A 54943-nucleotide genomic window follows, 5' to 3' on the forward strand; every position below is an offset into this window, starting at 1 on the left:
CAGATCGAGCGCCGCCCGCGCGGCGCATCGCGAGCTGCGCTCGCTCCTACGGTTGTTTCGGGCCAATTAAGCCTGCGCCGTTTGCACGCCGCCCCCTGACGCGTGATGCACAGCAAACACAAAAATAGACAACCTACTACCCGTAGGTTACCTTTGGTAGGTAATCCGCCATCCATCCAAGGACCCTACCCATGCACACCCTGATCGTCACCGCCCACCCCGACCCTCACTCACTCACCCATGCCATCGCCCAGACGATCGCCGAAAGCCTCACAGCCTCAACCCCGCAGCACACTGCCGAACTCGCCGACCTGACCGCCGAGGGTTTCGACCCCCGTTTCAACCTGGCGGACCACCACTTGTTTCTCAAGCAATCCCCACCCCCCGCTGATGTCGCAGCTGAACAGCGACGGCTCGACCGCGCCGACGCACTGGTGCTGGTTTACCCCATCTACTGGTGGTCTTTTCCGGCCCTGCTCAAAGGCTGGATCGATCGCGTGTTCGCCCAAGGCTGGGCCTACCAGGACAACAACGATGGCAAGGTGACCAAGAAGCTGCAACGCCTGCAGGTGCACCTGGTGGCCATTGGCGGTGCCGACCAAGGTACTTACCAGCGCCATGGCTACGGCGCGGCCATGAACACCCAGATCGACCACGGCATCTTCGATTACTGCGGCGCACCGGTGCGCAGTTCCACCGTGCTGCTGCCATCTGAAGGTGACTATGCCCGGGCTCATCTGGAAACCGCCCAGGCCATCGGTGCCAGCATCTTCGCTTCCCAGAGCTGAACCACAGTGGGACAATCGCGCCCATGACCGACACAAACCCACCCGCACGCCGGCGCCTGCCCCGCGAAGCCCGTACCCGTCAGTTACTGGAAACCTCCTGGACATTGATTGCCGACGAGGGGACCGATGCGCTGACCCTGGGCCGACTGGCCGACGCGGCGGGCGTGACCAAACCGGTGGTCTACGACCACTTCGGCTCCCGCGAGGGCTTGCTGGCTGCGCTGTATGAAGACTACGACGTCCGCCAAACGGCCTTGTTCGATACCGCCATCGCAGCCGCGCAACCTACGTTGCCAGACAAGGCTGCGGTGTTTGCCAGCGCTTACGTAGATTGCGTAATGACCCAGGGCCGTGAGATTCAGGGGGTGCTGGCAGCCCTCAGCGGGTCGCCTCAACTGGCGACGGTCAAGCGCAAGTACCAGACAGCCCTGCTGCAGAAGTGCGCCGGCATATTTGCCCCCTTCGCTGTCACAGGCGGCGTTTCCGAGGCCGGCCTGTGGGTTGTGCTAGGTGCCGCAGACGCCGTGTCGGAAGCTGCCGTTTCGGGGGAGATCACTGCTGACCAGGCAAAAGAGGCATTGCACCTCACCGTGATCGAGGTGGTGCAGCGTTGTAGCTGAAGGCCTGAGAAAGCGTGCGGGAGTAGACCGTGCAGTAAAAGTGATTTGACTCACCCTTCACTCGGCTGGCGTAACGGCTTCACTCGCAGCCTGCGCCGCCAGTTTCTCCCGGTCGGCCTTGCTGATGTATTTGGGCTTGGTGCTGCGCGGGGCGAGCTTGGCGCTGGCTTTCTTGGCGTGGGCCTTGAGGAGTTGCTTGATTTTCTTCTGGCGGTTCATGGCTGGCTTCTGGCGGGTTACATGGCGGCCATCATACCCTGCCCCGGGCAACCAGACGTCAACCTCGTCGCAAAACTCAGGGGACGGTGCATGTGGCCGCTGTCCTGTTACAGAGCTGAACCTGTACGCTTCAGGGTCTCAAGCCCAGGACGACGACCATGCACAGCGACCCCAACCACCCCCCTGCCTCCGACTGGGTCATCCGCAGCGCCCAGCCTGGCAGCGTGGAACGGATCGAAGCCTGGTTCGGCAGCCATGGGTATGACCCGCATCGGCACGATACCTATTCCATTGGCCGTACCCTGGCCGGGGTGCAGAGTTTTCACTACAAAGGCTCGCTGTGCCATGGCGTGCCGGGCAACACGCTGGTGTTGCACCCTGACGAATTGCATGACGGCATGGCCGGCACTGCTGCGGGTTTTCGCTACCGCATGGCCTACATCGACCCCGCGCTGATACAGCAGGTGCTGGGGGGCGAGCCGCTGCCGTTCATTGCTGGCGGCGTGTCCAGCGACCCGCGCCTGTTCCGCGCCAGTCAGGCCTTTGTCCAGGCACTCGACCACCCCCTGGAAAGGCTGGAGGAACAGGACGCCGTGTACGACCTGGCCATGGCCCTGCGCGCCGTGGGCGGTAAGCCGCGTGGGCGCAAGCGCCTGGATTACCGCTCGGCTGAGCGGGCCAGGGCCTTCATCATGGAGCACCAGCAGGCGGGCATAACCCTGGAGATGCTCGAAAAGGCCAGCGGCCGCGAGCAATGGAGCCTGTCCAGAGACTTCCGCGCGTTGTATGGCACCAGCCCTTACCGCTTCGTGACCCTGCGGCGGCTGGACACGGTCCGCAGGCTGTTACTCGATGGCTTCACACTGGTGGACGCGGCCCTGGCCGCGGGCTTTCACGACCAGAGCCACATGACCCGCCACTTCACCCGCAGTTTCGGGGTACCCCCCGCTCGCTGGGTCGAGCGCTTGCGCGCTGGGCGCTGAGTTGCAGGATCGTACAAGAAGCCGTTGCGCCCGCTGGGTAGGCTTGGCTCTCCAACAACGGAGAACCCGCCATGCCCGCATCAAAGCAGCAAGCCCCTGCACAGCCTGTGAACCTGAACAAAAAAGCATCCATGATCGACCAGCAATGGAGCCCCCGGGTGGTCGCGGAAATGAACGACTACCAGTTCAAGGTGGTACGTATCGAGGGCGAATTCATCTGGCATTCGCACCCAGAAACCGATGAGGCGTTTCTGGTCCTGGAGGGCACATTGCGCATCGACCTGCCAGCGGGTTGCGTGTGGGTACAGCCGGGTGAGTTGTTTGTGGTGCCGCGAGGTGTAGAGCACAGGACGGCTGCACAGGGAGAAGCGAAACTGATGATGATCGAGCCACGCGGGGTGCTGAATACGGGCCATGAAGGGGGTGAGCGCACAGCGCAGAACGATCTTTGGATCTAGGGCCGCTTAGCGGCCCATTGCCGGCAACTCTGCCATTCAACCTGTGGAAGCGGGTTTACCCGCGAAACGGCCTGGGCCAAACTCGAGCCCAAACCGCCACAGCTGGAACGCGCCATGCTCACCACCCTTGCCATTGGTAATTACCGCTCGATCAACCACCTGGTACTGCCCCTGGGCCAGCTCAACCTGGTGACCGGCGCCAATGGCAGCGGCAAGTCCAACCTGTACAAGGCCTTGCGCCTGCTGGCCGAAACGGCCCAGGGCGGGGTGATCGAGGCGCTGGCGCGGGAAGGCGGGCTGGACTCCACCTGGTGGGCGGGCCCGGAAATGAGCGCGCGCATGAAACGCGGTGAAGTGCCCATTGAAGGGCAGCACCCGAAGGAGGTCCGACGCCTGCGCCTGGGGTTCGCCACCGAGGATTTCGGCTTCGCCATCTCCCTCGGCCTGCCCATTCCCCTGCCCTATCCCTCCGCCTTCATGCTCGACCCGGAAATCAAGTGCGAAGCCATCTGGGGCGCCGGGGCCTATCGCCCCGCATCGTTGCTGGTCGAGCGCAAGAACGCCCTGGTACGCGCGCGCGAGGGCAATGGCTGGGCGGTGCTGGACCAGCATGCAGACAGCTGCGAAAGTTTCTTCAACATCGTCGGCCGCCCACGTCAGGCGCCGGAAATCGGCGAGCTGCGCGCGTTCATCAACAGCTGGCGGTTCTATGACCACTTTCGCATCGACCGCGACGCCCCGTGCCGGCAGCCGCAACTGGGCACCCGCTCACCGGTGTTGCACCATGACGGGCGCAACCTGGCCTCGGCCCTGCAAACCATTATCGAAATCGGTGACGTCGAGGACCTGACCGCCGCCCTGGATGATGCCTTCCCCGGCAGCCAGCTGGAGATCGACGCACCACCAGGCGGGTTGTTCAGTGTAAGGCTGCATCAGCACGGGTTGCTGCGCCCATTGGGTGGTGCAGAGCTGTCGGATGGCACCCTGCGCTACTTGCTGTTGATGGCAGCCCTGCTCACCCCGCGGCCACCGTCCCTGATGGTGCTGAACGAACCCGAAACCAGCCTGCACGCCGACCTGCTGCCTGCACTGGCGCGGCTGATCATCCGCGCGTCGCAGCGCAGCCAGGTGTGGGTGGTGTCGCACAGCGCCGCACTGATCCAGGCCTTGAAGGCCTGCGAGGGGTGCAATGTGCTGGAACTGGAAAAGGTGCAGGGCCAGACCCAGTTGCGCGGCGTCGGGCTGCTGGATGAGCCGTTGTGGCGCTGGGTGGACTGAAGAGCCGTTGCTCGATGCGCAGCTCAGGGCTACGAGCCACTCTGTGCGCTGCGTCACGTTCCGACGCAACTAGCACATCCGTACTATTTCCACCCCTTGCCCCCCTCCCGATACTCCCCCTGTTAACCGTCGCACACAGGAACGCCAGCGCCTTCAGGGCCGGCGGCCACGCCAGTGGCATCTAATGGAGTATCTGGAGTCGCTATGAACCCCCTATTCAGACTATCCCCGCTCACCTTGGCGATCACCCTCGCCGTGTTGCCGGACGCACACGCCGCGGACTATATCCTCAACAGTGGGCAGGACACCTTCAGCAGTGACCGCGCCTATGACGGCACCGTCTCGCTGCGGCCCGGCGACGGTGTGCCTGCCAGCCTGACCATCAACAATGGCGCCGAACTCACCAGCAAAGGCGGCCGCATCGGTGGCACTTTCACTAACGACCAAGCCAGCACCGCCATGGCGACGGTCACAGTCCAAGGGCCGGGCACCCGCTGGACGGTCCCACGCACCACTGCCGTATTGGGCAACACCATCGTGGTTGGCGGCGCAGGCCAAGGCACGCTGAACGTGCTGGATGGCGGGCAGGTGTCTGTGCGTGACCTTCAGCTCAGCGACAACGGCAATGCGGGCAATGGCCTGTCCCGGGCAAACCTGGTGGTGAGCGGTCAAGGCTCGAAGGTGGATACGGTACAAGTCAGTTCTGGAGGGGTGTTCCTGTACGACTCGCGCATCACCCTCAAAGAGGGCGGGCAACTGGCCAGCGAACGCGTAGCCATCAACTCCATCAGCGATGTGTCGGGCGCTGGAACCCGCTGGGACAACACCGGCACCTTCCGCAACCGCAACGACCTGAGCTTGAGCAGCGGCGCCGTGCTGACCAGCGATTCGATGACCCTGGGCTCGGCCAACACCAGCCGCAACACCCTGGTCAGCGTATCGGGTGAAGGCACACGCCTGGCCACCCGCGCCATGACCTTGGGCACCACCACGTCGAGCACCATCCTGGTGTTGGCCGACGGGGCGGAGTTAAGCAGCACTGACGGTATCGACATCAGTGAATTGACCAGTATCAACAGTGCCGCACGCGGCACCCTCGCCATCGGCGGTGCCGTGGTGCGTGACGACAGCCGCACCGACATTGATGGGATCACCGCTGGCCCCGCCAAGGCAGCCGGTCGTGTGGATCCGCAAACCGCCATACGCTTTGGCGCTGGCAGTGGTTCACTGGCGTTCAACCACACCGACAACAACCTGCAGTTCGCCAACAGCATCAGCGGCGCTGGCCGGGTGTATGCGTTCAGCGGCGACACCACCCTGAGCGGCGACCTGACCGGGTTGTCGGGCAGCACCGTGGTACGCGGCGGGCGCCTGGTGCTGGCCGGCGACGTGGACCAGACCAACCCGCGGGGCACCTCGCTGCTGAGTGTGGGCAACGGCACGCTGGTGGTGAACGGCACCGTGGGCCACACCGACACCGCAGGCAATTACAGCAACCGCGCCCAGGTGCTGGACGGTGGTGTACTGGCGGGTACCGGCCAGGTGGGCGCTACCCAGGTGGCCTCGGGCGGTACCCTGTCGCCGGGCGAAGGCGCGCTGGGCACCTTGTCGATCAAGGGTGACCTGGACATGGCCGCCGGCTCGCGCTACGCCGCCGACATCGCCGGCAACGGCGGCTCCGACCGCGTGAACGTCAGCGGCGCCGCCACCCTGCGTGGTACCCGCGTCGATGTCACCACGCTGAACGAGGCGCAAAGCTACCAGACCGGGCAAACCTACACCCTGCTGGCGGCCCAAGGCGGCGTGAAAGACGGCGCAGCGGCTGGCACCGCTTATGCCCAGGCCTTTACCAACTCGGCGTTCCTCAACGTAAGCCTGCAGCGCACCGCCAACGAGCTGAACCTTACCATTGCGCAGAAAACCACCACGCCACCGGTCGAACCGCCCGTGGAGCCGCCGGTTGAGCCACCTGTCGAGCCGCCTGTACAGCCACCCGTGGAGCCGCCTGTGCAACCCCCGGTAGAGCCACCCGTTGAGCCGCCTGTGCAACCCCCGGTAGAGCCACCCGTTGAGCCACCGGTACAGCCGCCTGTTCAACCCCCGGTAGAACCGCCGGTGCAGCCACCCGTGCAGCCTCCTGTCGAGCCACCGGTTCAGCCGCCGGTCGAACCACCGGTCCAGCCACCTGTGCAGCCCCCGGTCCAGCCGCCAGAAGCCGGCACCCCTGGCATCTTCCAGACCGTGGCACTTACCCAGAACCAGTGGAACACCGCAGGCGCGCTGAGCGTGCTGGAACAGAGCGGCGAACCGCTGCGCCTGTACAACAACCTGCTGGTGCTGGACGCCGCCAGCGCCCGCAACGCCATCGACCAGTTGTCTGGCGACTACCACAGCAGCACCGGTACCGCGCTGATCGCCAATAGCCAAGTGGTCTCCGGTGTGTTGGGTACCCGCCTGCGCGGCCTGCTGGACAGCAACACCGTGCGCATGCCGTTGGGGGCGTCGAACCTGATGCCCACTACCCCGGAAGCACAGGGTGGTGCATGGGCGCAAACCTTCGGTAACTGGTCGAAGCTGGACGGTAACAACGGCTCCAGCGGCCTGCACCAGAGAACCGGCGGTGTGCTGGTTGGCGCAGACGGCAGCATCACACAGGACTGGCGCGCCGGCGTGTACGGCGGCTACAGCCGCTCCAAGTTCGATGCCGACGACCGCGACGCCAAGGGCCACAGCGACAACTACCACCTGGGCCTGTACACCGGCGCCCAGTTCGATGCCCTGCGCCTGAGCGCAGACGTGGGCTACACCTGGCACAAGCTGGACAGCACGCGCAACGTGGCCTTTGCCGGCTTCAACGACCACTTGAAGGGCAAGCGCGACGCCAACACTCTGCAAGCCAGTGGCGAGGCGGCCTACCGCATCGGCCTGGGCGCAGTGGCGCTGGAGCCGTTCGTGGGCGTGTCGTACGTGAAGTACGATGCCGACAGCTTCCGCGAAAAAGGCGGTGCCGCGGCCCTGAAGGTGTCCAGCGAGAAACAGGACACCTGGTTCTCGACCGTGGGCATGCGTGCCTCTACCCACACCCGCGTGGCCAACCACGATACCCAGCTGTTCGGCTCGCTGGGCTGGCGCCGGGCCTATGGTGACCTGGACCCTCGCAACGAACAGGCGTTTGCCGGTGGGCCTGACTTCGCTGTGCAAGGCATTGCGCAAACGCGCAACGTGGCGCTGACCGAAGTGGGGGCCAAGGTGCAGCTGAACCGGCAGACCGAGGTTGGGCTGTCGTATCAGGGGCAGTTTGGGTCGGACACGCGGTTCCACTCGGTGAATGCGGGGGTTACGGTTCGGTTCTGATGAACCCTTGTGGCGCCGGGTGGGCTGACCTCACCCCATAGCGGCCTTGCGGGTGCTGGGTGCGATCAACGCACCCAGCACCATGCACACCAGGCCCAGCCACACCAGTGAGACCAGAGGGTATCGGCGGATCACAATCAGTGTGGGGCCCTGAGCGTCATCGGCAGGCACTTGCCCCATCAGCGCCGACGATGCCGGTACCCACACTTGCTGATCGCCCCACCAGCCGCGAATCACAAAAGGGTCCAGCAGATAGCGCGGGCCACCGGCATAGCGGGCATATCGATAGTCGAGAATTTCGCACAGCTGCCGCACGGGGCCCTGGTAACCAGCGGGCTGGTGCCTGCCATCCATGAACAGCGCCTGCCCGATGCTGGTGCTGCCCTGTGCACGCACCTCCACCTGCGCCACCGCCTGGTACCCCGAGTAGTTCTGCCCGGGCTCAGCCAGCGACACCCGTAATGCCGAGCCGTCTGGCAATGGGCGCCAGGTCTGCAGTTGCTCAGGCGATAGCTGAACAGCCTGGTAGGTATTCAAGGCCGTCGCCGCAAAGCCCCCCACCAGCGCGATCACCGCACCAGCGTGAATCAGCGCCAGCGAACCGGTTACCCGCAGCGCGCCCGATTTCCGGCTGCGAGCAACGCTGCATGCGCTCCAGTACAGACACGCCAGCAGCAGAAACGCCGCCGATGCCAGCGCTGCATCCAGCCATGGGAGCACCCTCACAATCTGGCTCGACAATACCCCCCGGCCCTCATACCAGGCGCTGATCAACCCGCCGTGCCACACCAGAGCAGCGCAAACCAGCAGCACCAACCCCGTGGTCACCGCCGCGTACACACCGCGGGCGGCTTTGCGCAGGAAGGTATATCCACCCACCAACCCCATCAGGCCGATCAAAGGGAGCAGGCTTTGGCTGAGGCTGTAGCCTTCCACCGTCCACTGGGCAAACGCACGTCTAAGCTGCTGCATCTCAGCGGCGTTCGCCCACATCACAAGCGTTTCGAAAAACGGCTTTTCATTCACAGGCTTTGCGGCTTCGGTCCATTGCCGAGCATAAGCCAGCGCCAACGCCGAACTGGCGGCCAGTGCCGTTGCGCAAAACAGCCAGACTGATAACCGGGTAGCCCATGAGAGCCTTGCCGGCGCACGCTGCGGATGGGCGAGCGGTTGATGCTGGCAATACAGTACGCACGCCGTAGCCGCCAGCACTGACGACAGCAACAGGTGCCCGAGCCAGGACGTGGTGCCGATGTACCTGTGCGAGCTGGCCAATGTCGCACTCCGCGTCACCGCCATGCTCAAGGCCGTGACTGCGGCCAGTAACAGGCTCAGCGCAGGCAGCAACCGGCTGAAGCCGCCCTGAGGGCGCCAGTGCCTGACGCCGTGCAGTACTGCCCCCAGCATTGCCCATACCACAAATGAACTGGTTTGCACCGGGTCCCAGTGCCAGAGCTGGCCAAAGGTGAAATCACCGAGCGCCCAGACCATGCCAAAACCGATGCCCGCCGTCATCAGGGCCCACGCCCTGCGGTTGTAGCGCAACGTACACGCGACGTAATCGTTCGGCTTACCTCGCAAGGCCTGAATGGCCGAACCCACCGGTGCCATGGCCCACACATAAGCCGCCAGCACCGCAGGGGCGTGCAACGCCATCCACACTTTCTGAAGGTGTGCATTCATACCCTGGCTGGCTTGCGCTGCCAGCCACGCTTCAGGCGTTGGGCTGAATGGCCCCATCACCACAGCTGTAGCCAGGTACCACGCCGTCAGCAGCCCCGGTGCGAGCGCCTCCCAACCCGGGCGCTGGGCCTGGCGCACCGCCAGGGGCGCGAACATAGCGGCCAGCAGCAACAGGGTGCCCTCATCCCCGCCCCAGAAATTGGCCGCCTTGAGGTAAGGCGCCAATGTTGGGCTGCTGTAAAGCCACACGTACCGGAAGCCGAAGCGGTCCAGCAGCAATGCACTCAAAAGTGCAAAGGAGCAGCCATAAATAATCAGCAGCGCCGCCTTCCACAGGTGGGCCCTTGCTGCTGTGCGTACGGCACCCGCGACCATGAGTACGCACGCCAGCCCCAGCAAGACGTTGCCGATACCGGGCACAAGTGCCAGCCCGGCAACCACAGCAAACCAAAGCCCCAGCCAAAGGCGAGCAGGCCCTGTTACAACAAGCCTCATTGCAGGCACCCCGCCCCTGTTTCATTCAGGTCGATCACCCGGTCGGCGTGGAACGCCACGACCGGGCGGTGGGTGATGAGAATCCGGGTACTGCCTGCAAACAGCGCGTCGATGTCGCGCAGTATCTGTGCCTCCATCGCGCTGTCGACACCGCTGGTGCTTTCATCCAGGATGAGAATCCTGGGCTTGAGCAAGATCGCCCTGGCCAGGGCGATGCGCTGGCGCTGCCCACCAGACAGCCGACTGCCGCGCTGCCCCACCAAAGTATCGAGCCCGTGCTCGAGCTGCTTCGCAAAGGCTTCCACCCCCGCCACCCGGGCAGCCAGGCACACCTCGTCGTCCGAAGCACAGGGCCGGCCGTAGCGAATGTTTTCCAGCAGGCTGCTGGAAAACAACTCGGTGGTTTGTGACACCACGGCCACCCTGCGGCGCAGGTGTTCAAGGCTGTGCTCGCGCAGGTCGACGCCGTCCAGCAAAATGCGACCGTCGTCAGGGTCAAAATGCCGTTGCAGCAGGTCTACCAGGGTCGACTTGCCGCTCCCCGAAGCACCGGTGACAAGCACCCGGCTGCCTGCCGGGATATCGGCAGTGACGGCCCGCAGTGCCTGCCTGTTACTGCCCGGGTAGGCGAAAGTGACCTGGTGAATGGCCAGATGGCCCCTGCCCCGCACTGCCCTGGCCGAGGCGGTATTGGTGATCAGCGGGCATTCCTGCGCCAGTTCCCTGACCCTGCCAACACTGACCTTTGCCCGTTGGTAACCGGTGTACAGGCTGGCCAGCGCCTGCACAGGGGCGCTCGCGCGTTGCATGTAGGTTACGAACGCAATGAGCACGCCAAGGGTAAGGCTGCCCTGAGCAATACGCTGGGCCCCCACCAGAAACACCAGGGCAATGCTGACGGACATCACCAGCGCCGGCAGCGAGCCTACCGCATAACCCACCACCTGCAATTTCAATGAAGAAACCCGCTGGCGCTCGTGCAGCCGCATCAAGTCGGCAAAACTGCGTGCCTGGCCGTTGAACGCTTGCACGCACTTCACCAGCCCCAGCGTTTCCATGAGAAAGGCGGCGATGTCTGTACCGCGTTCCCGGGTGTCCTGGCTCAGGCGCTCCACGTGCGCACGCGCCATGCGCAGGAACACTGCATTGACCAACAATACGGCGGCCAGCACCGCCAGCAGCTCGGTGCTCATGTACCCCAGCATGATCACGGCACCCGCGAACATCAGCGTGTTGTTCATCACGCTGAAGACCGCGTCCACTACAAAACGCTGCAGCTCAGCCATGTCGGCGTTCAGACGGGTGTGGATGTCGCCTTGGCGCGTGCTGGAAAAGTAATGTGGCGATAGCGTCAGCAGGTGTTTGAACATGTCCTCGCGCATACCGTGCAGCATGCGCGAGGATGCATGGGTATGCAGATAGCGGGTTACCCCGCCCAGCAGCGCGCATGCCACCGCGAGCGCCACCATGGCACTCACGCACACCAGCACAGTGTCGAAATCCCCCTTCAGCATGCCGTCGTCGATCAGGCGCTGGCTCAGGTACGGCTGGGCAAGCCCGGCAGCCGCAACAACCAGCGACAGCAGCGCCACCGCAGCGAACCTCGGCCATTGGGGCGCAGCAAAGGGCAGTATCCATTGCCACATGTTCAGATCAGCCGAACCGCTCGCCCCACCTTGCGGCAGGGTGAACCTATCGCCCGAGTGCTTGAGCCGGCCCATGCTGGCTCAGCGCTGCACGACACGCAGGGATGTCAGTACCTGGTCCCCACCGCCCGGGATCATGATCTGGCCCTTTTTCTCAAGCGTCTGCGAGTCGTAGATGGCGATGTCGTCAATGGTGCCGCCCACATACAGCTCCTTGCCGTCACTGGAAACGTTGACCGTGTAGTAAGTGTGGTCCAGGTCGATCCGCTTGATCAGCTTGCCGGTTTCGATGTCTGTCTTGGTGAGCTGGGTGTAGACCGTGTAGGCCTCATTGCGGCGTACAGGGTTGATGACCGACGAGAACAGCACCACAGAGGCATCTTCGAACTCATGGAAGCGCACCGAGTCCTTGGCTAGGTCCAGTGACCAGACGCCTGCCTTCTGCACGGTCTTGCCGTCGGCGCCGGTGTGGTTGATGTAGTACGGGGTGGCAAATTCCCCTGCCTGCTCGAACTGGGGCCAGATCGCCAAGGTGTCAGGCTCGCCGAACCCCGCGCGCTTCCAGGAACGCCAGGGATGCTGGCCGATCTGCTTGCCGGTTTTCGGGTCCAGCACCAGCATGTCCCAACTGAAGGCGTAGAGGCGCGAGGCATCGGGGGAGTAGATCAGCGATGACACGCGGCGCGGCACTTTCAACTTGCGCACAGGCTGGGCCTGCAAGCCGCTGGAGGTGTCGAACACCGCGATGTACGGGTCCATCACGTTGTATTCGCCAGGCAGCAGCTGGGTGGGGTTGACGAACACCGCCAGTTCCTTGCCATCCGGGGTAACATCAATCGCGTAGGGTGCCTTGGCGCGGATGCCGGATGACGAGAGGTCCGCACGGAATACCTCTTTGCCCGATTCCAGGTCAATACCCGACACGCTTTCCCAGCGATTGTGGATTACATAGGCCACCTTGCCGTTCTTCGAAACCGCCAAGGCCCCGGGGCTGTTACCCATCGAGGTATTGGGGATGTGGAAAGCCTTGATCACCTTGCGTTCTGCCGGGTCTGCCACCACCACCAGGTCGGGCCTGGCAGCGGTGACCAGGTAGTCCTTGGCGGTTGCGAACGGGCTGGTCAATACCAGGCCCAGGGCCAGAACGCCAGCCACAGCGGCCTGGCGAAGCGTTGCTTGGTTCTTGTTGTTCATGAGTATCCCTCTTGCCCCAGAGCCGGTCCGGTAGCGCAAAAGCGTGAGCAGTGATTACTTGGGAAAGACTGCCTTGAGGTTTGCCCAGTCGTTGGGGGCCGAGTCGTTGCCCTCGCTCCACTCCGGGTAGGTATGCAGCGAGTCAGGTACCTGGGCTGGCCACCAGCAAGGGTCGGAACATCCGTACAAATCGGCTTCCATGGGTTGGCAAAGCCCGGCAACGCCCAGAAACGGGTCAACCTCCCAACCGGGGTCGAACGTGGTGGCGCAGCCGACCACAGCAGACATGGCCACCACTTCGTTGGCCTCACCGTTCTCCAGCGCCACTTCGACTTGGTGCGCTTTCATGTTCATGGACTTCATGTGGTTCATGGCTGGACACTCCGAGTGCTCAAGTGCTTCTGAAAGAAGCGCGGGTTCTTCTGCAGGATTTCCATATAGACCTCGATACCGAAATCCACCCATTCGCGCATCAGGTCGCAGTAGTGATAGGTGGGTGAGTATGGGTCGCCAAAACGGGCGTAAGACTCGTGGTAACAGCCGCCGGCGCACAGGTTGCGAATCTGGCAGGTGGAGCACCCTTTGCCGGCGCGCTGGGTAGCGCCCTCCAGAAACGCTCCCAGTTCCTTTTTGGCGATACCCTCGTCCACATTGCCAAACAGCGGCATGTCCGAACCCGTAAAGCGGTGGCACAGGTTCAGGTCGCCTTTGTGATCCACCGCCAGCAACCCCACGCCGGCACCACAGGGCAGTGCCTTCTTGCGGCCTTCGTAAAGGTCGCTCATCAGCTGGTGCATATTGGAAAACCCGTTGTTCCTGCCCTCCAGTGCCGCGTCCCGGTAAGCGAGCCCCAGCGTCTTCATGCTGTCGAACACCTGCCGCAGCTCGTCCGATTGCAGGTTGAACGCGGTCACCGCGCCAGAGGTGGCAGGCGCAACGCCCACCTCAGCAAAACCAAGGTCATCCTTGAGGTGCTCGTGGATGGCGACCACATCGGTAAAGCCCGCAGTCAGCGTCACCCGAACCCCCACAGGTTTGGAGGTGTAGCGCTGCAACAGCATCCTGGATTTGGCTGCGACCACAGCGTAAGTGCCCTGCCCGCTTACCGTGATCCTGCGCCGGTCATGCACCGCCTGCGGGCCATCCATGCTGATGGATAGGCCGAAGCGGTGGGCGTCGAGGTAATCGACGATATCCTCCGTGAGCATGGTTGCGTTGGTGGTCATCGAGAAATCGACCCGCTTGCCCAACGCGGCACAGCGCGCCTCGGTGTAAGCAACCACCTGCTTGATCAGCGGCAAGTTGGTCAGCGGCTCACCGCCAAAAAAAATCACATTGATGCGCTGATGCACAGCGCCTTCCGCCAGCAACAGGTCAATGCTCTTGCGCGCCGTGTCAAAACTCATGCGGCGCCCTTTGGTGGGTACGTCCAGGTCTTCCTTGTAGCAATAGGTGCAGCTCAGGTTGCAGCCGGTGTTCACATTGAGCACCACCGTGCTGATTGGGAACGCCGTTATGCTCACGTCCATGCCAGCATCGGGGGTGCCAGGTGAATCGCCCAGAATCGACAGGCCTTTGAAATTTTCAAGGGTCTGGGCCAGGTCGGCAGGCGCGGCGACACCGCCGAAGGCCTTCTCCAGCCCTTCGAAAGACACCTGTTCATGGGCTTTGAGGAAATCGATGATTTCCCCGCCCAGCGCATCAAGCTCGAACAAACCGCTGGAAGGGATGTGAAACAGCACATGCCGCGCGCCCATCTTCACATCGTGAAAACTGAATCGGTTGACAAACAAATTGCCCATGGTGCCTTCCTCGCTGTTCAGCGGATGGGTGGGTCGTTCCAACGCTGTACGGTGACGACCAGCGGCTTGCTGGCCTCGACCTTGCGGTCGCCGTCGCTGACAACTGCGGTTACCTTGAGGTCGCCGGCATTGTTGGTGTGGAACTTGCGCGCGGGGTTCGGCCCGGCGTCCCCGGGCATGAACAGGCCATTGGCGTCCATGCTCCCGGCGAACTGGAGGTCGTCCATCGAGGTGGCGTAAGGGGTGCCGTTATCCACCGACCAGGTCGCGGGCATGTAACCCAGACGGATATCGTCGTCGGTACCGGGCTTGCCATCCGGGCCGAAGCTGTAGGCAACGGCTTCAAACTGCACCGGCACCTTGGGCATGGCCCCCTTGTTGGCCCCGACACGCGCCATGGCCTGGCCGGGCTCGATGGTGATGAAGTCCACGGTGTGGTACACCGCCAACCCTGCCTGCAGGCGCGCTGCACCCACCCCCACCTCGCGAATACCCACCTTGGCGCCCTCGGCGGCGCTGGCTTCGACAACCACCTTGTCGGGCGAACGCTCCACAACCTTGGCGGTAACGCCATCGCCCAGCGCTACGTCGCCCGTCAGCCCTGTACCGTACAGCGTGACTTTCTGCGACGCCCCCGCTTTCAGGTAGGTGGGCTGAACCGCAACGATCTGGGGCTGATCACCGACCCGGGCAGCCTGCAGGGTACCGCCGATGGCGTCCACGCCGGGCTCGAACCAGCGCCCTTTCAGGTGCTGCCCATCGGCAGACAGCGCGAAGACTTGCTGGAACTCCTGGTTGCCCTGCTTGACCGTTGCCCGCCATTCGTAACCGGTGAACACGACGGCCTTGCCCTCTGCAATTTCATGTTTGCCATTGGCGTAGGTCATCTGCATGGAGATGCTATAGCGATCAGTACCAATGGCTGAAACCGTTGCCGTGCCTTCATAGAAACCCCAGCCAGGGCGGTGGCCCGTGACCCGCCAGTTACCCGTGGGCGCCACTGCTTTATGCTCACGCCACGTTGACCAGGCCTGGGTATCGAACGCATATCGGTTACCCAGCACCCTGGGCATTTCCTGGGAGGCGATGTCCCACCAGTTACGGTCGCGGCCCGCCTGCTGGATTTCGATGGTGGGGAACTGGCCGACATGGAAGCTGGCGAGTTTGCGCCAATCTTCCTGGGTACGACGTTGCAGGGCGATGCGGCCATAGGAGTGGCAGCGGGCGCAGGTTTCGGCCACGTGCTTGTCATCCGGCGTTTCCACCTGCGTGAAGTCCCGCTCCAGCAAGTAGCGGCGGCCGGCGGTTTCCTCGGGTGCCAAGCCATTGGTGTCTGCGAGGTACTTCACCAGCGTGAGGCGTTCGTCGGCAGTAAGCCGAACCCCGTGTGCTGCCACCATCCTGCCAATGGTCATGTCCCACCCTTCGGGGGTTCTGCGGGACTGGTCGATACGGTTCAGGCCCGCATTCTCGACGGGAAGGTGGCAAACACCACACTTGGCATTGAGCAGGGCCTTGGCTTCAGTCGCAGGGTCGGCGTATGCAAACAACGGGATTGCAGAAACGGCAAGGGACAACGCCAACGGGCGCACGGGGGTAGAAAATGCACGGTGTGGGCGCATTCTTTGGGCTCCCTGTTTTGTTGTGGTTATGACTCAGGCTCAACAATCACGCCTGCTGTGCTGCCAGCGGCCATGACTTGGCTAAAGGCTACGATCTGCGCGCAAAAGGCTGTATCAAGAAACGGCAAGCAACAGCACTTTGGCTATCAAGAAATGGCAACCCCGTCGCTCGGTCGACAGGTAGCGCTTGCGCGGTGATGTTTTCTTACAAAATAATTTTCAGCGGACGGCGAGCTTGCGCCCAAGGCAGTACCCGTCCGGGATAGCGCCACCTAGAAAAAAAACAGCCTTCCGTGAGGTAGCCCATGCGCGCCATCAGAGAACCGTCACCTGTAGAGGCTCATGCGAGCCCGTCATTCGTGTGCTGTGAAACCAGCGATGTGTTGGAACAGGCCTCTGTGCTCCCCAAGTGGAACCAGGAATATGTGCAGATCAGCGAGGGGGCTTTCACTGGCGCCTTGCAGGACCTGTCGCTGGGGCCGATTCAGGTGTTCCGCGAAACCATGGACAAGGCCGTGGACCAACACGGGTTGCCCTGGCGCAACAGCTTCGCGATCGGGGTGCCCAATGCCATTGTCGGCGACGGTTTCTGGTGCGGCGACAGGCTTGAACAGGACTCGGTGTTCTTTCTAAAGCCCAATTCGGAGCTACGGTTCAGAACGCCGTGTAAATCCGACATCTATGTGGCAGTGGTCGACATGACGCTGCTAGGCGAATACGCCGAGAGCGTAGAGGGCGTGGATGCCGCCCGCATCACCGCCATCAGCGGGGCAAGCGCTGCCTCTGCCGAACTGTGCAGCGCCATCCGCAGCAGCCTCGGCCACATCTTCACCGGCCTGAGCACCAACCCGCATGCACTGGAAAATGACGTGCTGCTGCGCGACCTGCTGAGCGAAACGCTGCACACCATCTCTGCCAGCCTGAGCCATTTAAGCCAGGCGCCGCAGCACCACCCTGGCCAGTTCGTGCATCGGCATATCGTGGAGAAAGCGCGAGAATTCATTCTGTCGCGCTACAGCCTGCCGCCCTCGGTGCAGGAAATCTGCCTGGAGCTGCGTATCAGCCGGCGAACGCTGCACTATGCATTTCAAAAGGTGCTGGGTATCAACCCGGTAAGCTACCTGCGTTATGTACGGCTGCATGGCGCGCGGCAGATGCTGCTGGCTGCCGGCACCGGCCAGGTGCTGATCAGCGAAGTGGCGGCGCAGTGGGGGTTTCTGCACGCGGGCATGTTCTGCACCTACTACCGCCAGTTGTTCGGTGAAACGGCGAGCACCACCCTGATGCGAAATGCGCCCACCCACTACCCTTGCGATGGCCATGGTTAACGGGCAGGTTGGAGCAGAGCGCGCGATGGGCCGCCCAACGGCCCCCAATCATCAATGCAAGCTCAGTCCCGATACCCCGGCGCTACCCGGTCCAGCATCCTTACCATTGCCTTCCACGCCAACGCCCCCGCATCGTGGTCGGTCAACTGCCCCTCCATCACCGGCCGCCCAGGGTCATTGAACTGCCGTTCGGTGTGCACGCACACCTCATGGGCCGGCAACACCAGCTTGCCACTGGCCATGGCGGTTACCTGGATTTCGCAGGCCTTCTCCAGGTAATACATGCGCATGAACGCCTCCCCCACCGTGCGCCCAACCGTCAGCAGGCCATGGTTACGCATAATCATCACCGGCTGCTGACCCAGGTCGGCCACCAGGCGCTGCTGTTCATCCAGGTTCAGCGCCACCCCTTCATAATCGTGGTAGGCCACCTTCCCATAGAACTCCATCGACATCTGGTTTACCGGCAGCAAACCGCATTCCAGCGCCGCCACTGCGCACCCGGCGCGGGTGTGGGTGTGCAACACGCACTGGGCGTCTTCCCGTGCCCCATGGATGGCGCTATGGATGACAAACCCGGCCGGGTTGACCGGGTATTGCGAAGGCTCGACGGCATTACCCTGCAGGTCGATCTTCACCAGGCTCGACGCGGTGATTTCCTCGTACAGCAACCCGTACGGGTTGATCAGGAAGTGGTGCTCCGGCCCCGGCACCCGCACCGAGATATGGTTGAAGATCAGGTCGGTCATGCGCAGGTGTGCGATCAACCGGTAGCAGGCGGCCAGTTCTTCGCGCAGCTCACGTTCATGCTTCATGTTCTTGCAGCCTCCCAGGCCATTGAAGTGGGGGCAGCGGTTACTTGCTGGCCCAGGCGTTGAACCGCTCTTCCAACTCATCACCATGGTCTACCCAGAACGCCACGTCCATCGACAGCGCGCCCTGCAGGTTCTGCCTGGAGGTGGGCACCCACTGGGCCAGGCCCGGGTCGAGTGCAGCGGCAGCCTGGGTGTTGGTAGGCCCGTAGGGGATCTGCTGCACGTAACGCACCTGCACCTCGGGCTGGTTGGCGTAGGCAATCAGCCGCTTGGCCTGCGCCACATGTTTGGAGCCCTTGATGATGGCCCAGTAGTCCATGCCATACAGGCTGCCCGGCCAGACCACCGCCAACGGCGCCCCGGCCTGCGCTGCGGCGGCAATGCGCCCGCTGTAGGTCGAGGTCATCACCACGTCCCCTGCGGTGAGCCACTGCGCCGGCTGGGCGCCCGCCTCCCACCACTGGATATAAGGCTTGAGCTCGCTGAGCTTGGCGAAGGCCCGGTCTACCCCCTGCGGGGTCGCCAGCACCTTGTAGACGTCCTCCACCTTGACCCCGTCGGCCATCAGTGCGAACTCCAGGTTGTATACCGCGCGCTTGCGCAGGCCGCGCTTGCCCGGGTACGTCTTCACATCCCAGAAGTCTGCCCACGAGGTGGGCGCCTTGGCCAGCTTGTTGCGGTCGTAGGCAATGGCCACGCTCCACACCAGCGCCGCCGAGCCACAGGCCTGCGCGGCCTCGGGGATCAACTGGTCGGCGTGGCCGAGCTTGGCCCAGTCCAGCTGTTCGTACATGCCTTCATCGCAGCCGCGCATCAGGTCGGGGCCCTCGATCTGCACCACGTCCCAATCCACATGGCCGGTATCGACCATTACCTTGATGCGGGCCATTTCCCCGTTGTATTCACTCTGGATCAGCTTGCTGTTGTCCTGCGCACTGAACGGCTGGAACACCGCCACATCCTGGGCTTTCTGGCCGGCGCCACCGTAACCGACCACCACCATGTCCGGTGCAGCCTGGGCAGTGGCCATGCCAAGGCATAGCAGCAACGCGCCAAGGCCGGGCTTTTGTGCAAACGCTTTCATCGGTGAACCCTCTTTTTGTTTTTGTGGGTGACTGAAAACTAGTCCCGCAATAGTAAAAAAACAAGTTGATTTTTTACTATGGGTACATTTTCATTGAAGAATAAAAACAAAGCCGGAGCTCAACACCATGGCGACCTTCCCGCACCTGTTCCAGCCGCTGCAGATCCGTGGCAAGCGCCTTAAAAACCGCATCATGTCCAGCGGCCACGACACCTCGATGCCTACCGACAACCTGGTGAACGACCGCCTTGTCGCCTACCACAAGGCCCGCGCCGAGGGTGGCGTCGGGCTGATCGTGCTGCAGGTGGCCGGCGTGCACGACAGCGCCCGCTACACCTCCCATGTGCTGATGGCCACCGATGACAGCTGCATCGAGGGCTACCGCCGGCTGGCCGAGGTGTGCCATGCCGAGGGCACCGTGGTGCTGTCGCAGGTGTTCCACCCCGGGCGCGAGATCATGGAGTCCGCCGACGGCCTGCTCGCCGTTGCTTACTCGGCCTCCGCCGTGCCCAACGAGCGCTTCCGGGTGATGCCACGGGCGCTGGACCAGGCCATGATCGACGAGATCGTCGCCGGTTACGCCGCCGCCGCACGCCGCCTGCACCAGGCCGGTATCGATGGCGTCGAGGTGGTGGCCAGCCACGGCTACTTGCCGGCGCAGTTCCTCAACCCGCGGGTGAACCGCCGCAGCGACGGCTACAACGGTACGCTGGAGCAGCGCCTGCGCTTTTTGCGCGAAGTGCTGGCGGCCGTGCGCGCCACCACCGACGAGCAGTTCATCATCGGCCTGCGCATCAGCGCCGATGAACGCGATACCGAAGGCCTTACGGAAGATGAATCGCTCACGGCCGTGGGGGCCCTGCAAGGCAGCCTCGACTACGTGCACATCGTGGCGGGCACCTCGGCATCGCTCGGCGGCGCCGTTCATATTGTGCCGCCGATGGCCATCGAGGCAGCCTACCTGGCCCGCGAAGCCGAAACCTTCAAGTCGCGCCTGAACATTCCGCTGTTCGTGACCGGCCGCATCAACCAGCCCCAGGAAGCCGAGTTGATTCTGGCGCGCGGCCAGGCCGATGTGTGCGGCATGACCCGCGCGCTGATCTGCGACCCGCTGATGCCAAACAAGGCCGACAGCGGCCGGGCTGAAGACGTGCGCGCCTGCATCGCCTGCAACCAGGCGTGCATCGGGCACTTTCACCGCGGCCTGCCGATTTCCTGCATCCAGCACCCGGAAACCGGGCGCGAGCAGCAATACGGCCAGTTGCCCCAAGCCGCCACGCGCAAACGCGTCATGGTGGTGGGCGGCGGCCCGGCCGGCATGAAAGCCGCTGCCGTGGCGGCGGCGCGGGGGCACCAGGTAACGCTGTACGAGGCCAGCGCCCAGCTGGGCGGCCAGGTACTGCTGGCGCAGTTGCTGCCGCGCCGCGCAGAATTTGGCGGTGCCAGCACCAACCTGCAGCGGGAGATGCAACTGGCCGGTGTCGAGGTGGTGCGCAACACCCGGGTAGACCGGGCACTGGTCGAACGTGTACGCCCGGACGCCGTGGTTGTCGCCACCGGTGCCGAGCCCTATTGGCCGCACTTCGAGCGCGCCGGCGAACTGCAAGTGGTGGACGCCTGGCAACTGCTACGTGACCAGGTGAAGCCCGGCCGTTCGGCGCTGGTGATGGACTGGCGTTGCGACTGGATTGGCCCAGGCATCGCCGAACGGCTGGTGCGGGCCGGCCATCAGGTGCAACTGGCGGTAAACGGCACCCACTGCGGCGAGAGCCTGCCGCTGTACGTGCGTGACCAGCTGGCCGGCGAGCTGCACAAGCTGGCAATCCCCATCACCCCCTATGCCCGGCTGTACGGCTGCGACGACAACACGGTCTACCTGCAGCACACCGCCAGCGGCGAAGCGATGCTGTTCGAACACATCGACACCCTGGTGCTGTGCATGGGCCACCAGCCGGTCGATACCCTGGCCGAGCAGATCCGCGACTTGGCGCCTGTCTACCGCATCGGCGACTGCCTGGCCCCGCGCACGGCTGAAGAGGCGATCCACGAAGGTTTGAAAGTCGCCGCCGCCTTGTGAGCCTGTTTATACTCCGAGGCTTTGCAGGGTCGATCGGACATCGCCATGAGTCGCCACATTAGCAAAGCGCCACAGGCCGAGGACGGCGCCAGCGCGCCGCAGTTTCTGGGTACGCGCATCCGCGGCCTGCGCAAGCGCCGCGGCATGACCCTGGCCGAGCTGGCCGCACAAAGCGAGCTCACTGCTGGCTACATCAGCCAGCTGGAGCGCAACCTGTCGTACCCGTCCATCCCGGCGCTGTTCAACATCGCCCGCAGCCTGGGCGTGACCATCCAGTGGTTTTTCGCAAGCGAAGCCGTCACTGCGCCCGAGGATGAAGGCTACGTGGTACGCAAGCACAGCCGGCTGAGCGTGTATTACGAAGACGGCATCGTCGACCAGTTGCTCACCCCCCAGCCCAACCGCGAGCTGGAGATGCTGCATTCACGCTTCCCGCCGGGCACCTACAGCCAGACCAGCTACAGCCATGAAGGCGAAGAAGCGGGCTACGTGCTTAGCGGCCAGTTCGAGTTGTGGGTGGGCGAGCGGCATTTTGTGCTGGAAGAAGGCGACAGTTTCAGCTTCTCCAGCCAGCAGCCGCACCGGTATGGCAACCCTGGTGAAGCGGACGCTATTGTGATCTGGGTGATTACACCGCCGACCTTCTAGCGGCCTTGCCGGCGATGGGGCATGGGCTACCATCGCCCTCTGGGCACTACGACCTCCCAGCGCTCACATTTGTGATACGCCCTGTACTGCTCGTCGCCATCCTCGACGAATCGCACCATCACAGCCGCAACCTCACAGCGGTCGAAACCATTTTCAGGCTTGAATGACTTGGCCGTTCGCCCCACCACGTTGCCTTGCCTATCGAGCAGTTTATAGCAGCCCGCGTCCTCCTTGAGCGTTAGGGGATCCCCTTCACGAATGCCCTTGATCGCATCATGGATTGCGGCATTGGGCAGTTGGCGACCCGCAAAGCCAAGGTCGATCTGTTTCAGCGACAGTTGCTGATAACGCAGCTCCAGTTCCGCGAGGGGTACCCCATGGAATGTCCGTTGCTGAACGTCACCCGCCAGGCTGCAACTGAATGGATTGCCATTGGCAAACTCACTTAACGTCAGGGTTTGTTCAGCGCGCGTCATGCCGACGTAGTACAACCGTCGCTCATCAGCCAACGTATCGACTTGGGCGCTCCAGCCGCCATCGAGCAAAACGACATGTCTAAACTCGAGGCCTTTGGCCGAATGGACAGTACCCAGATAGAGGCCGCCCTTGGGTTGCTGGCGCAGCTCGCGGGCGTAATCGTAAAGCCAATCGACCATGGCAGCACTGCCAAGTTGGCATTCGCCCAGTTCACCTTGCATCTGCTCGAAGGCGACGCGGAAAAAGTCCATCCAATCGCCTGTTGCCAACTGCTCGGTGCGAGCCAGGCGTGACCACGCATCAGCTGCACAACAATCCCCCTCCAAGCCCCGCAAATAATCCATTACAACGATAAAGCCGCGCTGGCGCGTGAGAGGAAGCGTTGTATCTTTGTCGGCTGCCAGGAAATAAGGAACTTTGTGCTGTTCGCACCAGGCCTGAATTGGCCAAAGGTACCGATGCGTGCGTGCTAAAACAGCGCAACCGTTCCAAGCGCCCTGCTCTAGCTCCCTTAATCGCTCCAACTCGGCCATCACCGCCTGCGCCTGCAAGTTACCGTGCTCGCGGTCGCCAGGCTGGATCAGCAGGCGCAACACCCGCCCTTGACGCTGTTCATCCAGCTGTTCCCACACTCCGCCAGCAGGCATATCCTGCCGAGAACGGTTGATCTGAATGGGATTGGCCTCCTTCAGCCGCGCCGGGTTCTGGGCTATGAGCCCGTTGGCGGCCTCGATGATTCGCAGGGAAGAACGGTAGTTATCGACCAAAAAGCTGGTGGTTGCTTCATAGTCCTCACGGAACTTTTCGATGTATCGGTTATTGGTAGCACGCCAGGCGTAGATGTTCTGGTCATCGTCACCCACAGCGATTATGCACAAGCGGCCATCCTCCTCGGCGTGTCGCCCAGCCAGGGCGCTTACCAGCCGGTATTGGAGGTCATCAATGTCCTGGTACTCGTCCACCAGAATGTAGCGATAACCACGCAGCAGTTGCTCGCGCAAGTCATCCTCACCCTCGATGTTGCGTTTGCCTTCCAACAGCTCTACCGCATCGCTCAGCACTTGCTTCAGCGCGTGCTCCGGTACTGTTTCGCCGCGGTCAAAACGTGTCCCGGTCAACCGCATGGCCATGCTGTGATAGGTCAACACGCTGACGCCGTAAGCATCACGGCCGACCAGTGCCAGCAGCCGATTACGAATCTCGTTCGCCGCATGGCGGTTAAAGGTGAGCGCCACAATGCTCGCCGCCGGTACTCGCCGCACCCGAAGCAGATAGGCGATACGGTGCACGATGACACGTGTTTTACCAGAGCCCGGCCCTGCCAGCACCAGCCTGTTCACATCATCATCGTCTGCCACTATCAGCTTTTGGGTAGTGCTCAGCGACTCGATGATTGATTTCCATGATTGCTCACTGGTCGCCAGTTTCAGCACGTCCTCGCGGCCGTTGAAGTGCCGCTTGATAAAGGCCTGCTTACTGTCGGTGAAATAATCGAGCACCAGACGTAACGCATCGGCCATTTCCGTTAAAGCCACTTCCGCATACTCGCGCATCACATGGACTTGGATGCGCTTCTCTCGGTAATGCTCATCGAGACGCAGGTAGTCTTCCTTGAGAAACGTTTTACGCTTGTCATCCTTTTCGACGTCGATGGTCATAGCCCGACGCATGACCGTCATGCCATGGTTGAGGGTCAAGATATCCTGGCGGTGCAGATAAAGTAGAACGTGCTCAATGACCTTACGGCGCCTGGCGGCCGGGATAAGATGTGGCAGCTCCAGATCGTTTTCGATCACCTGAAGCAGCTCGCCAAAACTTGTTTCGACGAGCAGATCTGCGCCACGCATGCCAGGGGGCAACTTGCCTACCAACAGGTTTAGAAACTTGCTGGCCAATGTACGCCTCACGTCCCCAAACCCTACGATCCTCGCCCATGGGTGACCGCCTTTGATGCGCAGCTTGAGGTAATCGCGATTGAGTTGGCGGAGCTCGAAGCTGCTGCGCTGCTGATCATCCGCATCGTGGTCCTGGGCAAGGCTGCGCAACAGCCGTAACACATGCAGCGGCAGCAGGTCTTCCAGCGCAGTTGTCGCCTTGAGTTCAGCGGTGAGTGCCGGCAAATTCAGGTCCTGCCAGCCACCTTGCTCGGCGTCTGGCGCCATCTCTGGCAAACATTGCAGCAGCGCCCTCTCCAATTCGAGCGTGTTTCGCAGGCGCTGACTTGATGCACCTGCTATGCCATGGCGCACATACAGTGTTATTTGAGAATCGTTGACCAGCAGCCCCATTTCCTCGAGCTGCTTGAGGGCGGTGGCGACTTCTTCAGACTCCAGGCTGGTCAATTTCATCAACTGATCGGTATTCACTCGCTCGTCTGCATCAGCGGAGTACAGGAAACGCAGGATCGCCCTGAACTCCTCCAACCGCCTCAGAGGCAAGTTCGCCTTCAGCAAACGTCTCTCGGCTTCGTCTTCACTGACATCCAGCCGCGCGGGGAATATCTGCGTATGGTTTTCTTCACGCTTGAGATAGTCGCCACGCTCAAGCCAGGCCACCGCCGTCACGACCTTGGTTTCGGCATCGCGCTCATCGGCAGAAAAACTCGTTTCTACCTCATCATCCAGCAGGATCTCACCGGCGGTGATGACCAACTTGCCGCCCTTGCGTCGGTTACTTTCAATGCGCAACTTGCGCAGTATTTGCTGTATGTCACGGATGCTGAGCTTGGCGCGTTCGCTCATTCCAAACTGAGTTTCAATGTCTTGCGGGTCGTACAGCAGCACACAACGTGCGTCCCCTTGGTCACGGCCAGCCCTGCCCGCCTCCTGCAGGTAGTTTTCCAGCGAGCCGGGGATGTCAGCATGCACGACAAGGCGGATATCGGCTTTGTCCACGCCCATACCGAAGGCATTGGTGGCAACGATGATTCTCAGTTGCCCTGCCTTGAAATCATCCTGGATATCGGTCTTTGTATTCGGCTCGAGGCCCGCATGGAAATGCTTGCACGACCAGCCTTGGCCGATTAAAAAGTCGGACAGCTCTTCAGCACTTTTACGGCTGGAAACGAAGACTACGGCGCCCCCATCCTGCGCATCAAGATGTTCGCGCAGTAGCCCGTCGGTGCGTGCCCACTTCTCTGCTTTGGCGCAGGGCAGTACGTCAAAATGCAGGTTCGTTCGCTCGTGGCCGCCAGGGAAGATCTTGAACTCGATGCCTAGGCTTTCATGGAAGTGGCTTTGGATATCCGCCAGCACGTCAGGCTTTGCCGTCGCGGTGAAGCAACCGATCTGCGCGAGGGGTTGATCACCTGTGTATTCACGTATAAAGCGTGACACATAGAGATAGTCGGGGCGGAAGTCGCTCCCCCACTTCGACAGGCAGTGTGCCTCATCAAAAATCCAGGCCCCGACCTGCCGCTGACGGATCGCGCGCCGGAACGCCTTATTGCGAAACTGTTCCGGCGATACCAGCAGAATGCCGACATCGCCCATTTGAGTCTTCTCAAGTACGTCAGCGCGCTCAGGCAGGGTGAGCAGGCCGTTGAGGGCAGCAGCGCACTGGACGTTGCGCTCTATTAACCCGTCCACCTGGTCCTTCATCAGGGATTGCAGCGGTGAAATGATAACCGTCAGACTGCCGTTGCGATGAAACCGATTCAACGCCGGCAATTGGTAACACAGTGACTTGCCCCCACCGGTCGCCAGAATGGCCAGTACATGCTGCCCACGCATGCCGGCAAGAACGATATCGTGCTGAAGACTCTCACCCGGCCGTTCGTACCGAAAATCTGGGAAGCCGAAATAGCGCCTCAGCTCATGACGCGGATCATGCGTCGTCTGGCAATACTGACAGTCTTTCCGCTCACACGGTACATCCCTCAGTTCGAAGATCAGTCGACCTGCCTCTGGAAACTGATGGCGAACCCAAGGCGCTAACACTGAATTCCCGCCTGAAACCCGGAGCCAGGCCAACGCGTAGGCCAGTGGCCAGTGCAAGTGCGCTTGCTGCAGATCGTCTTCTAAAAGTTGTTCCAGGCGCGCTCGACATACCTTCAAATCGCGCGATTGAGAGGGGTCCGCTTCGTGAAGTACCAGTGAAAGCTGTACACGAAGCTCGGCTAACCCCAGCGGCGCTTGCCCGGTAAAGGAAGCGAACAAAGCCCCCAGTTCGGTTTTTGCGTCGGGTGCCAACAACGCTTGGTAGCAAAGAAGCTCGGCCTTGCTATTCTCGCTCAATTGGGCAAAGGCCTGCCGCTGGTCCTGAAAAAGAACCAGCGTGGAGCGGCAGTCCGACAACGGCGAGTTGAGGCTATCGCGGACCAGCTTGTAATCCTTGATAAGCCGGTGGTAAGGGTTTTGCGGGAACGCCAGTGGCGATAGACGCAAGGTGTCTATCACCGGCAGATTGTGCAAGGCCATACCAGGCGAGAGTTCGCGCAAGAGGGGTAGATCATGTTCAACGACATTGTGCCCTAGAACGTAACCAGCCCCCGCGGACAACGCGTCCACTTGTAGCAGCGCTGCGGCCGGGCTGGTGGAAACCTTCAGTTCCAGTTCCGCGGCGGTGTCAGGCCGGAGCGCCCCGACCATCGTTATGCGAGCAGGCTGATGGTTTTTGGGCGGAACCACCTCAAGGTCCAGTAACAGGGCCTTGGGCTGAGATAATGACGACATCGAACGAGCATTCCCTGCTTGATTATTCCGGCGATCATCGCTGAGCCGGAGAGCTTTGATGATTGATCACGGCAATCATGCCATTATTTTTGATCCCAGTAGCAATCAAAGGCGCGCTACCAACCTGGCAGAAACCAACGCCTTCGCCCCGTAAAATTGCTAAGTCGCATGAGCCCATTACAGAGCAGAAAGAGCCTACAGTATGCCCGCAATGATCCGCCTCGCTGTACCGGAAGACGCGCAGCTTTTACCTGCCATCGAAACATCCGCTGCTCAGGCGTTTCGCCAGATTGCCGAATTGAGCTGGCTGGCTGATTCGCCGCCAATGCCCATCGCGCGTCATCACCCACTCATCGCGCTGTCGACATGTTGGGTTGCACTGGATGCCGAAAACAGGCCACAAGGGTTTCTCAGCGCCGAGCAACACGGCAATGATCTACACGTCCATGAACTATCCGTAATGCAATCCATGCAGGGCCAAGGTACGGGACGGCGCCTGATGGAGGCAGCGAAGGATTATGCGCGTTCAGGCAGACTGGGTTCCGTAACGCTGACCACATTCAAAAACGTGCCGTGGAATGCGCCGTTTTATGCGCGCATGGGGTTTGAGGCGATCGCCGCTCACGAGCTGGATCCGAGACTTGCGGCGATATTGAGTGAGGAATACCAACACGGATTTGCTCCGAACAGTCGGTGTGCCATGGCTTGGGCGGTGGTTTGAATACACAATGTTCAAGCCTCCCAGCCACCGAGAAATGAGGTTGTTGGCAGCAAGCATCCGGCCGGCGAGAAAAATCAGAATTTAGCCCTTCCTTGTAGGGCGTTTCCCAAAGATACTCCCCTACCCTGTTATTCGTTGCGATCCTTTTTTCGCCGTTTTAGTCTCGGCTCGTCGTTGCACATCAACGACCGGCTTTGACAGGCCGCGACGATATACAGCGCCCACCCGTTCATGGCGGTTGTGCATGGGGCACGCTTGCGTGCGCCGGTTTCTGTGTTCGCCGGTCTGTCAACCCATGCACAGCTGCCACCTTTCCGTTTGACAGCGGGTTGGCGGTGGCCCCACCGAGAACACAGTCCGATGCTTAAAATCGTCCCTGATCCGCCCACTACGCCCCAGTCGCTCGAAGATACTTTGATCCAAGCTACTGATTACGCCCTTTGCGCCTCGACCGTTGTGCAGCAGGCAATGATGCTACAACCCAAGTCACCTGCCTCCATCTTGATGATGGCGTCAATGCATGAACTGGAAACGCTCCGAGCATTGCTCGAGGCTGCATTGATTCAGGTGCAGGTGCGATCCGAGCCGAGATCCTGGCATTAACGATTTCTTTGTCTGACGCCTGGGCTTGTCGCCCGTCAGGGTAGCCAGTACCAGACCGCGGAGTGCTTCGGAGAGCGACCACAGTGCCCATTGAAGAAAACAAATTCACCGTTGGTAAAACCACCTTCTACCAGGGCTCCAACCAAACTCACCCTCTATTTCGTATCGAGCCTGGCATTCCTTGCCAAAGCGCACGAGAGCAAGCCTCGGAGCTCATGGGCTACGCGAGGGACATGACGTTGGATGGCCTGATGGAAAACAAGCCCCAGCTGATATGGGCGTCGCACTATCTGTGCGCGTTGGCCAAGGCGCTGCTGGATGATGCCGAGCTGGGGATGATGCGCTGAGTTGGACTCAGCGAGCTTATGGCCTTCAAGACCCGTCATTGCCGGTTTTGAAGGCTGACCGTTTTGCACACCTCGTGAGGTAAGCGACGCTCTAGGGTCAGATCTTCGCCTCCTGATACGGTCGACAGCTTGAACCATAAGCGCAACTTTGCACCGCCGAAAGACCACAAAGCGGTGCCGGCCATTTCACTCCCGCAAACGTACGACCCAGCAAACGCCCGCATTGAATCACTACCTGGTGCTATCCTCTTTCACCGGATTCTTATCACTCCAAACCAAGTACCGCATCAGCACACTAGTTGCTGCCAATGGCCGGCCTCTAAACAGGCTTCACCCGGTACCTTGAACAACGGCGCCCGTGCCACAACCGCATTACAGAGATCCAGGATGTCCCTTCTCCCGCTCTCCTTCCACGCACTGCCTGATCATTGCAAAGCTGTGCTCTACGTGCTGGTAACGTCGTTCCCTGGCAAGGGCAAGACCGCGCTGATCAAACTGCTGCGCACCATGGAGATCCGTCACGATAACGGCAGGCTGCTAGACGCCAGCAACTTGCCCGCCTCGCTGGAGTGGCTGCAAAGCCTGGGCTGGGTGGAAGTAGAACAGCGCAACGAAGGGATATATTTTTGCGTGACGGCACAGTGCCGTAGCAACGTACTCCTCAGTTTGCTGGGCACAGCCGAAGGGACCCTGTGCCTGCATCAGATCCAAGCCAGTTTGCCTGAACTCGGGCAATGGCAAACGCCTGGCAAACCTCGCGTACTGCAAGAACTCTGGCTACGCCTGCTGAGCGGTGACAGCCAGCGGCTGCCCGAGTCGCTGTACCTGCTGTACAGGCTGTGCCCCGTGAGCGAGTGGCATGCGCAGCACCCTATGCAACTGCTGCAGTACGATGCCACCGGGCGGGAAGTGATCGGGCAACTGGACGAGACCGTACGCCGGCTGCTGATCGAGGATCACCTGCGCCTGAACAACGACCTGCTGGGGCCGGCAGCCGAGAGCTATGCATTGGCCAAGCAGGAGATGGCACTCAGGCCGGGCCCCTCATTGTGCCTGCAACTGATCCAACAGGCGCTTTGGCGTGGCGACTGGGTGGTGCTGCAAGACCATGGCCAGCAAGCGCTGCCCATGACCACCCAGTGCCTGCAGACGATGCTGCGCGGCCAGCCCAACGAGACCCTGCAATTGCTGCGGGCGTGGCTGACCGATCAGCGCAAACAGACCAAAAAACGCAAAATCGACCTGCCGCCGTTGCTCAATGCGCTGTACTGCCTGGCGCTGATCGCTGAAAACGACAGCCAGCACTATGCTGCGCTCAAACAGGCACTGGTTCTAGGTACCAAGGAAAACTACGGCAGCGCGTACTCCGCGCTGTATCAGGTGTTCGAGCAACTGCAAGGCAACACGCCGGACGTGTCGTACCTGCGGGCAACCACGCTCAATGGCCTGGATGGGCTAATGCTCGCCTTGGCGCTGTACTGGCTGGATGCCCCACTGGCACGTGGGCCCGATTGGCGCGCGAAGCTGGAACGTTACCGCGGCGAACTCGATCAACAAGGTTACACCTGGCTGGCAGCAGAATTCGACGCCCTCGTCGCGGTGCAATTCGGGGTGCCCCGCCAGCTTCATGACCTGCACCATGATGCCGGTTTCAAACCACTGGCTGCGCTGCTGCAGCGCCAGGAAGCCTGGCAGCATGCCCTTAGCGCTCTGAGCCAGCTGAAACCGGCCAATGCACCAGTGGCCACGGCTGGCAAGAAGAACGCCCGGTTGGTGTGGTTGTTGAGCCTTGATCGCTATGGCAACCAGCTTGAGCCGCGCGAGCAGAAACTGGGTGCCAAGGGGCAATGGAGCAAGGGCCGCCCTGTGGCACTCAAACGCCTGATGGATGAGGGCGACAGCCTGGGTTTTCTGTGCGAGCAAGACCGACAGGTAATCAGCGTTATCCAGGCCAGCCAGCCGTACTATTCCCACGTCGAGTACGAATTACCCCTCGGCAGGGCCCTGCCCAGGCTGGTGGGGCACCCGGCGTTGTTCTGGCAACATGCCCCTGACATACGTATCGATCTTCAGGCAGGCGAAGCCAGCCTGCACCTTCAAGCCGAGGAGGGGCAGATCCATGTGCGTCTCGAGCCGCAGGGTATCGCTACTGCCGACACCTTCTACCTCCATCAGCAAACACCGACCCGTTTGCAAATTTATTCGGTCAACAGCGATCTGCGCCAGATCGCCAAGATCCTTGGCGACGGCCTGCGTGTACCGCAATCGGGCAAGGCGCAACTGCTCGAAGCCGTCAGCGCCATCGCGCCGCTGCTCCCCATCCATTCGGACCTGCCCGAGCTCGCGGTAAACCTTGAACACGAGCCTGCCGATACGCGCCTGTATGCGCACTTGCTGCCACTGGCCGAGGGTTTGCGCTTGCAGCTGCTGGTACGCCCTTTGGCCGAAAGCAGCTGGTTTCGCCCGGGCCAGGGCGCGCAGAACCTGCTTGGCGAGCGCGACGGCAAACCCTTGCAGGTGTGCCGCGACCTGGCGGGCGAACGCCAGGCACTGCAACAAGTGCTGCATGCCTGCCCGGGCCTGGCCAACGCCAACAGCGATGGCCAGGAGTGGCAACTGGACCAGCCTCAGTATGCATTGCAGGTACTCGGCGAACTGCAAGCATTGGACGGCAACTTGCTGCACTGCGTGTGGCCAGAGGGCGAGCGCCTGCGCATCAAGGGCCGCTTGAACCTCGACGCGCTGAAGCTGGGCGTGCGCAAACAGAGTGACTGGTTCATCCTGCAAGGCGAGATCGCACTCGATGACGGCAAAGTGCTGCAACTGCGCCAGCTTCTGGACCTGCTCAAGGCCAGCCCCGGGCGCTTCCTGAAGCTCGACCAACGGGACTGGCTGGCACTCGACAAGCGTTTGCGCACACGCCTTGAGGAGCTGGCGTATCTGGCTGATCGGGTCACGGACCAAGGCCTTCGCCTGAGCCCGCTGACTACCCCGTTGCTGGCCGGGCTTGCCGACGAAGTCAGCGAATTCAAGGCCGATAAAAGCTGGCAGGCGCACCTCGAACAACTGCAGGCAATGCGCGGCTATCAGCCCCAGCTCCCCCGTACCCTGCAGGCCGACCTACGCGCCTATCAGCATGAGGGCTTCACCTGGTTGGCACGCCTGGCTCAATGGGGCGTCGGTGCCTGCCTGGCCGATGACATGGGCCTGGGCAAGACGGTGCAACTGCTGGCCCTGCTGTTGCAGCGCGCCGCCGGTGGCCCGCAACTCGTGGTGGCACCGACCTCGGTCACCCTCAACTGGCAGGCTGAAAGCCGGCGTTTCGCGCCGCAACTGAAACTGCATCTGTATCAGCAAACCCGCCATTTGACAGGCCTCGGCGCCGGTGACCTGGTGATCACCAGCTACGGGTTGCTGCAACAGGACAGCGCAGCGTTCGCCGCCTGCCACTGGCACAGCGTTGTGCTGGACGAGGCCCAGGCCATCAAGAATGCCCAGACCAAACGCTCTCAAGCGGTGATGGCCTTGCAGGCCGGTTTCCGCGTGGTGGCCACTGGCACCCCACTGGAAAACCACTTGGGCGAGTTGTGGAACCTGTTCCGGTTCATCAACCCAGGGCTGCTCGGCAGCCAGGACCACTTCAACAGCCGCTTCGCCGCCCCCATCGAGCAGGGCGACACAGCAGCCCGACGCGCTCTGAAAGCCCTCATCCAGCCCTTCATCCTGCGCCGCCTGAAAAGCCAGGTGCTTGATGAGCTACCCGCGCGCACGGAGATTACCTACAAAGTGCCGCTGTCCGATGAAGAAGCTCACCTCTACGAAGCCCTTCGCCAGCAAGCGGTGAACAACGTTTCTGATCTGGCCCCCGGGGCAGGCAGATCATTCCAGATTCTGACGGAGATCACCCGCCTGCGACGGTTCTGCTGCCACCCGGCGCTGGTGACTCCCGGCTCGACCCTGCCGGGCAGTAAGTTTCAGGCTGTTACTGCGATCATCGAAGAGCTGTTGGACAATGGCCACAAGGCCTTGATTTTCAGCCAGTACGTCGATCACCTGAGTATCGTGCGTACCTGGCTTGAGCAAAAAGGCATCGCCTTCCACTACCTCGATGGCAGCGTGCCCGCCAAGGAGCGGGAAAGCCGCGTCAATGCCTTCCAAGCTGGCGCGGGTGAAGTCTTCCTCATCAGCCTGAAAGCTGGCGGTAGCGGCCTGAACCTCACCGCCGCCGACTATGTGATCCACCTCGACCCTTGGTGGAACCCGGCAGTGGAGGACCAGGCCAGTGACCGTGCCTACCGCATCGGCCAGCAGCGGCCGGTGACTGTTTACCGGCTGGTAGCCGAGAACACCATCGAGGAGCAGATCGTTGCCCTGCATGCTCGCAAACGAGACCTGGCTGACAGCCTGCTGGAGGGTGGCGAAGTGAGTGCCAAGCTGGATGCCGATGCCCTGCTGGCGCTGCTTGCGGGGTCGCTGGGGTGATTGTTAGGGCGTAGGGCCAGCTCGGCTGGCAATCAGGGCAGTGCGACCTAACCGGCACTTCGCCTCCAACTGGAAAGTGAAGAAAAAATCGGCATAATCGCTAAATCTCAAGATTTTGTGCGTCCAGTCAAGAAAATATTGACGCTCGCCCTCGAACGGAAGGAAAGGTACATGCGAGCAGCCGGTTATTCACTGCTACACGAAAGGCTGCGGTTGGACGTTGTTGCACTCAACCGCCCTGCAAGCGTTCAACCGGTCACACGGATTGAAGTGATCGGCAATACGCTCGCTGTGCCGCAGCGGCTGGCGCCTGCGGAAGACGACCTCATAGGGCATGTGCTTTTTGCACTCAAGCACGAGGGTATCAACCTCTCGATTCTCGCCCAAGCCCTGCCTCGGATCGGTATCGAGCATTTCGTGGCAGCGCTTGTGGCGGCCCCAAACGGTGTGTACATCCGCAAAGCCTGCTACCTCAGAGAAGCGTTCACCGGTGAAGAGATCATGCAGCCTTCGCCGGTGCGCGGGGTATTCGTCCCGTTGTTCGATACGCAGCGATACATTACCCAGCCCGGTGAACGAAACTCCAAATGGCGGGTAGAGTTCAACGGGCTGGGAGATCTGTCGTACTGCGCCACTGTCGAGCTAACCCCTGAGATATCTACGCTTCTGGCACACGATATTCTAGGCAGAGCCAAGGCATTCATCGAATCGCTGCCACCGATGATGATGGACCGAGCTATCAACTGGGCATACCTCCATGAAACCCAAGACTCGTTCGCTATTGAAAAAGAAGCGCCAACCGAAGACAAAGCTCGCCGGTTCATCCGGTTGTTGCGTCAGGCTCACGAACGCCAACCGTTGACCGAGGACTACCTGGTCAACCTGCAGAACGCTACTGTGACGAACCCGCTGGATCTGGCAGTGGCGTTCAGGCATGAGCAGAACCACCTGAGTAATGGGATGCATGGCGCTGCAGGCGTCACATACGTGCCCCCGCCTCCCGAGTTGTGCCGGGAGCTGATGGAAAGCCTGATGCGGTTTGCCAACAAGGCGCCAACCCAGGTTGACCCGCTGGTGGTTGCCGGGATCGCCTCTTTCGGCTTCGTCTTTCTTCACCCATTCATGGATGGCAACGGTCGCCTGTCGCGGTTCTTGATTCACCAGGCTTTCTGCCAGTCCGGGGCGCTGGATGACGGCCTTCTTCTGCCTGTGTCTGTCGCCATGAAACGAGATGAACGCACGTACCTGACCACACTCCAAGCCTTTTCCAGGCCGGTGCGGGAGTTTTGGCGCGTGAGCTGGATTGACCACGAGCAGTTCAGCTTTGAATTCATAGGGGCTGATGCCGTGTACCGGTTCTGGGATGCGACCCCTGGCGTGTTATTCACGTGCCTGATGGCCAAGCGCGCCTTGGAAAATGAACTGCGTGATGAAACAGCCTTCCTGGAAAACTACGATGCTGTCTACAAAGCTGTAGACGACCGGTTCGATGTTCGGGGCAGCGATTTGGCTAATTTGGTGATGATGTGCCTGAGCAATGGTGGCGTGGTATCCAACAATCGGCGCAAGCAATACCTTTACCGGGTTCCCGAGGCGGTATTCGATTTCCTGGAGCAGACAGCGCAACAGGTGCTTGCTCGCGACCAAGCACGTGTCGAACGACTCTGACTGCATGTGGTTGAAGGCAGACAGGGCCTACCCCGGCCACCCTTGACCCGCCTCAACGCCCCGCCGCATGCTTGATCGCTCCACCCACGCTCAAGGACTGATCGCATGAAGCTGGAAACCCTCGCCCTCCACGCGGGCTTCACCTCCGACCCCACCACCCGGGCCGCGGCGGTGCCTATTTACCAGACCACCTCGTTCACCTTCGACGACACCCAGCACGGTGCCGACCTGTTCGACCTGAAGGTGGCCGGCAACATCTATTCGCGCATCATGAACCCCACCAACGACGTGCTGGAGCAGCGCATGGCCGCCCTGGAAGGTGGGGTGGGCGCGCTGGCGGTGGCCTCGGGCATGGCCGCCATCACCTACGCCATCCAGACCGTGGCCGAGGCTGGCGACAATATTGTCTCGGTGGCCAAGCTGTACGGCGGCACCTACAACTTGCTGGCCCACACTCTGCCGCGTATGGGCATCACCACCCGCTTCGCAGCCCACGACAACATCGCCGCCCTTGAGGCGCTGATCGATGAGCGCACCAAGGCCGTATTCTGCGAGTCCATCGGCAACCCTGCCGGCAACATTGTGGATATCGCCGCACTGGCCGAGGCCGCCCACCGCCATGGCGTGCCGCTGATCGTCGACAACACCGTCGCCACCCCCGTGCTGTGCCGGCCGTTCGAGCACGGCGCCGACATCGTCGTGCACTCGCTGACCAAGTACATCGGCGGCCACGGCACCAGCATCGGCGGCATCGTTATCGACTCCGGCGCATTCCCCTGGGCCGACAACAAAGAACGTTTCGCCCTACTGAACACACCCGACCCGTCCTACCACGGCGTTACCTACACCGAAGCCTTCGGCCCCGCCGCCTTCATCGGCCGCTGCCGTGTGGTACCCCTGCGCAACACGGGCGCGGCGCTGGCACCGTTCAACGCCTTCATGATTCTGCAAGGCCTGGAAACCCTGGCCCTGCGCATGGAACGCCACACCGAGAACGCCCTGAAGGTTGCCCGCTACCTGCAAGGCCACGAGCAAGTGGCGTGGGTCAAATACGCCGGCCTGCCCGACCACCCCGAACATGCACTGGCCCAGCGCTACACCGGCGGCAAGCCAGCGTCGATCCTATCGTTCGGCATCAAGGGCGGCCAGGCGGCCGGTGCGCGCTTCATCAATGCCCTGCAACTGGTGCTGCGCCTGGTGAACATCGGCGACGCCAAGTCACTGGCCTGCCACCCCGCCTCCACCACCCACCGCCAGCTCAACGACGAAGAACTGGAAAAGGCCGGCGTGCCACGGGACATGGTACGGCTGTCGATCGGCATCGAGCACAGCGACGACATCCTCGCCGACCTGGCCCAGGCCCTGGAGGCCAGCCGCGGTTGACTCACCTGCGCCCTACCCAATGCCGACGGCGGGCGTCACTTCTGCATAACCGGATTGCCTTGCGATGACCCTGTTCTACCTGAAACTCATCGTCACCCCGCTGCTGATGTGGGCCATCTCCCTCGCCTCGCGGCGCTGGGGCGGCTTGTTGGGCGGGCTGCTGTCCGGGTTACCGATCACCTCGGCACTGGTGATGACTTTTTTGTGCCTGGAACAAGGCACAGCATTCGCCCTCGGGGCCGTGCCTGGCGCGCTGGGCGGGCTGGCGGGGGTGCAGGCAACCTATGCCTTCTACCTGTTCGCCACGCGCAGGCTAGGCGTGGGCGCTGCCGTGGGGCTGGCGATACTGTTCTATGGCGTGGCTGCCTATGCCTTTACCCATTGGGGCAGTTTGTACCTGTCGATTGGCGTGGCGCTGCTGCTGATTGCCGTGTTGATAAACGCCAGTGGGAGCGAGCCCAAGCCAGAGGCCATGGCGCTGTCTCGGCAGCGCTATTGGGAGATTCCCCTGCGCATGGTGTCGGCCACTTCCCTGCTGATGGTTACCACCAGCCTGGCCAACTGGCTGGGCCCGGCGACCAGCGGGATGCTGGCGCCGATACCGGTGATTGCCTGGCCGCTGGTGGTGTTCGCGCATTTGCAGAGCGGGCGCGCCGGGATGGCCGCGATGGTGCGGGGGAATGCGATCGGGGCGGTGGGGGTGATTGCGTTTTATCTGGTGTTGGCGGGGGTACTGGAGGCGTGGGGTGTGGGGCTTGCGGTCAGCCTGGCCATGGGGTGTGCCGTGATGCTGACCGTGGCGCTGGCGGCGGTGTTGCGGCGCAGGTGAACAAGCGCGCGCTTGCATTGGGTCATCCCCGTCTGGACGGCCCTGCGTCACAGACGCCGGGTTAACTCAAATACAACAGGCAACATCAATGCTTAATATTCGATTATGGAATTTATAAATCGATAATTAATATTATGAGTTATATGAAAGATCCGTAGTATTGGCACTGTCTTCACGCCGCTCCCAAGGATTTCTCATGAGCCCCACTGCCACCGTTATCGACCTAACGCTGCACCGCAAACGCAAGCTGGCCCAACAGCACGGGCGTCTGCTCTGGGCGATGTATGCACAACAGTTCGGCTTCAGCGCTCAGCCTGTGGCTAGCAGCATCCACACCAAAGCCCCGCGCCAGGCTTGAGCCATGTACACCCCCAGTTCTTTTGTGGCGACCCCAGCTGAAAACCCGGTTGCGCTGCCGGAAATCGCCAGCCCCGACGATGACGGCATCGGCCAACGAGTGGCCAACAACCTGCAACGCCTGCGGGCCAAGCGGCAATTGTCACTGGACGCCCTGGCGCGTGCCAGCGGGGTGAGCCGGGCGATGCTGGCGCAAATAGAATCGGGCCGCAGCGTGCCGTCGATCCGCGTCTTGTGCAAGATTGCCCACGGCCTGAAGGTTTCGGTGGCGGCGTTTCTTGAGCAGCGCGAATGCGAAGGCGTGACAGTGCTACCAGCGCGGCAAAGCAAGCGTCTGGTGAGCGCCAGCGGTGCGTTTGTCAGCCGCGCACTATACCCCTACGACACCCGCCATCAGGCAGAATTTTACGAGTTGCGGGTCGGCCCGCTCGGGGAAGAACATTCTGGCGGCCATGGGCCGGGCGTGCGTGAAAACCTGGTGGTGGCGCAAGGTGCGCTGGAGGTCAGCGTGAACGAAGAGCGGTTTCTACTCTCCACCGGCGACTCCATCATCTTCTATGCGGACCAGCCCCACTGCTACCGAAACCCGGTGGACAGTGAGGCGGTGGCCTATCTGGTGGTTATCCACCCAGAATGCCGCGACTAATCGCCGGGGCGCAGTTACATCAACAGGTGCAGCACATCATCGGCATGCCGTTGCAGCTCATCATCATCGGCAGGCTGCAATCGTTCATCATCTTCATCATCAGCATGCAGCAGTTGTTCATCATTTCCATGCTCATGCCTGCCATTGGCATCATCTTGCAGGTGATGCTATCGCCCACCAGCGTGCATTCCATCATGCACTTCATCATCGGCATCATCGACATGCCGCCCATCGCGCCCATCATCGGCATCATCATGCCCATGGCGGGCTGGGACATGCCCATCATCGACAGGTTGCCGCACTGCATCATCATCGGCATGCCGCAGTTCATCATCATCTGCATCATTTCGGCCGTGTTGCGGAACATCGCCATGTCCATGCCGGCAGCAGGCTTCATGGTGCACATCATGCCATCGTCCGCCATCTGGCAGGTCATGGTGGCCATCATCATCGGCATGCCCATCATTGGCATCATCGGCATGTTGGCGCTCATCGGCATTTGCATCTGCATTGCGTTCATCATGGTGAAAGTCCTCTTCAATTCGATGATAGGGTGTGAAGTTGATGCGCCGATTCTAGGGCCAGCGTGGACTGGGGCAAGGTGACAGGCCAACAGCGGGCAATTTCGCCGCAACAGATGTTTGAATGGGTTAGCGGCACACACAGATGCTTCAGCGATAAAAACGCTTTGATAGCAGAATGAGCCTCTTAAACTGCAAGTGAACAGGCGTCATCCATATCGCCAATCGTTCTGTGCTCATAACCCAGGTGAATATTTGATCTAAGCCTGGCTCAAAAACACCTGCCTGGTTTGTGTACCGGCGCTTCACCCCGCCATCGATCACCGCTACCCTTGGCCACCGGCCAGCGCCGACAGATCACCCGCTTTTGGAAACTACTGACACGATGGACAATTCTTCGACTCAAGCCGTGCATGGCAGCAAGGACAGCGGCGGGCGCGTACAGGTCATTGACCGCTCTATCGTGCTGCTGCGCACACTCGCAAGCCTGAAGCATGGCGCCAGCGCACTGGACCTGGCGCGGCAGACCGGTATCGAACGCTCCACCATCCATCGGCTGCTCAAGACCCTTCATTACTGGGGCCTTATCCAGTCCCGTGGCGCCACCTACCACATCGGGCCTGAAAGCCTGATTTACTCCGCCGCCTACCTGAACCGCCTTAACCTGCGCCGCCTTGCGTTGCCCTACGCCATCGAATTGCAGCGGGTGATTGGCGAGCGGCCGGCGATCGTCTCGCTGTCAGTACCCGTGGGCGACCAGGTGGTGCTGATTGAACGCATGTGGACCCCGACCACGCCACTGAACGTCATCGTCGACCTGGCCGACCAGTTCCCTATCGAAGGCAGCCCCAGCGGCCGGGCGGTACTTGCCACGTACAGCGAGGCCACCGCGTTGGCAGTGCTGGGCGAAGCGCGTTACGCCAATGCACTGCCTGCACTGGAACGTATACGCAGCAACCAGGGTTTTGCGTTTGGCCATGGCGAATTCAAGCCGGGGTTGTCGTCGGTGGCGTTCCCGATCTGCGTCGACACCGGCCAGGCGCTGGGCGCGGTGGTGGTAGCGGGGTTGGGTATGGAAGAAGAAACCGACCCTGGCTCGCCACTGGCGGCCCATGTACGGCGGGCATGCGAGGGCATTGCAGCGCAGTTGGAGAACACCTAGCCCACAGGGAACCGGGCCGCTGAAGCGCCCCTGGCTGCAGCCCCGTACGCACGGGGCCGCTCAACGGTAAAGAGCATGCCCGGCCATTTAGCCAGCCACTGGCCCGAGCAGTTCCAACAAGCGCTTTTTCTGCACTTTTCCGTAATGCGAGCGGGGCAGCTCATCGATGAACCACACTTTGCGGGGCACCTTGTAGCGCGACAGCAGCCCGCGGCAATGTTGCGCAAGCGCATCTGCCGTCGCCACCTGCCCGGCTTCCAGTACCACCACCGCACACACCTCCTCGCCCCACTCCACATCCGCCAGGCCGAACACATGGGCTTCGCGCACGGCGCCGTGGCTGAGCAGCGCCTGCTCCACTTCCCCGGGCTGCACCGACTTGCCGCCGCTGCGAATGATGTCTTTGCAGCGCCCTAGCACCTCAAGCTGGCCATCGGCACGAAGACGGCCCAGATCGCCACTGCGCAGCCAACCGCTCACCATCACCTCACCGGTCAGGCCAGGCTGCTGCCAGTAACCCGCCATGACGTGCGGCCCGGCCAGGAGGATCTCGCCAATGCCATTGGCGTCGGGGCTGTGTATACGCATTGCGGTGGCGAACAATGGCCGCCCTACCACGCCTTCTGCGCTTTCGCCGGCATGCCGCAGTGCTGCCATTTGTGCCGCTGGCAGGTAGCAGCTCCAAGGTGCTTCGGTCATGCCATAGAGCACGGCGGTGCGCCCGTCGAACAGGCTGAAGGCGCCCTCCAGCACTTCGCCGGTGAGCGCCGCTGCGCCGATATCCAGGCTCTTAAAATACGGGAGCTGCGCCGCTGCAGTGCCACTCTCGCGCAGCAGGCGCAACAACTGGGTGGGCACCAGTGAGCTGTAGGCGACACGCCATTGTGCCAGTTGCCCCAGGAAGGCCTTACTGTCGAAGCGCCCGCCCAGCACCACCTGGCCGCCGCCGAGCAGGTGGGCCAGCACCGCCACCGCCGCTATCGGCCACAGTGGCCGCACGTTAAGCAGCACATCGCCCGGCACCGCGCCGCGGGCCATGACGATGTTCTGCAGCACCGCGCAGAGGCTGTCGTGACGGTGCATGACTGCCTTGGGTACGCCAGTGGTGCCGCCGGTGTAGTTCAGCGAGGCCAGCGCCTGCGCAGGCTGCGCCACGCGCGCGGGCAACTGCGTGCCAGGTGCTTCAGTGAGGGCTTCCAGCGCACGGCAACGAATACCTTCGCCAGCCAGACCGGCGGCAACATCGGCGTATTGCGCAGAGAACAGCAACAATGCCACGCCGGCATCGCGCAACTGCGCCAGCAATTCGGCCGGTGACAATGCCGGGTCCAGTGGCACTCGCACGCGGCCGCTGGCCATGCAGCCATAGTCGGCGATCAAATAGTCGATTCCGGCATCGGCCAGCAGCGCCACCCGTTCGCCTTCACCCACGCCCGACCGCTCCAGCGCCTGGCCGAAGGCGGTCAGTGCCTGGTCCAGTTGCAGGAAGGTCAAGCGGCGACCCCGGCCAGGGTCGCTGAGTGCCGGGGCATCCGGCCATTTGCGGGCGGCCTGGTCCAGCAGAGTACTGATATCCATTGTTCACCACCCGCTCAGGACGATACGGCCGCTAACCTGGCGCGACTCCAGCAGCGCATGGGCCTCGCTCACCTGGGGGAACGGCAGCACGCGGTCGATCAGCGGCCTCACCTGGCCGCCATGGATCAGCGCCAAGGCCGTGCGCAATTGCTCCAGGGTCGCACTGCCCGAGCCCTGTACCTTGAGCCGGCGGCCGATCAAAAGCCCCGGGTTCACCGCAACGCTGCCAGGCTGTACATTGCCCAGCACCACCACACGGCCGCCGAGGGCCATGCTGCGCAGGGTGTCTTCCAGGGTATGGCCGAGGTTTTCCATGGCCACATCGACGCCACGCTTGCCCGTGAGTTTCCACACCTCGGCGCTGTAGCCGCCACTGGCCACCACCACGTCATGGGCCCCCAGTTGGTGAAGCAAATCACGCTTGTCGGCGCTGCCGGTGACCGCGATCACCCGTGCGCCCAAGGCACGCGCCAATTGGATCTGATGAGCACCGAGACCGCCACTGGCGCCGTTGACCAGCACCGTTTCGCCGGGCTGAAGGCTGCCTTCACCGTGCAAGGCACGCACGCTGGTGGCGATCGGGCAGGACGCCAGCGCCGCCAGGCTGTAGTCCAGGCCATCCGGCAACTCCACCGCCGAGATCGCCGGGACCCGCAGGTACTCGGCGTAAGCGCCTTCGGTGTCGACCGACGGCAGACCCAGCGCCCGGCACAGGTCCTGGCGCCCGCGCAGGCAATCGCGGCACTGGCCACAGAAGCGTCGCTGATACACCACCACCCGTGCGCCCACCTTCAGTTGCGCCACCCCCGCGCCCACTTCGACCACTTCGCCGGCCACCTCATGGCCGAGCACCACGCCGGTATGCGCCCCCGGCAGGTGCCCGGCGCGATGCAGCAGGTCGTGGTGGCAGACGCCTGCGGCATGCACGCGAACCAGTACCTCACCCGGGCCGGCCGTCGGCGTGGGTACGTCTTGCACCTGCAGTTGCTCCGGCCCGCCGAAGGCTTTTAGTACTATCGCTTTCATTTTTTATAACCATTTTCGATCTGCTAAGAAGATGTTCATATAACAAACATATTGTTTGCTATGTGGACATCAATTAAGTTTTCCTCACTTTGACGCCAACCTGCAAGAGGCAAAGCGTCTTTCTTTCTTTTGAGCGAATGCCTAGCAATGACAGTCGACTATCAGCATCAAGGTGAAGGGGTTGTGCAGATAACCCTCAACCGTCCTGAACGCCTCAACGCCTTGGACGGCCAGGCGAAGCGTGAGCTGGCCGCAGCCTGGGCCCGCGCCGCTGGCGATAAACAGGTGCGCGCCATTGTTCTGCGCGGCGCCGGCGAGCGGGCGTTCTGCGCAGGCTCCGACCTGAAAGAAATCGAAGCCACCGGCGAAGCTGTTGCCAGCGATCTGCTGGCCCGCGCCCTGCCGGGCGTTGGTGTGGAACTGAACAAACCGGTGGTGGCGGCGTTGCACGGCCACACGCTGGGCCTGGGTATCAGCCTGGCGATCCATTGCGATTTCCGTATCGCCCGCAGCGACACCCGGTTCAGCTTCCCGGAAGTGCGCCACGGCATGCTCTCAGGCTTCAGTGCCATCACCCTGCCGACCCTGGTCGGCGAGGCCGCGGCACTGGACATCATGCTCAGCGCCCGCAGTTTCGATGCAGAAGAAGCGCTGCGCCTAGGCCTGGTAAACCGTATCGCCGAAGACCCGCACGCTGCAGCCCTGGAACTGGCGGCGCAGTTGGCCGGGCATTCAGCCAAGGCCATGGCATGGACCAAGACCTTGCTGCTGGCGCAACGCAAGCGCCACCTTAGAGCGCACATGGCCCTGGTCGACCAGGCCCGCCAGGACGTCATGCGTTACCGATAACCAGAAACTGCCAACACCTCATCGCCTCGCCAGTACTGTCAGGAACTCCCACCACCAGGAATGGAAAGCGGCACCTTACCGGAGCCTCACCATGTCTCGCCCCAACATTTTCCAGCCCAGGCTCAACCTGCTGACCGCAGGCATCCTCGGGTTGTGCGTCACCCCACTAGCCTCGGCCGCCGATACCCCAGGCAACGAAGCTGCCCTGCAAACCGTGGTGGTCACCGGCGCTCGCGACAGCGGGCGTACCGTGGCCAACAGCCTGGCACCGATCGACGTGATAAGCGCCGAGGACCTGGCCCGCTCCGGCAAGCAGAACCTGCGCGACGCCCTGGCCGCCGCCGTGCCCTCCTACACCAACGCCGCCGGCTTTACCGGCGGCACCGGTTTGTCTGTGAAGTCGGCGACCCTGCGGGGCCTTGGCGGTAACCACGTGCTGGTACTGGTAAACGGCAAGCGCCGGCACAACACCTCGCTGATTTTCGTGCAGACCGCCGCCACCGCGAGCGGCCAGTCGCCGGCCGACCTCGACCTGATCCCGGTCAGTGCCGTGGACCACGTCGAGGTGCTGCGCGACGGCGCCGCTGCCCAGTACGGCTCGGACGCCATCGCCGGGGTGATCAACATCATCCTCAAGAACAACAGCTCCGGCGGTAGCGCCAGCGCACTGTATGGCCAGTACGAAAACCGTGTGGGCGGCAAAGGCAACTTCGGCGCCCGTGGCCAGGGCCAGGTCAACCAGGGCTTTGAACTGCCCAATGACGGTTTTTTCAGCCTGAGCGCCGATATCGGCATCCAGGAAAGCTCCAACGTTGCAGGTGCAGTGCCGGCCCGTACCCGCATCTATTTCCCGGTCAACGGTGGCGCCGACCCGCGTGAGAACGGTGAAAGCCGCTACCGCCAGCAGTTGGGCCAGCCACGCTCACAAACCTACAATTTTGGCTACAACGCCGAACTGCCGCTGACCGACACCGTGAGCCTGTATTCCTTCTCTACCCTCAGCCACCGCAACTCCACCAGCTGGGGCACCTACCGCACGGCCAACTCGCCGCAGAATATCGTAGCGGTCTACCCAGACGGTTTCTCGCCGCGCTTCGTGGTGGAAGAAGACGACTTCCAGGCTGTGATCGGCCTGCGCAACGAAGACGTCGCCGGCTGGAAGCTCGACCTCAGCACCAGCTACGGCCGCAACGACGCCAACACCCGCAACGAGAAGTCGCTCAACCCCTCCCTTGGCCCGACCAGCCCCCGCAACATGGACGGCGGCCACCTGATCGCCAGCCAGTGGACCAACAACCTGGACCTTACCCGCGCCTTCGACACCGGCCTGTTCGCCAAGCCACTAAACGTGTCCACCGGTGTAGAGTTCCGCCGTGACGGCTTCGAGATCGAGGAAGGCGAGTACGCCTCCTATGCCGACGGCGGCTACGTGTTCCCCGCCGGCCACCCGCTCGCTGGCCAGCGCCCAAACCCTGGCGCACCGGGCCTGGTGGGTTTCACCCCAGCGGATGCGCACAATTATTCGCGCACCAATACGGCTGGCTACATCGACCTCAGCCAGAGCCTCACCGACCAGTGGGACGTCAGCCTGGCCGGGCGCTTCGAGCACTACAGCGACTTTGGCGACACCGGCAGCGGCAAACTCTCCACGCGTTACGCCTTCACGCCAGCGTTTGCCGTGCGCGGCACGGTCAGCAATGGCTTCCGTGCGCCGTCGCTGCAACAGCAATACTATTCATCGTCGCTTACGGCGTGGCGCACTAGCCCGCTGAACGGCGTACTGGAACAGGCCACCACCCGTTATGTGACGGTGGATGACGCAGCCGGGCAGGCCCTGGGCGCCCGGCAGCTAAAGCCGGAAAAATCACTGAACTACAGCCTCGGTTTCGTGGCCACGCCCACCGAAAACCTCAACGTCACCGTCGACCTGTACCAGATCGACATCAAGGACCGCATCCTGCAAACCAGCAACCTGCAGGGCACCGCCGTGTCCAACCTACTCGCCGCCAACGGCCTGGACCCGAACCAGATCGTCTCCTACTTCGGCAACCTGGCCGACACCCGTACCCGCGGCATCGACCTGGTGGCCGACTACCGCTACGACCTCGGTGAATACGGCAAGACCAAATGGACCCTGCTGAGCAACCAGAGCCTGCAGACCATCGAGAAGATCAAGGAGCCTGACGCCCTCGCCGGCACCGGCGTCAGCGCCGTGGGCCGCGACCGGCAGGGCAACCTGACCAGCGCCTACCCGAAGAACGTCACTTCGCTGACCGCCGCCTGGCAACTGGGCGACTTCGACGTGACGCTCAAGGGCACCCGCTACTCGAAGGTCACCGGGCGCAACCAGATTGCCGCCAGCCGCGACGAGGAAATCCGCCCGGCGTTCATCACCGACCTGAGCCTGGGCTACTGGCTCAGCGATGCGGTGAAAATTACCGTCGGCGGCGAGAACATTTTCGACCGCCGCCCACAGCAGCTCAACGCCGAAGCCAAGCGCTACTACTTCTTCCCCACGGACGATCCGACCTACAGCTGGTACTCGCCCTACGGGCTGGAAGGTGCGTACTTCTTCGGCAAAGTCGACGTGAGCTGGTAACCCGCCATGAACACGCCTGGCATGCTTTCAGCAAACCCGCCCGCCGCACACGCGGCGGACCCTTCCGGCTTCGACCAGCGCCTGTACCGCAAGCTGGCCTGGCGCATCATGCCGTTCCTGTTCCTGTGCTTCGTGCTGAACTGGCTGGACCGGGTGAACATCAGCTTCGCGCACCTGCAGTTCAAGGCCGACTTGAACATCAGTGACGCCACCTTCGGCATCATTGTCGGCGTGTTCTCGATCGGCTACCTGCTGTTCGAGATACCCAGCAACCTGCTGCTCGAGAAGTTCGGTGCGAAGAAGACCATGACCCGCATCATGGTGCTGTGGGGGCTGGTAACCATCGCCACCGCATTCGCCCAGACGCCGGCGCAGTTCTACGTGTTGAGGGTATTGCTGGGCGCTGCCGAGGCCGGGTTTTTCCCGGGGGTAATCCTGTACCTGACCTACTGGTTCCCAGCCCGCTACCGGGCGCGCATCACCTCGCGCTTCATCATGGCCATTGCCGTGTGCGGCATCGTCGGCGGGCCACTGTCCACCTGGATCATGAGCCACTTCGCGGGCGCTGCCGGCTTCAGCGGCTGGCAGTGGCTGTTTGTGCTCACCGGCATCCCGCCAGTGCTGGCGGGGTTGTTTGCCTGGTACTGGCTGGATGACAAGCCGGCCGATGCCCGCTGGCTCAGCAACGCCGAGAAGCGCACCATCGAAGCTGCCTTGGCCCACGAACGGGCCAGCCGCAAACCGGGCGGCCACCAGCGCTTTCTGGAAGCGCTGAAAGACCGCAAGGTATGGTTCATCACCCTGGCCTACTGCCTGACCATCATGTGCACGGGCAACGTCACCAATATCTGGGCGCCGTCGATCATCCGCGATGCCGGGGTTAGCAGCCTGGGCCAGCTCGGCCTGTTCTCCGCCCTGCCCTACCTGGCTGGCGTGGCAGTGATGCTGTGGGCATGCCGCCATTCGGACCTGCACCAGGAACGCCGCTGGCATTTCGCACTTGGCGGCCTTGCGGCGGCCCTGGCAATGGTGCTGTTGCCCAACCTGATCGCCGGCCCCTGGTCAGCCATCGCCCTGCTGACCCTGATGACAAGTGGCTACCTGGTGGCCACGGCGGTGTTCTGGACCATTCCCACCTACTACCTGTCCGACCGTGCCCGCGCCGCCGGGCTGGCGTTGGTGAACTGCTGCGGGCAGGTCAGCAGCCTGCTGACGCCGATCATGATCGGCACCCTCAAGACCAACACAGGCGAAATCAGCCTGGCGCTGTACATCGTCGCCGCCCTGGTGGCGTGCGGCACCCTGACCCTGCTGTTCGGCGTTCCGCGCCAGGCCTTGCGCGATGCACCTTGACTCCTTTTTCGAGACTGACACATGACCGACTACCTGGCACTGGCCCATGAACTGGCCACCCACATCCAGCCTGGCGCCGCCGAACGCGATGCACGGCGTGCCCTGCCGTTCGAGCAACTGGACCTGATCCGCCAATCTGGCCTCGGCGCCGCCCGCGTTCCGTTGCACATGGGTGGCGGGGACATCAGCCAATTGGACGTAGCGCGTATCTTCATCACCTTGGCCAAGGCAGACCCCAGTGTGGCGCAGGCCTTGTTCCCACACTTCGCCACCGTCGAGCACCTGCGCCTGATTGCCAGTGATGACCAGCAACGCCGTTACCTGGGCGCCTTCGCCCAGCGGCAGCTGTCTTCCGGGGCCATCGCCGAGCGAGGGGGCAAGTTCCGTGGCGAGATTCACACCCGCCTGGAACGCCAGGGCGCCCAGCTGGTGCTCAACGGCAGCAAGTTTTACAGCACCGGCTGCCTGTTCGCCGACCTGCTCAAGGTGCAGGCGGTGGACGAAGACGGCAACGCGGTGTACGTGATGCTGCCGGCCAACACCCCCGGCATCGAGCTGCTCGACGACTGGGACGGCATGGGCCAACGTGTTACCGCCAGCGGCACCACGCTGCTGACCAACGTGCCGGTGGCGCAAGACCAGGTGATCCCCCTGGCCCAGTGGTACCAGCGCCGCAACTACATCGGCGCCAGCGCCCAGTTGATCCACTGCTCCATCGATATCGGGATTGGCCTGGCGGCGCTGGACGACGCCGTGCAGTGGTCGCGTACCGGTGCACGGCCAGTGCGCGAGAGCGGTGTGGACCAGGCCCGCAACGACCCATACATCCTGCACACCGTGGGTGATATGGCCGCCGCCATCCATGGCGCACAGGCATTGGTGGAGAAAGCATCACTGACCGTGGACCTGGCCGCCCGCAGCCAGCTGGAGGGCCGCCTGGCCGGCGAAGCACTGGACGCCCTGCTGGCCCGTGCGTCCATCGACGTGGCCGAGGCCAAGATCGCCTCGACCCGCGCCGCCCTGCATGTGTGCGAACGCCTCTACGAGGTAGGCGGCGCTGCTACCACCCAGTCGCGCTACAACTTCGACCGGCATTGGCGCAACGCCCGCACCCATACCACCCACGATGCCGTGGCCTACAAGTACAAGGCCATTGGTGATTACCTGGTGAACGGCACCCCCCCGCCCATCGCCTTCACTTACTGAAACCCAAGGAGCGCCCATGCCACCGTTACGCAAGCCCCTCTACGCCCTGTTTCTGGGAGCGCTCGCGGCCCCGGCCAGCGCTGCGCAAACGGCGGCCTGGGCCGACCTGGACGCCCGTATTGCCAAGGCGCTGCCGGGCGTGATCGAACTGCGCCACCAGATTCACCAGCACCCCGAACTGGGCAACCGCGAGGTAGAAACCGCCCAACGCATCGCCACACGCTTGCGCGCACTGGGCCTGGAGGTGCAGACCGGCATCGCCCATACCGGCGTAGTGGGCATTTTGCGCGGCGGCAAGCCAGGCCCGGTGGTGGCCATTCGCGCCGAGCTGGACGCCCTGCCACTGACCGAGCAGACCGGCCTGCCCTATGCCTCGACCGTTCGCGTGCTGGACAAGGGCGGTGACCTGCGCACCCGTGGCAAGGAAGTGGGCGTGATGCACGCCTGTGGCCACGACGCGCACATGGCCATGGCCCTGGGCGTGGCAGAAGTGCTGGCAGCGCGGCGCGACCAACTGCCCGGCACCCTGAAACTGATCTTCCAGCCCGCTGAAGAAGGCCCGCCCCTGGGCGAAACCGGCGGCGCCAGGCAGATGATCGAGGAAGGCGTATTGAGCAACCCAGTGCCGGCGGTAATCTTCGGCATCCACGTCACTGCCGGCACGGCAGGCACCTTTACCCTCAGCCGCAACCGCACGACCGCAGCGGCAGACACCTTCCAGGCCCGCATCACGGGCCGGCAAACACACGCAGCATTCCCCTGGACCGGCATCGACCCCGTGCCGGTAGCGGCGCAAGTCATCCTTGCCTGGCAGACCATCCCCAGCCGCCAGTCCAACCTCAGCGTGCTGCCGGCGCCGGTGATCTCCGTGGGCCGCATCCAGGCCGGGGACCGGCACAACATCATCCCCGCCGAAGTGCGCCTTGAGGGCTCCATCCGCACCGTCAGCGACGAACAGCGCGAAGACGTGCTGCAGCGCATGCGCCGTACAGCGCAGCACATCGCCGAAGCCTCGGGTGCCAGCGCAGTGGTCGACTACCTGCCCGGCAACTACCGCGCCGGGTACAACGACACCGCGCTGGTGGACAGCCTGTTGCCAGTGCTGGAACAGGTATCCACCACGCCTGTGAAGATAGACAGCGGCACGTACGGCGCGGACGATTTTGCCGAGTACGCCCGCCAGATCCCCGGCGTGTTCCTGCGCATGGGCGCAACCCCGCCGGCACTCGCCGACAAGCCGGTGTGGCCGACCCATTCGCCAGGCTTCCAGGTGGATGACCCGAGCCTTGCGGTGGGCATACGTGCCCTCAGCCGGATGACGCTGGCCTATATGAATGCCGGTGCTCGCTGAGCGCCCCGCCACAGTTGCAGGCCCGCAGCCGGCCTTGCCGAACCACCCTCGACCTGTGGCACGCGCCCTCGTCTTTATAGGGCCACCGTTTTGCACAAATTCTGAAAGTTGTCGCAAATCACTGTGGGAGCGGGTTCACCCGCGAACACCGGCGCCAGCCGGTGCCATCCACCCTGAAGTCAAGCAGCGCCCACCCCCTCCCCAGGCCATACCACCGCCTGGGCCACAATCACATTCGTGCCATTGAACGTAAGCGCAGGCCCGCCATGAAGCTGATAGCCCAGCTGCAGGGCATCACTGACCCTGCGGCAAAAGGCAGCGTCATCGGGGCCGGTCAGTACGCGGTAAATGGGCATGCCGTCGGGTGGCTGGTTCATCAGGTTGATCCTTGTTGCGGTAAGTGTGGGGTTCTAATACTACTTGGAAACAGCCTGCAACCTGGAACACCGGGCAGTCTATGTAAAACGCGATGGTGTTCCTGGTAAACAATCAGAATTTAACCCTTTCTTGTAGGCCGTTTCCCAAAGATACTCCGTGAGCCTGTTTTTCGTTGCGCGTGGAAATCGTCAGTCCTAGTCTCGGCCCGTCGCTGCAAATTCAGCGACCGGTTTTGACAGACCGTCGATTGTTGTCCGTGTGCATACGCTTATGGCGGCTGTACGTGCGGGCACCTTCGTGTGCGCCGAGTGCCAACAATCTCGGTCTGTCAACCCGCGTACAGCTGCCACCCTCCCGTTTGACAGCGAGGTGGATAGCAGCTCAACCATTGTTGGAGCGTGAGCATGCTGAAAATCGTCCCAGACCCACCCCGTCACATTCTTTCCCTGAAAGACACACTAATCCAGGCCACGGATTACGCCCTGTGCGCGGCGACCGTAGTGCAGCAGGCAATGGCGCTACAGCCCAAATCGCCCGCGTCGGTGCTCATCATGGCGTCGATGCACGAACTGGAAACGCTGCGAGCGCTGCTTGAGTCGGCATTGATCCAGGTGCAGATGCCCTCAGAACCGAGGGCCTGGCACTAAAGCCTGGTTGTGTAACGCCTGGGCTGTTAGAGCCACCAGGGTTCCCAGCCCAGGCAACGAAGTCTTTCGGGGAGCTACCACCGTGCCCACAGAAGAAAACAAATTCACCGTCGGTAAAACCACCTTCTACCAAGGTGCCAACCAAACCCATCCCCTCTTCCGCATCGAACCTGGCATCCCTTGCCAAAGTGCACGTGAGCAGGCCTCGGAACTGATGGGCTATGCGCGGGACATGACGCTGGATGGTTTGATGGAAGATAAGCCCCAGCTGATCTGGGCATCCCACTATCTATGTGCGCTGGCCAAAGCGCTGATGGATGATGCTGAGCTGGGCATGATGCGGTGAATCGCGCTGATAGCCCTCCAAGATCGGGATTGCGTAATCCCAATAGATGATTGTTCAACAGCGAATAACAAGGTTTTTGATAGGCACCTGGGTCTGAGTATCCAAACGCCTAGGCTACCGACTCACTTCAAACTCCACGCCAGCTGTTAGACCTCTCACTTTTGCGAGTATGCAGATTCTTCCAGCGCTTCAGAATCATCTCAACCAGCCCCCCATCAACCAGCGCAGCAGGCATTTGAGATATGAGCCTAACATCCGACCGTTCCCATTTTTTCTATCAAAACAACACACTATCTACCCTCAGAAAAGGTGACCAGACGCGCGCCGTTTTTCGCCATGATGAGTTGCCGTTGGCCGAGCAACACGGAGGAACTGGTGGCACTACAGGTTTGATCGCCTCAGACAGTCAACAATCGGTGCTCAGTGTGCACGGTGACCAGCAGCAGAATCGCGCTTTTACAGCGTATGGCCATGATTTGGGTCACCAACAGGGTCACGGGGTACTCAGTTTTAATGGTGAGCACTTTAATAAAGTGTCGGGCAGTTATGTACTTGGAAACGGATACCGGGCCTACAGCCCGGTACTCATGCGTTTTCGCGCCAGCGACACCTGGAGCCCTTTTGGCCGGGGCGGGTTGAACAGCTATGCCTACTGCAACGATGACCCAATCAACCACCAAGACCCTAGCGGCCATGTGCCACGCTTCGGGCTCGCGCACGCAAAGCATAGGATCGTACGAACATTCAAGGTTGAGCATTATGAAACGCTGACGACCACTCAGGTTACGACCATGGGCAAGGGTGCAAGCGCTCGGAGCAAGGCCATGAACACCACCCGCAGAACACTGCGTACTACCATAATATTCGAGGTTCTTGTGAACCCTGAAGTGGGTCCGGAAAAGACGTACGTTACCAAAGCCAATCTGAAGGCGTACCTGAGAAATAGTGAAAATTTAAATGCCCTCACGCTGGCTGCTAATGGGGGTGATAAAAGAATGGCTGACAGCTCCGTTTATCTCTCAAGCCTTGAAAGCTTTAGCAAAAGTTTTACGATTATGGGGGAGTTACTTGTAAGGAGGGCGGCCGATCCGCTCGACTTGACTGCTTATTGGCAAGGTACGTTTAGAGTGAGTCAAGGCGCTTATAAAGTGAGGAATCCGCAACTTAGGCCTCTCCGAAAATAGAATTGGCAACGCCACATGGATTGAAGACCTGTGGTCACGGCGGTCTAGCGCTTCACGAACTTGTCGCTGATACGGCTTTAAACTGTGTCTTTCGACCTCGGGCCATTGATGCCAGCGATGACGCATGAGCGGTTCTGATCGAGGGGCGATGAGCCGACGCATGCATCATCCAAATAGGAAGCGTCGTCGTTTGTGCGAAAAAATCGGAATTAGGCCCTTTCTTGTAGGCCGTTTCCCAAAGATACTCCGGGCGCACGTTTTTCGTTGCACATGAGCAGTGTGGATTCTAGTCTCGCCCGGTCGCTGCCAATTCAGCGACCGGTTTTGACAGACCGCTCACGTTGTCCTCATGTGCACGCCTTTATGGCGGCTGTACGTGCGGGCACCTATGGTGCGCCGAGTGCCAACGTCTCGGTCTGTCAACCCGCGTACAGCTGCCACCCTCTTGTTTGACAGCAAGTTCGAGGCAGCTCCATATCCCACGTTGGAGCTGAACCATGCTAAAGATTGTTCCTGATCCGCCTCCCGCCCTTCTCTCCCTTGAAGACACTCTGATACAGGCCACTGACTACGCGCTCTGCGCATCGACCGTTGTTCAGCAGGCGATTCAACTGCAGCCCAAATCACCCTCCTCCATCCTGATGATGGCATCCATGCACGAGCTTGAGACGTTGCGCGCGTTGCTTGAATCGGCATTGATTCAAGTGCAAATGCCGTATGAGCCAAGGTTGCGGCATTGAGTTTGTGATTGGTTTCGCCTGGGTTGTGCGTGGTGCGGCTAGGCCAGTCCAGGCATTAGCGTGTTTCGGGGAGCGACAAAGATGGCCACAGAAGAAAACAAATTCACCGTTGGTAAAACCACTTTCTACCAAGGCGCGAACCAGACCCACCCCCTTTTCCGCATCGAGCCTGGCATCCCCTGCCAGAGCGCACGCGAGCAGGCTTCGGAGCTGATGGGCTATGCGCGGGATATGACGTTGGATGGGTTGATGGAAGATAAACCTCAGCTGATCTGGGCTTCGCACTATCTGTGCGCGTTGGCCAAGGCGCTGATGGATGATGCTGAGTTGGGGATGATGCGGTGAAGTAGGTTTGCCCTTCCGGACGCGTTGAAGACATAGTTCGGTGTTCGGCTTTGGAGGCCCCGGACGTTGAGGGGCCGATCAACGTAATTATTCGAGTAGATTTCACAAACGCAATCTATCGCGCGAAGAGCAGTAAGTTATAAGAGCCGCGCCTTTTAAAAGATTGATTATGTCAATCATATTTGCCATGCCTCTGACTCAAATGCAAACTAACGAATATCATAGCAATACACAGGAAACAAAACATTGGAAATTATGACTCTCGAGAAAATCGAAAAAATTGCAATCCAGTTTAATCTAGCTTTTGGGACTTCAACGTTAGTTTCTGCACCTAAAACAAGATCATACAAACTGGCGTTTATCTCATTCACACTAACGATTTTATTTTTGGCCATATCAGCCATTAATCATGACGCTTCACCACTTTTCGTGCTTCTTTCAAGCCTTGCTGCCGCCACCTTCGAGGTGATAGGCATTTATCTTTTTGCGTCGAAATATGATCTAGAATACCGACAGTTTATGCTAAAAAAATGTGGGGTACTCAGCAATGAAAGCAGGTTTTCTTACAAAAATCTCGAAATTCATAAGACGTTATGGCTCAAAAAGCATTTTAAGGTGCCACAGGAATCATATTTAGAGGTCATAGAAAATATTGACAAGACGGTAACTCTTAGCAATCGCTTCAAAGAAAACTCTTTAACTCTAGGCGAAAAAACTCTGAGCCACATTTTCAGCGGCCGCCTATTTTTAAGACTCTTTACCTTAAGTTTCTTAAGCATAGCCTAAATGTATCTTTCAAATTTATTGACCTAAGCGGGCAACTGAAAATACAGATTACGCCGTACCTAAGCAAACTGCCAGCATATGCAATAGCAAGCGGGGTAATTGCAATTTACACTGCTGCACTCTTTGGGCTCTTGGCTTTGGCTTGGCGGGCAGGCCGAGATCTTTATCTTGAAAGGCGTAAGGGGAAGTGCTCGAAAAACTCAATGAACCTCTTCGTACAGACCCTTATCAAGAGAGCTACACTGCCAATTTACGATGCACGCGCACTTGCTCGTACTACTGGCTAGTGTCGTGAGCGGTTAATTCATTGTAAGCGCTCCATGAACCCCACCTAACCAATAATGGGCAGAGCACCTAGCTGTGTATTTGAGGTGTGCAATTCCAAGGTAGCAGCGCTTCGTAATCTTCCACTGAGCACGCCTGCGGCAGGCGCTCCAGTGCGTGGCGCAGCCACGCATAGGGCTCTTGGCCGTTGGCTTTGGCCGTCTCTACCAGGCTGTAAAGATGTGCGCTGGCAGTGGCACCTTTGGGCGTGTCACTAAACAACCAGTTCTTTCTCCCGATGACAAACGGGCGGATCGCACGCTCGGCT

The 54943-nt window shown here is 61.5% G+C and carries 45 protein-coding genes; 30 read left to right on the forward strand and 15 right to left on the reverse strand.

Annotated elements, in window-relative coordinates:
- Nucleotides 1-191 precede the first annotated feature (191 nt).
- Both IAE36_RS17645 and IAE36_RS17650 read left to right on the forward strand, forming a co-directional pair.
- Nucleotides 192-788: an NAD(P)H-dependent oxidoreductase gene (locus IAE36_RS17645; RefSeq protein WP_201213745.1), complete on the forward strand. Its 597-nt coding sequence runs from the start codon at nt 192-194 to the stop codon at nt 786-788.
- A gap of 23 nt (nt 789-811) precedes the next feature.
- Nucleotides 812-1408 carry a TetR/AcrR family transcriptional regulator gene (locus tag IAE36_RS17650; protein WP_201213748.1) on the forward strand — a complete coding sequence of 199 codons (597 nt, stop codon included), beginning with the start codon at nt 812-814 and terminating at the stop codon, nt 1406-1408.
- Between the two features lie 57 nt (nt 1409-1465).
- Here the strand turns inward: IAE36_RS17650 and IAE36_RS17655 are convergent, their stop codons facing one another.
- A complete protein-coding gene (locus IAE36_RS17655; protein WP_082428401.1) occupies nt 1466-1627 on the reverse strand; it encodes a DUF2986 domain-containing protein in 162 nt (53 codons plus the stop codon).
- Between the two features lie 158 nt (nt 1628-1785).
- On the opposite strand from IAE36_RS17655, the gene IAE36_RS17660 reads away from it, so the two are divergent.
- The 4 genes from IAE36_RS17660 (at nt 1786) to IAE36_RS17675 (ending at nt 7700) form a co-directional block, all read left to right on the forward strand.
- Nucleotides 1786-2610, forward strand: coding sequence for an AraC family transcriptional regulator (locus IAE36_RS17660; RefSeq protein ID WP_201213751.1), 825 nt, complete (start codon nt 1786-1788; stop codon nt 2608-2610).
- 71 nt (nt 2611-2681) lie between these two features.
- Complete coding sequence (locus tag IAE36_RS17665) at nt 2682-3068, forward strand: cupin domain-containing protein (RefSeq protein ID WP_201213753.1); 387 nt, start codon at nt 2682-2684, stop codon at nt 3066-3068.
- Between the two features lie 114 nt (nt 3069-3182).
- Entirely contained in the window at nt 3183-4346 is a 1164-nt protein-coding gene (locus tag IAE36_RS17670) for an AAA family ATPase (protein WP_060483112.1), read from the forward strand.
- A 204-nt stretch (nt 4347-4550) separates the two neighbouring features.
- Nucleotides 4551-7700, forward strand: a complete 3150-nt coding sequence (locus tag IAE36_RS17675) for an autotransporter domain-containing protein (RefSeq protein ID WP_201213759.1) — start codon at nt 4551-4553, stop codon at nt 7698-7700.
- Between the two features lie 30 nt (nt 7701-7730).
- Here IAE36_RS17675 and ccsA read toward each other — a convergent pair whose 3' ends face one another.
- From ccsA to peaA, 6 genes are all read right to left on the reverse strand, one after another.
- Nucleotides 7731-9878 carry a cytochrome c biogenesis protein CcsA gene (gene ccsA, locus IAE36_RS17680; protein ID WP_201213765.1) on the reverse strand — a complete coding sequence of 716 codons (2148 nt, stop codon included), beginning with the start codon at nt 9876-9878 and terminating at the stop codon, nt 7731-7733.
- A complete protein-coding gene (locus IAE36_RS17685) occupies nt 9875-11524 on the reverse strand; it encodes an ABC transporter ATP-binding protein (RefSeq protein ID WP_201213767.1) in 1650 nt (549 codons plus the stop codon). Before IAE36_RS17685 ends, ccsA begins: the two co-directional genes overlap by 4 nt.
- A gap of 81 nt (nt 11525-11605) precedes the next feature.
- Complete coding sequence (peaD, locus tag IAE36_RS17690; protein ID WP_201213768.1) at nt 11606-12718, reverse strand: quinohemoprotein amine dehydrogenase subunit beta; 1113 nt, start codon at nt 12716-12718, stop codon at nt 11606-11608.
- 54 nt (nt 12719-12772) lie between these two features.
- A complete protein-coding gene (qhpC, locus tag IAE36_RS17695) occupies nt 12773-13090 on the reverse strand; it encodes a quinohemoprotein amine dehydrogenase subunit gamma (protein ID WP_060483108.1) in 318 nt (105 codons plus the stop codon).
- Entirely contained in the window at nt 13087-14520 is a 1434-nt protein-coding gene (gene peaB, locus IAE36_RS17700) for a quinohemoprotein amine dehydrogenase maturation protein (RefSeq protein WP_201213769.1), read from the reverse strand. The genes qhpC and peaB overlap by 4 nt, the downstream gene beginning before the upstream one ends.
- 17 nt (nt 14521-14537) lie before the next feature.
- Nucleotides 14538-16142 carry a quinohemoprotein amine dehydrogenase subunit alpha gene (peaA, locus tag IAE36_RS17705; RefSeq protein ID WP_201213776.1) on the reverse strand — a complete coding sequence of 535 codons (1605 nt, stop codon included), beginning with the start codon at nt 16140-16142 and terminating at the stop codon, nt 14538-14540.
- A 305-nt stretch (nt 16143-16447) separates the two neighbouring features.
- Here peaA and IAE36_RS17710 point away from each other — a divergent pair, with 305 nt between their 5' ends.
- Nucleotides 16448-17470: a helix-turn-helix domain-containing protein gene (locus tag IAE36_RS17710; RefSeq protein ID WP_060483105.1), complete on the forward strand. Its 1023-nt coding sequence runs from the start codon at nt 16448-16450 to the stop codon at nt 17468-17470.
- Nucleotides 17471-17532: 62 nt separating this feature from the next.
- On the opposite strand, the gene IAE36_RS17715 is transcribed toward IAE36_RS17710, so the two are convergent.
- Nucleotides 17533-18285 carry a class II aldolase/adducin family protein gene (locus tag IAE36_RS17715; RefSeq protein ID WP_042141719.1) on the reverse strand — a complete coding sequence of 251 codons (753 nt, stop codon included), beginning with the start codon at nt 18283-18285 and terminating at the stop codon, nt 17533-17535.
- Nucleotides 18286-18325: 40 nt separating this feature from the next.
- Complete coding sequence (locus IAE36_RS17720; RefSeq protein WP_201213778.1) at nt 18326-19369, reverse strand: ABC transporter substrate-binding protein; 1044 nt, start codon at nt 19367-19369, stop codon at nt 18326-18328.
- 127 nt (nt 19370-19496) lie between these two features.
- On the opposite strand from IAE36_RS17720, the gene IAE36_RS17725 reads away from it, so the two are divergent.
- Both IAE36_RS17725 and IAE36_RS17730 read left to right on the forward strand, forming a co-directional pair.
- On the forward strand, nt 19497-21446 hold the full coding sequence (locus tag IAE36_RS17725) for an oxidoreductase (RefSeq protein ID WP_201213780.1): 1950 nt from the start codon (nt 19497-19499) through the stop codon (nt 21444-21446).
- A 45-nt stretch (nt 21447-21491) separates the two neighbouring features.
- Nucleotides 21492-22094, forward strand: coding sequence for a cupin domain-containing protein (locus tag IAE36_RS17730; RefSeq protein ID WP_201213781.1), 603 nt, complete (start codon nt 21492-21494; stop codon nt 22092-22094).
- A gap of 26 nt (nt 22095-22120) precedes the next feature.
- Here the strand turns inward: IAE36_RS17730 and IAE36_RS17735 are convergent, their stop codons facing one another.
- A complete protein-coding gene (locus IAE36_RS17735; protein WP_201213782.1) occupies nt 22121-27244 on the reverse strand; it encodes a RecQ family ATP-dependent DNA helicase in 5124 nt (1707 codons plus the stop codon).
- A gap of 202 nt (nt 27245-27446) precedes the next feature.
- Between IAE36_RS17735 and IAE36_RS17740 the strand changes: the two genes are divergently transcribed.
- The 9 genes from IAE36_RS17740 (at nt 27447) to IAE36_RS17775 (ending at nt 38280) form a co-directional block, all read left to right on the forward strand.
- On the forward strand, nt 27447-27965 hold the full coding sequence (locus tag IAE36_RS17740) for a GNAT family N-acetyltransferase (RefSeq protein WP_201213783.1): 519 nt from the start codon (nt 27447-27449) through the stop codon (nt 27963-27965).
- Nucleotides 27966-28325: 360 nt separating this feature from the next.
- On the forward strand, nt 28326-28568 hold the full coding sequence (locus IAE36_RS23725) for a hypothetical protein (protein ID WP_236409003.1): 243 nt from the start codon (nt 28326-28328) through the stop codon (nt 28566-28568).
- 83 nt (nt 28569-28651) lie between these two features.
- Nucleotides 28652-28915 carry a DUF3077 domain-containing protein gene (locus IAE36_RS17745; RefSeq protein ID WP_201163131.1) on the forward strand — a complete coding sequence of 88 codons (264 nt, stop codon included), beginning with the start codon at nt 28652-28654 and terminating at the stop codon, nt 28913-28915.
- 387 nt (nt 28916-29302) lie between these two features.
- Nucleotides 29303-33397: a DEAD/DEAH box helicase gene (locus IAE36_RS17750; RefSeq protein WP_201213784.1), complete on the forward strand. Its 4095-nt coding sequence runs from the start codon at nt 29303-29305 to the stop codon at nt 33395-33397.
- Between the two features lie 171 nt (nt 33398-33568).
- Nucleotides 33569-35065, forward strand: coding sequence for a Fic family protein (locus IAE36_RS17755; RefSeq protein ID WP_201213786.1), 1497 nt, complete (start codon nt 33569-33571; stop codon nt 35063-35065).
- Between the two features lie 105 nt (nt 35066-35170).
- On the forward strand, nt 35171-36448 hold the full coding sequence (locus tag IAE36_RS17760; protein ID WP_201213789.1) for a bifunctional O-acetylhomoserine aminocarboxypropyltransferase/cysteine synthase: 1278 nt from the start codon (nt 35171-35173) through the stop codon (nt 36446-36448).
- Nucleotides 36449-36512: 64 nt separating this feature from the next.
- Nucleotides 36513-37277 carry a hypothetical protein gene (locus IAE36_RS17765; protein WP_201213790.1) on the forward strand — a complete coding sequence of 255 codons (765 nt, stop codon included), beginning with the start codon at nt 36513-36515 and terminating at the stop codon, nt 37275-37277.
- 196 nt (nt 37278-37473) lie between these two features.
- Nucleotides 37474-37635 carry a hypothetical protein gene (locus IAE36_RS17770; RefSeq protein WP_201213791.1) on the forward strand — a complete coding sequence of 54 codons (162 nt, stop codon included), beginning with the start codon at nt 37474-37476 and terminating at the stop codon, nt 37633-37635.
- 3 nt (nt 37636-37638) lie between these two features.
- The gene (locus tag IAE36_RS17775) at nt 37639-38280 is read left to right on the forward strand and encodes a helix-turn-helix domain-containing protein (protein WP_201213792.1); all 642 of its coding nucleotides are present in this window, start codon (nt 37639-37641) and stop codon (nt 38278-38280) included.
- A gap of 19 nt (nt 38281-38299) precedes the next feature.
- Here the strand turns inward: IAE36_RS17775 and IAE36_RS17780 are convergent, their stop codons facing one another.
- Complete coding sequence (locus IAE36_RS17780) at nt 38300-38803, reverse strand: hypothetical protein (RefSeq protein ID WP_201213793.1); 504 nt, start codon at nt 38801-38803, stop codon at nt 38300-38302.
- 383 nt (nt 38804-39186) lie between these two features.
- Between IAE36_RS17780 and IAE36_RS17785 the strand changes: the two genes are divergently transcribed.
- The gene (locus IAE36_RS17785) at nt 39187-39963 is read left to right on the forward strand and encodes an IclR family transcriptional regulator (protein WP_201163124.1); all 777 of its coding nucleotides are present in this window, start codon (nt 39187-39189) and stop codon (nt 39961-39963) included.
- An 87-nt stretch (nt 39964-40050) separates the two neighbouring features.
- Here IAE36_RS17785 and IAE36_RS17790 read toward each other — a convergent pair whose 3' ends face one another.
- Together IAE36_RS17790 and IAE36_RS17795 are read right to left on the reverse strand one after the other, a co-directional pair.
- Nucleotides 40051-41541 (reverse strand): class I adenylate-forming enzyme family protein, encoded by a 1491-nt coding sequence (locus IAE36_RS17790; protein WP_201213794.1) that lies wholly within the window; start codon nt 41539-41541, stop codon nt 40051-40053.
- 3 nt (nt 41542-41544) lie between these two features.
- Nucleotides 41545-42567 carry an alcohol dehydrogenase catalytic domain-containing protein gene (locus IAE36_RS17795; protein WP_201213795.1) on the reverse strand — a complete coding sequence of 341 codons (1023 nt, stop codon included), beginning with the start codon at nt 42565-42567 and terminating at the stop codon, nt 41545-41547.
- A 147-nt stretch (nt 42568-42714) separates the two neighbouring features.
- Between IAE36_RS17795 and IAE36_RS17800 the strand changes: the two genes are divergently transcribed.
- From IAE36_RS17800 to IAE36_RS17820, 5 genes are all read left to right on the forward strand, one after another.
- A complete protein-coding gene (locus IAE36_RS17800; RefSeq protein WP_201213797.1) occupies nt 42715-43416 on the forward strand; it encodes an enoyl-CoA hydratase/isomerase family protein in 702 nt (233 codons plus the stop codon).
- 91 nt (nt 43417-43507) lie between these two features.
- Complete coding sequence (locus IAE36_RS17805; RefSeq protein ID WP_201213799.1) at nt 43508-46015, forward strand: TonB-dependent receptor plug domain-containing protein; 2508 nt, start codon at nt 43508-43510, stop codon at nt 46013-46015.
- A gap of 21 nt (nt 46016-46036) precedes the next feature.
- Nucleotides 46037-47368, forward strand: a complete 1332-nt coding sequence (locus tag IAE36_RS17810; protein WP_236409004.1) for an MFS transporter — start codon at nt 46037-46039, stop codon at nt 47366-47368.
- 21 nt (nt 47369-47389) lie between these two features.
- Complete coding sequence (locus tag IAE36_RS17815) at nt 47390-48574, forward strand: acyl-CoA dehydrogenase family protein (RefSeq protein ID WP_201213801.1); 1185 nt, start codon at nt 47390-47392, stop codon at nt 48572-48574.
- Nucleotides 48575-48590: 16 nt separating this feature from the next.
- A complete protein-coding gene (locus IAE36_RS17820; RefSeq protein ID WP_201213802.1) occupies nt 48591-49925 on the forward strand; it encodes a M20 metallopeptidase family protein in 1335 nt (444 codons plus the stop codon).
- 179 nt (nt 49926-50104) lie between these two features.
- Here IAE36_RS17820 and IAE36_RS17825 read toward each other — a convergent pair whose 3' ends face one another.
- Nucleotides 50105-50302, reverse strand: a complete 198-nt coding sequence (locus tag IAE36_RS17825; RefSeq protein ID WP_201213803.1) for a DUF1737 domain-containing protein — start codon at nt 50300-50302, stop codon at nt 50105-50107.
- A 405-nt stretch (nt 50303-50707) separates the two neighbouring features.
- Between IAE36_RS17825 and IAE36_RS17830 the strand changes: the two genes are divergently transcribed.
- The 6 genes from IAE36_RS17830 to IAE36_RS17855 all read left to right on the forward strand — a co-directional run bounded on the left by IAE36_RS17830 (nt 50708) and on the right by IAE36_RS17855 (nt 54351).
- The gene (locus IAE36_RS17830) at nt 50708-50950 is read left to right on the forward strand and encodes a hypothetical protein (protein WP_201213804.1); all 243 of its coding nucleotides are present in this window, start codon (nt 50708-50710) and stop codon (nt 50948-50950) included.
- A gap of 82 nt (nt 50951-51032) precedes the next feature.
- A complete protein-coding gene (locus IAE36_RS17835) occupies nt 51033-51296 on the forward strand; it encodes a DUF3077 domain-containing protein (RefSeq protein WP_060483097.1) in 264 nt (87 codons plus the stop codon).
- A gap of 242 nt (nt 51297-51538) precedes the next feature.
- On the forward strand, nt 51539-52480 hold the full coding sequence (locus IAE36_RS17840; RefSeq protein ID WP_201213805.1) for an RHS repeat-associated core domain-containing protein: 942 nt from the start codon (nt 51539-51541) through the stop codon (nt 52478-52480).
- Between the two features lie 497 nt (nt 52481-52977).
- Nucleotides 52978-53220 carry a hypothetical protein gene (locus tag IAE36_RS17845; protein ID WP_201163115.1) on the forward strand — a complete coding sequence of 81 codons (243 nt, stop codon included), beginning with the start codon at nt 52978-52980 and terminating at the stop codon, nt 53218-53220.
- A gap of 81 nt (nt 53221-53301) precedes the next feature.
- Nucleotides 53302-53565, forward strand: a complete 264-nt coding sequence (locus IAE36_RS17850; protein WP_060483090.1) for a DUF3077 domain-containing protein — start codon at nt 53302-53304, stop codon at nt 53563-53565.
- Nucleotides 53566-53811: 246 nt separating this feature from the next.
- A complete protein-coding gene (locus IAE36_RS17855) occupies nt 53812-54351 on the forward strand; it encodes a hypothetical protein (protein ID WP_236409006.1) in 540 nt (179 codons plus the stop codon).
- A gap of 354 nt (nt 54352-54705) precedes the next feature.
- Here the strand turns inward: IAE36_RS17855 and IAE36_RS17860 are convergent.
- Nucleotides 54706-54943: transposase domain-containing protein (locus IAE36_RS17860; RefSeq protein ID WP_201213807.1), on the reverse strand; the 238-nt coding region annotated here is incomplete at its 5' end.

It is taken from the genome of Pseudomonas sp. S36 (assembly GCF_016647875.1).
GTDB classification, from domain to species: Bacteria; Pseudomonadota; Gammaproteobacteria; order Pseudomonadales; family Pseudomonadaceae; genus Aquipseudomonas; species Aquipseudomonas parafulva.

What these genes read in the sequence shown, in the direction of transcription:
- IAE36_RS17675 (WP_201213759.1), top strand. Translation starts at nt 4,551, where the DNA reads ATGAACCCCCTATTCAGACTATCCCCGCTCACCTTGGCGATCACCCTC.
- IAE36_RS17730 (WP_201213781.1), top strand. Translation starts at nt 21,492, where the DNA reads ATGAGTCGCCACATTAGCAAAGCGCCACAGGCCGAGGACGGCGCCAGC.
- IAE36_RS17845 (WP_201163115.1), top strand. Translation starts at nt 52,978, where the DNA reads ATGCTAAAGATTGTTCCTGATCCGCCTCCCGCCCTTCTCTCCCTTGAA.
- IAE36_RS17825 (WP_201213803.1), bottom strand. Translation starts at nt 50,302, where the DNA reads ATGAACCAGCCACCCGACGGCATGCCCATTTACCGCGTACTGACCGGC.
- IAE36_RS17655 (WP_082428401.1), bottom strand. Translation starts at nt 1,627, where the DNA reads ATGAACCGCCAGAAGAAAATCAAGCAACTCCTCAAGGCCCACGCCAAG.
- IAE36_RS17665 (WP_201213753.1), top strand. Translation starts at nt 2,682, where the DNA reads ATGCCCGCATCAAAGCAGCAAGCCCCTGCACAGCCTGTGAACCTGAAC.
- IAE36_RS17650 (WP_201213748.1), top strand. Translation starts at nt 812, where the DNA reads ATGACCGACACAAACCCACCCGCACGCCGGCGCCTGCCCCGCGAAGCC.
- IAE36_RS17775 (WP_201213792.1), top strand. Translation starts at nt 37,639, where the DNA reads ATGTACACCCCCAGTTCTTTTGTGGCGACCCCAGCTGAAAACCCGGTT.
- IAE36_RS17815 (WP_201213801.1), top strand. Translation starts at nt 47,390, where the DNA reads ATGACCGACTACCTGGCACTGGCCCATGAACTGGCCACCCACATCCAG.
- IAE36_RS17670 (WP_060483112.1), top strand. Translation starts at nt 3,183, where the DNA reads ATGCTCACCACCCTTGCCATTGGTAATTACCGCTCGATCAACCACCTG.
- peaA (WP_201213776.1), bottom strand. Translation starts at nt 16,142, where the DNA reads ATGCGCCCACACCGTGCATTTTCTACCCCCGTGCGCCCGTTGGCGTTG.
- peaB (WP_201213769.1), bottom strand. Translation starts at nt 14,520, where the DNA reads ATGGGCAATTTGTTTGTCAACCGATTCAGTTTTCACGATGTGAAGATG.
- IAE36_RS17750 (WP_201213784.1), top strand. Translation starts at nt 29,303, where the DNA reads ATGTCCCTTCTCCCGCTCTCCTTCCACGCACTGCCTGATCATTGCAAA.
- IAE36_RS17820 (WP_201213802.1), top strand. Translation starts at nt 48,591, where the DNA reads ATGCCACCGTTACGCAAGCCCCTCTACGCCCTGTTTCTGGGAGCGCTC.
- IAE36_RS17785 (WP_201163124.1), top strand. Translation starts at nt 39,187, where the DNA reads ATGGACAATTCTTCGACTCAAGCCGTGCATGGCAGCAAGGACAGCGGC.
- IAE36_RS17710 (WP_060483105.1), top strand. Translation starts at nt 16,448, where the DNA reads ATGCGCGCCATCAGAGAACCGTCACCTGTAGAGGCTCATGCGAGCCCG.
- IAE36_RS17790 (WP_201213794.1), bottom strand. Translation starts at nt 41,541, where the DNA reads ATGGATATCAGTACTCTGCTGGACCAGGCCGCCCGCAAATGGCCGGAT.
- IAE36_RS17800 (WP_201213797.1), top strand. Translation starts at nt 42,715, where the DNA reads ATGACAGTCGACTATCAGCATCAAGGTGAAGGGGTTGTGCAGATAACC.
- IAE36_RS17810 (WP_236409004.1), top strand. Translation starts at nt 46,037, where the DNA reads ATGCTTTCAGCAAACCCGCCCGCCGCACACGCGGCGGACCCTTCCGGC.
- IAE36_RS17850 (WP_060483090.1), top strand. Translation starts at nt 53,302, where the DNA reads ATGGCCACAGAAGAAAACAAATTCACCGTTGGTAAAACCACTTTCTAC.
- IAE36_RS17830 (WP_201213804.1), top strand. Translation starts at nt 50,708, where the DNA reads ATGCTGAAAATCGTCCCAGACCCACCCCGTCACATTCTTTCCCTGAAA.
- ccsA (WP_201213765.1), bottom strand. Translation starts at nt 9,878, where the DNA reads ATGAGGCTTGTTGTAACAGGGCCTGCTCGCCTTTGGCTGGGGCTTTGG.
- qhpC (WP_060483108.1), bottom strand. Translation starts at nt 13,090, where the DNA reads ATGAACCACATGAAGTCCATGAACATGAAAGCGCACCAAGTCGAAGTG.
- IAE36_RS17765 (WP_201213790.1), top strand. Translation starts at nt 36,513, where the DNA reads ATGACCCTGTTCTACCTGAAACTCATCGTCACCCCGCTGCTGATGTGG.
- IAE36_RS17720 (WP_201213778.1), bottom strand. Translation starts at nt 19,369, where the DNA reads ATGAAAGCGTTTGCACAAAAGCCCGGCCTTGGCGCGTTGCTGCTATGC.
- IAE36_RS17770 (WP_201213791.1), top strand. Translation starts at nt 37,474, where the DNA reads ATGAGCCCCACTGCCACCGTTATCGACCTAACGCTGCACCGCAAACGC.
- IAE36_RS17795 (WP_201213795.1), bottom strand. Translation starts at nt 42,567, where the DNA reads ATGAAAGCGATAGTACTAAAAGCCTTCGGCGGGCCGGAGCAACTGCAG.
- IAE36_RS17840 (WP_201213805.1), top strand. Translation starts at nt 51,539, where the DNA reads ATGAGCCTAACATCCGACCGTTCCCATTTTTTCTATCAAAACAACACA.
- IAE36_RS17755 (WP_201213786.1), top strand. Translation starts at nt 33,569, where the DNA reads ATGCGAGCAGCCGGTTATTCACTGCTACACGAAAGGCTGCGGTTGGAC.
- IAE36_RS17725 (WP_201213780.1), top strand. Translation starts at nt 19,497, where the DNA reads ATGGCGACCTTCCCGCACCTGTTCCAGCCGCTGCAGATCCGTGGCAAG.
- IAE36_RS17780 (WP_201213793.1), bottom strand. Translation starts at nt 38,803, where the DNA reads ATGATGAACGCAATGCAGATGCAAATGCCGATGAGCGCCAACATGCCG.
- IAE36_RS17645 (WP_201213745.1), top strand. Translation starts at nt 192, where the DNA reads ATGCACACCCTGATCGTCACCGCCCACCCCGACCCTCACTCACTCACC.
- IAE36_RS17805 (WP_201213799.1), top strand. Translation starts at nt 43,508, where the DNA reads ATGTCTCGCCCCAACATTTTCCAGCCCAGGCTCAACCTGCTGACCGCA.
- IAE36_RS17715 (WP_042141719.1), bottom strand. Translation starts at nt 18,285, where the DNA reads ATGAAGCATGAACGTGAGCTGCGCGAAGAACTGGCCGCCTGCTACCGG.
- IAE36_RS17735 (WP_201213782.1), bottom strand. Translation starts at nt 27,244, where the DNA reads ATGTCGTCATTATCTCAGCCCAAGGCCCTGTTACTGGACCTTGAGGTG.
- peaD (WP_201213768.1), bottom strand. Translation starts at nt 12,718, where the DNA reads ATGAACAACAAGAACCAAGCAACGCTTCGCCAGGCCGCTGTGGCTGGC.
- IAE36_RS23725 (WP_236409003.1), top strand. Translation starts at nt 28,326, where the DNA reads ATGCTTAAAATCGTCCCTGATCCGCCCACTACGCCCCAGTCGCTCGAA.
- IAE36_RS17740 (WP_201213783.1), top strand. Translation starts at nt 27,447, where the DNA reads ATGCCCGCAATGATCCGCCTCGCTGTACCGGAAGACGCGCAGCTTTTA.
- IAE36_RS17685 (WP_201213767.1), bottom strand. Translation starts at nt 11,524, where the DNA reads ATGTGGCAATGGATACTGCCCTTTGCTGCGCCCCAATGGCCGAGGTTC.
- IAE36_RS17760 (WP_201213789.1), top strand. Translation starts at nt 35,171, where the DNA reads ATGAAGCTGGAAACCCTCGCCCTCCACGCGGGCTTCACCTCCGACCCC.
- IAE36_RS17660 (WP_201213751.1), top strand. Translation starts at nt 1,786, where the DNA reads ATGCACAGCGACCCCAACCACCCCCCTGCCTCCGACTGGGTCATCCGC.